This is a genomic window from Rossellomorea sp. NRS-1567 (genome assembly GCF_050467885.1).
Taxonomy (GTDB): domain Bacteria; phylum Bacillota; class Bacilli; order Bacillales; family Bacillaceae_B; genus Rossellomorea; species Rossellomorea aquimaris_C.
On the sequence record NZ_JBITPL010000007.1, the window covers coordinates 1 to 57,263 of the forward strand.

Consider the following 57,263-nt stretch of genomic DNA (forward strand, 5'->3'; position numbering starts at 1 on the left):
CAATATATAGGACTTGACTATAAATGATTCAATCTCCCTTAAAATTTCATTTATTCAAGTAAAATTATGGGGCAGTCAGGGCCAACTTAATCATGCCGGAGATGATTTGAAATCCAGGGTGGCCAAGTAGCAATCAAGCCCTTCACCGCCAAACAAAAAAGTCCCTGAGCAGACTACTCAGGAACTTTTTTTCAGGTACTCAAATGACCAATGTAAAAGTAGGAATATTCGCTTTGAATTGCCCGCTGGATAATGACCAAACAATCCTCCTTGGCTACTACTGAAGATGTTTCGGGGGAGGTGTAACGGAAGAGGGCTGTTGGATCTCTTTAAAAATATCTTCCCCGCCGACTTCCTGACTGACTGGCCTTCTCGTGGAAGGTTGTACCTCAAGCATATTGATCAGCCTCTGTACTTGCGCCTGGAGTTGTTCAAAATCTTTCATTGTCACCGGCTTCGCCTGGGGCATCAATTCCACCCCGACTTGTCCATTCGGCTCAAGCGTCGCCCATTTCACATCCGAAAGTTTACTGACTCCCTGCTGCCTCAGTTTCATTTCAAGCTGATCCACCGTCATTCGTAACTTCTTAAAGTTCTCTTCAATCAATTGGCCATTCTCCATGAGAAGCTTGGATTTTCCCGTGATCATTTGTTCTACACGATCGGATTTCACCTGTAAATATTCCATGACCATCAGCGTCAAGACCAGAACAAGTCCGACACCGATTGTGGTCCAGATATTCTTTCCGGCTACCGGTTGAATTAATAATGATCCGATTCCGATCATAATGACCGTCTGCGTCAATGTCATCTGGGAAATCGACTTCCTCCCGGCCACTCTTAACAATAGAGTTCCCGCCACAACAATGAGAACCGCTTTCCAAATCCAATCCAACTCCATTACACATTCCATCCTTTCGACCTGTTCATCGCTAAAAAACCTCTTCTCAGGCAGAAGAGGGAAAATGGTTTATTCAGATTAGCTTCCCCTTTAGGGATAGTATTATTCCAGGGACCGCGGGGACAGGTACCATGGTCTATTAGGAATCATACTTCAAACAAATTTCCAAAAATCTTGTTAACAAGTTAGAAGGTCAATTACAGATATGTTAAAATAAACCAATTGGTGCATTTTAACAAGGAATTGGAGCTGTAAAAATGAAGAAATGGAACAAATTTATTGTCGTAGCCTTATTGACGATGTTATTCGCCTTAATGTCTGCTTGTAGCGATTCTCCTAAAGAGGATGCTTCTAATCAGTCTGAATCTGATACGATTCCAGCAAGTACGGATGATTCATCTACAGAAAGCACAGTGGAATCCGATAACAACGAGGAGAATCAATCGGATGAATCCTCAATGGACGATGGCAGCGCTCAGGTAGACAGTAGTCAGGAAGATCATACTCCCATATCAAAAGTAGCGGGAAGAACAGAATATCTGAACAAACTGGACAACATCCAAAAGGAACTTGATGCCATGCCCGATAAGAAGGATTCAGATAAAGGCGTGACAAACGCTATGAAAAACTATTATGGGGTGTCTTACGAAAGGTATGACGATGCATTAAATGAGATTTATTCCCTTCTGAAAAAAGAATTATCTCCAGAGGTCATGAAGGAGTTAAAAGCGGAACAATTGAAATGGATCGAACAGAAAGAAGCGAAAGCCGAGAAAGAAAGACTGAAGTATGAAGGCGGGACGTTTGAAAATGTGGCGTGGTACATCTCTTTGTATGAGTCGACGAAGGATCGGTGTTATGAGTTGGTGAATGAGTATATGACGGATTAGATGATGATGATGAGGAGAAAGGAGAGGAAGTGATCTGGACTTCCTCTCCTTTCTCCTTTGAACCACAGGGACTGATACCTTGGTCCATTCCCTGGCTAGATGAAGCAAAAAGAAAGTATGTCTAATTCTCAATAACCATTTCCCCTTCCCCCTCAGGAACTTCAAAACCCTTCAGATAGGAAGTTAACAGTTCTTCCGTAATCGGGAACGCATTGGCATCAAAGCGCTTGTTCCTTATTTTAAGGCGTTCACGCAAATCATCAGGAGAAACGTTTATATAAATCAGTTTCCATTTGCCACCGGACTTTTCGATGAGCTGTTTATATTGCTCCCTTCTTGTACGGTCCCAAAAACTGAAGTCAATGACCACCTGTTGTTTATCGTGAATGAGCTTCAATAAGTCATTGCGCAATTTACTTTCTGCCTCTTTCTTGTATTCCCCCATCTTTTCCATAGGGAAATCAATCCCATAACGACCATGAGTGGCCCATATTTCTTCATCAATGGAAAGACGCACAAACCCGTTTTTTTCTAATTGTTGTGAGAATGTCGTTTTCCCGGAACCGGCCACACCACACATCATGACGACTAGTGGTGTGGAAACACTCCGTTCACGGTAAATCGTTTCGAAATTAAAGTGGTTGAACATGTGGACACTCTCCCCCATTTATATAGGTTGGCGTTTCTTTGTAGTTACCCCAAACTTGCCAGCAAAACCATTATCCCATTCGTCAAACCGTGGATTAAAACCGATGGCCAGATCGAATGGGTACGTTCATACGCTAGAGCAAAAAGGATCCCGCTAAAGAAATTTACCGGCATAACGTTGTATGTCGGGATGTGGATAATGGTAAAGATGAGCGAGCTAAGTAGAAGAGCTCCAGTCAATCCTATGCGTGTACGCAACCAGCGATATAAGAAACCCCGATAGAAAATCTCTTCGTATACCGGTGAGATGATCGCCGCAGAGATAAAGGCGATCAGTATCGTAAAGAACGTTGCATTTTGCTGCATCGCCTTTGTTTTGCTGTTCTCCCACGAATTGCCTATGAAACTCGTTAAAACTACAATGATAACGGCACCAACTAGTAAGATGACAGAATAGATGATTATGATTTTCCAATCTTTCACATTGAAAGCCTTGACCCCTACTTCACTCCAGGAAAGCTTTTTTGGACGGAGTGCAACAACATAAACACCTGAAAGGAGAATAATGGCTATGGTTAACCCCATTAACGTTCCGGCATACAGTTCATTGTCAAGCCAGTCAGAATATAGGGGCTTAACCACGAATTTAATACATCCGATCACCAAACCAACTTCAAGTAGCATCAATAATACGAATTCTTTCCAACCCCACGGGTCCTGTTTTTTCAAGTTCATTTGACTCTTTTCCATTCATCTTCCCTCTTCCTATATATGGTATAATCCAACTATAGGAGATGACGTTACGTCACCTGCAAGCATTTTTTTCGGGAGGGAATGGAATGAAAAGATGGACCACCGGGGAGGTAGCCAAAGAGCGGAATATATCCATTCGCACACTTCGCTATTACGATCAGATTGAACTCCTTACACCAAGCTTTAAGGATTCGGGCGGAAAACGTTATTATTCAGAAGAGGACTTATTTACATTAGAGAAAATCATCATCCTAAAATCTCTTTCACTCCCCTTGGAGGATATTCGCAATATATTAGATAAACTATCTTTCAAACAAGTTCTAGTCTCACACTACAATTACCTGCAAGAACAACTCTCGACACTTCAAACAAGCATCTCCAATACGACTTCATTAATTCATATGATGGATCTGGAAGAATCTTTACCCTGGGAACGCGTCTCCGAACTGGTCCGCCGTTCACAACACAGCTCAAAGAAGTGGATGGATTATTTCCAAGAAGATGAACAGGTCCTCTTACAAAAGTCCGTTCCAAACCTTAGTAACAACGACGAAACAACCCAGCAGTATATTTCATTAATCCGGCGAATGGAATCGTGCATCAAACACAATGTGAAGCCTGAATCAGAAGAAGGCTTTCAAATCGGGACCAGGTTACTGGAACTATCCAATGAGATGTTCCAAGGAGATAAAGAGTTGATGGATAAATTCTGGAAGGTACGAAAACAGCCTGTAGAGGAAACCGGCCTATACCTGATTTCGGATGATGTACTGGAGTTTGCGGAGCGTTGTATGGCCTATGTAATGAGTTAATTCGTGGAGGGCGTCCCCGATAAAGCAAAACCTCATAGATTGTGTAAGTAATTCTTTGATTACGCTGTTCGATAAATAATTCAAGAAAAAAGGAGAATCGAGATTGGACTTATTACTTTGGACGAGTGTTAGTTTCTTCATAATCGGATTTGCAGTACTCGCTTTTATTAAAAGAAAGCTAGAAGGAAAGAATAATCCAACTATCCAATCAATCATTTGGTTGGTCGCTGGAACAACAGCTTGGGGAGTAACCAGTATCATTCTTATAGTGTGGTCGTTTAATAGGATTTGGTAAGTTTCTTTTTTAAAAAATTATCTACAAGGTGGGAATACAGTGAAATATATAATCAGCATGTATGTTGTGATGGCACTAATGGTATTTGTAAATTTGATAAGTGAGTATCTTTTAAACGGGGAATATTCAGCTATTGCAAGTTGGATGGTCACAGCTTTATTTTTCTTTGGCACATTGTTTTTTATTAATGCTAGATTCGTATTTTCTAATACTAAGAAAGAGAGGTAAACCCCGAATAAAAACCTTCCCTGGAATTCTATGTCACCAATTTTTCATATGACTTCCCTTAGCTTAGTACCAATTATTTCAAATTAAAGAATCATACTCAAGAAAAATTTTCATAAAAAAGAGCTTACCCTGTGGATAAGCTTCTTTACAAAAGGAGTCATGGGACCTGTCCCAAGCCTCTTTATGGATGACGATAATCATACTTTCCATCAGGAACGCTAATTTTTTGACCATTTATTTTAACGGTGTCTTCATCTATCCAGTTAATCATTCCGGTTGTCTCTTCATATTGCCAATAGATATTTTTAGAATTGTTATTTTTATTATTGGAATATAAAACACCAAGAACAGCATAATCCACAGTAGCTCCACCGTTATTCAAGTAAGTTTTTACTGTGTAAGCCCCGTTTGGTGATGTCTTTTCAGAGATTAGTTCCCCTGGTTCAATTCTTTCTATGTTGTAAAATGCCCAATGAAATATGTAACCAAAAACACAAAAAACAATAATGAATACAAAAGACAAAGATATCATTACAGGATGCCTCATAAACAATGATGAAAAACGCCTAAACAAAAAGAACCCTCCTTAAATAGCAATCTTACAGAAATTGTATCATAAATGTCTGGGATCCATGGCCGCTTTAAGAACCATCCCCCCTCGCGTACTCCGTAATCATCATCCCATTTCCTTCCCTTTTAATCATAATCGCTGGGACAAGCAACCTGTCCCCACTGTCCCAATAAGCATTAACATTTGGATTAAGAATTCCTATCAATTTCTTAACAAAGGTTTCATCTACAGGAAAATGTGTTAAAGTCCTCCATATTCTTCTATATAAAAAGGATGTGTGAGGCAATGAAAAAGTTATCGCTGCTACTTGCAGCTGGAGTTCTTATTCTGGGGGCGTGCTCTGATCCTTCGAGCACAGAGGAGAGTAAGGAGAAAGCACCGTCTTCCGATCAAAACGAATCCAAAACGGTAAACGAAGAACCAGAAGAGGACGATCAGCCCTTCAAACCGTTGGAACCGTCTGAAGGTGCTGTGCCTCTGGATAAAAGCTTATCAAAAAAGGAGCAGCAGAAAACCCCTGAAATGCAGGCCGCGCTGGGCGGAAATCCCGAGCGTTCGGTCCCTGCGGGTGAAACGCTGGCAAAAGGCGTGAAAGACTCATCCAATGGACCATTAAAAGATCATCGATTGGTCGCCTATTACGGGACGCCCGATTCTGAAAATATGGGGATTCTGGGCGAGTTGGAACCCGAGGAGTACATGAAGAAGCTGAAGGAACAGACCCAGGCTTATTCCGACGCTGATCCCGACCGTCCGGCGGTCCCGACGATCGAGTTGATTACGACGATGGCCCAGAGCGAGCCTGGGCCTGATGGAGATTATGTGCGGATGACGTCGGAAGAAAATATTGAAGAGTATGTGGAGCTTGCTGAGAAGCATGACGCACTGGTGCTTCTCGATATTCAGCTCGGGACGGACACGGTCATGGAGCAAGTGAAAATGGTCGAGAAGTGGCTTATGCACCCGCATGTTCACCTGGCGATCGATACGGAATTCCACGTAGCTGAGGGGGAGAAACCCGGAGAGGATCTCGGACAAGTGGATGGTAAGGAAATCCAGAAGGCTGTCGAGTATGTCTCGGAGCTTACGGAAAAGAACAATCTCCCTGATAAATTGGTCCTCGTCCACCAATTCACCAGTGACGTACTGACGAATAAAGAGGCGATCCAACCGACAGACAACGTCGAAGTCGCCATAAACTTTGACGGCTGGGGAGCATCTGCGGACAAGCAGGCTTTGTACGGGAAATACATACGTAATGAACCGAAACAATACGGGGCATTTAAGATTTTTTATGATAAAGATGTGCCGGTCATGGAGCCGGAGGATGTGTTGAAGATGGAGCCGAGCCCTGCGATTATCAATTATCAATAATTAAAAAACACAGGGACGGCTTTCTTGCTTTGGAAGCATGAGAGCCGTCGCTCCTAAACAAAAATAACCCCATCATCATAACACCGTAGATTAATTTGAAAACAAATCAGAGCTACATTATGAATGGGGTCTCACTAGCTAGGATTACCAAAAGAAAAAAGACTTAAACGTATCTTATGTACAAATCCAATTTAATCACCGCCCCATGCACTTGCAAACTCTCAATCTAAAATTCCAACCCATCCCCCTCACACGTTCCATAATCAACAACCTATTTCCTCCTCTTTCATTAGTTCACTGCGCGGCCAAGGTACCCGTCCCCTTGGCACCACAGGGAAAAGCAATCATTACTATCTATGTTATTTATAAATCGTAACAATTACTATTTACAAATCGTAATAATTACGATATATTATTTCAAGAAATCATAAGGAGGATACATATGAGAAAAAAATGGATGGCTTTATTTAGTATATTAATGGTCCTCTCCCTTGCTGCATGCGGAGAAGAAAAGGAGAAAAGTAGTAAGGAACAGGCCTCGTCTACAACTAATCCGGTGAAAATTTTCACTACAGTATATCCCCTGCAGTTTTTTGCAGAACGGATTGCAGGTGAAGAAGCTGAAGTTGAATCACTTTTACCTCCCGGATCGGACTCACATACATATGAGCCCACTTCTAAAGACGTAATGGCCATTGCTGAAGCAGATTCATTTATTATGAATGGTGCGGGGCTTGAGGCGTATGCTGAAAAAATCGCTGAGGCTGTAGAGGCTGAAGATGTGACAGTTGTTGAAGCATCTGAAGGGATTGAGCTTAATGAAGGAGCCCATGACCACGATCACAAAGAGGATCATGACCACGGAGATGATGATCCTCACGTATGGCTGGATCCAATCCGCTCCATTGAATTAGCAGAGAACATTAAGAATGTATTAGTAGAATTGAAACCTGAAGAAGAGGCACTATTTAATGAAAACTTTGAAACACTCAAGGCTGACCTTGAAGCTCTTGATCAGGAGTTTGCCACTGAACTGGAAGCAACATCAGGCAATCACTTTATCGTCTCTCATGCCGCCTATGGCTATTGGGAAGAAGCTTATGGTGTACATCAGATTGCTGTTTCCGGCTTGAGCCCGACACAGGAACCGTCTCAGAAAGAACTCCAGACAATTGTAGAGACCGCTAAAGAATACGGATTAAAGCATGTCTTTTTTGAACAGAACATTACGACGAAAACAGCTGGAGTCGTAAGGGATGAAATAGGTGCAGAAACACTCAGACTTCATAACCTGTCTGTACTGACAACTGAAGATATTGAAAATGATGAAGACTATTTTTCACTGATGAGACGTAACCTGACACAGTTGCATACAGCATTGAAACAAGCACCTGCTATAGAACCTGAAGATCACGACCATGACCACAGCCATGAATTAGATGAAAAAGCACAGAAGATTTATGATGGTTACTTTGAAGATGATCAAGTGAAAGATCGTGAGTTATCTGACTGGGAAGGTGACTGGCAGTCCGTTTACCCTTATTTACTGGATGATACCCTCGATGAAGTATTTGCCCACAAAGCAGAAGACGGAGATAAGACTGCTGAAGAGTATAAAGAGTACTATACAATCGGATACAAAACAGGCGTCGAGCGTATCATGATCGATGGGGATACGTTCACCTTCTATGAAGATGGAAAAAAATCGTCTGGACACTATACCTATGACGGGTACGAAATTCTAACCTATGAGAAGGGAAACCGTGGAGTGCGCTACATCTTCAAGCTTGCTGACGAGGAGGAAGGAAAGATGCCAAACTACATCCAGTTTAGTGATCACAGCATTGCCCCAACCGATTCACATCACTATCACTTGTATTGGGGAGATGACCGGGAAGCGTTGCTGGAGGAAGTCGTAAACTGGCCAACCTATTACCCTTCTGACTTAAGCGGCGAGGATATCGCTGATGAAATGATGATGCATTGATTCTCCCTTCCTGAGACAAGTACAATTCAATATCCGGTCCCCTTCTTTGGGGCACCGGATATTTTTATAGAGAGAAAGACAGTGCCTGACCCCCGGTACGCTAAACCTTTACCGTGCTAGGGGTCAGACACTACTAAAAAGGGGTATTAAACCAAAGAGTGGCACCAAAAAGATGAAAGAAAAAGAAGAATTGTCAAAATAAGTGCTGTTTTTTGGGCCATTAATTTCGTTAGCTTCATCTTGCATCCTTACCTTTCTTTTAGTTTTATGCGTGCTTTTAAGGAAACACAGTTACAATCACACCATCGATATTGTTACCTGAAATCTCATATCGAAGATCTGCAGGCACATGGATGGTTGTACTTTTAGTAACAGGATAATAAGATATCTCATATTTTCCCCCATTTACACTAGCAGAAATAGTTCTTTCTTCTTTTAGGTATTCCAGATATTCTTCTAATACAAAATTCTTTGATTTCATAATTGCGCTATGAGGGAAACCAACATAGCGGATGTGCCACGGTTCATATTCAATTCCTGTTATGTCCGTTTTATTCTCTGGATAACGTAAAATGAACCCGTATTTCCAAGCGTTTTTTTCTATCCACTTTCCTTCTGGTGCATTGGCCATCTTCATTTGAGTAGATCCTACATCAAGGGATAAGCCCAGATTATGTTCACTGTAGCCTGCTGGCAAGGCATAGTCAGAACCCATATCTTGATAAAGCACACTTTGCTCATCAAAGTCCCGAAAGCCGCTCGTAATGGCGAAATGTTGAAGACCATCTTTTTTAGCAGCAGCAACCATCTCTGAGAATGTATGTGCAATATCCTCTGATAAATAAATGTCACTGCCTAACAACACGTACCCTCGTGCCAGTTCATTGTTTGCAGATAAATTGACAATATCCGATCGAATGCTTTCTTGGTGAACAGGATATTCACTGTTGACCAAAAGCAGATCTCCTTGATAGATTTGATCCTCTGTCATTTCGATTTCTTTGATATCGCCACCCTCTGCGATACCACTTTCAGATTGATCATCGTTTTGTATTTTTACTTCTGGTTCAGAAAATGGTTCCATATAGACGAAAGTTAACCCTAGGCAGGATAATAATAAAAAGCCCCACTTCTTCATTTATCCGTTTCCTCCTTACTCTTAGTTGCTTATAAGTGTAGGGAAAACTTTTTAAATAAAGAGTGGGGTAAATTTTAAATTTTTCTTAAATCATTCATTCGGATTTTCATCATCCTGCGGCAAGCGAACTTCAAAAACGGTACGTATGATACTGCTTTCGGCCGTAATGGTCCCATCATGCTGCTCCACGATATTCTTGGCAATGAAGAGGCCAATTCCGGTGCCGCCTCCTTGATGAGTTCGTGCTTTGTCACCGGTATAAAACATATCAAAGAGATGGGGCAGCTCATTCTGAGGAATGGAATCTCCATAATTCACAATTTGAATAACCACTTTCCCTGAATCAATAAAGCCATTAATATCCACAAACTGGCCATCGTTACCATAGCGATTCGAATTGGTAAGAAGATTTTCAAACACGCGTGCCAACAGCTCTCCATCACCCAAAACAGGTAGTTGCGGAGTCACATTCACTCTAGCGATCAAATCATTCTTCTCGAAGACAGGATACAACTCCTCCTTTAATTGATTAAGGAGATCACTTACATTTATATGATTTTTTTTAATTGGCAATATGCCATAGTTCATTCGCGTTATTTCGAATAACTCATCAATCAGTCCTTCTAAACGCTGAGATTTTGTAAAGGCAATCGTTAAAAAATGCCTGACTTGTTCTTTCGTCAAATTCTCATCCTTAAGGATCAAATCTATATAACCTAAAACGGAGGTGAGGGGTGTACGAAGATCATGATCTAAATTGACGACTAACTGCTCTTTACTACTTTCCGAAAAGTCCCCTCTTTCGATGGCTTGTTCCAATTTTTCACTGGCGAGATTTATGCTCTCGGCAAGATCACTAAACTCATCATTCGACACAATCTGAACCCGATGCTTGAAGTCACCCTGGGCAAGATAATGAATTCCTTTTGAAATCTCTTTAAAATAGGCAGAATAGGGTTTTGTGAGTAAAAAGAAGAAAAAAATCGAAAGCAGGATGAATACTAGTAAAAAGACGTTGAAGTCACCAATATTACGAATGATAATGCGAAAATAACCTAATGAATCTCCATAATTCACACTTGAATAATAATACAATTGGAGTCCTTTAAAGAGTAGATATGTAAGAGCAGCAGACAACAACATGCTTAGTCCCAGCAATAAGATCATTTTTGAACGGAAGCCTCGCAGTATGTTACCCATTGAATGTATACCCCACACCCCAAACGGTTTTGATAAATTTATTCTTCCGTTTATCCTCTTCAAGCTTTTTTCGTAAGGTACGAATATGGACCATTACGGTATTCCCACCTTCAAAGTATGCATCCCCCCACACCTGCTGAAAAATATGTTCCACACCAAATACTTTCCCCGGGTGACTGGCCAGTAAGTACAAAATATCAAACTCTTTAGGCGTTAGTTCGATGTTTTCACCATATAGAGTCACTTTACGCTGATCGTGAGAAATAACCAATCCACCACTTTCCACGGAGCCTTTCCGTTCTGTAGTCGTCTTAGGTTGATTAAGCTTCAAAAAACGTCGTAGCTGAGCATTTACACGAGCAACCAATTCTATCGGGGTGAATGGTTTCGTCATATAATCATCTGCCCCAATGACAAGGCCCTGAACTTTATCGAAATCAGATGTCTTGGCACTCAAAAAGATGATGGGCATATTATGATGATCCCGAATGCGTCGGGTGACTTCATATCCATCCATCTTCGGCATCATGATATCCAAGATCAACAAATCAATGACCTGATTCTCGACCACTCGAACAGCCTCTTCTCCATCTAATACTTTCTTCACGCGGTACCCTTCTTTTTCTAAATGGATAGCAATCAAATCAGCAATTTCCTCCTCATCATCAGCTACTAAAATTGATAAAGGTTTCATTCTTTCACTCCTACTAAAGTGATAGTCGCTAAATCTCCATTGCTGCGTTACTAGCTTCCCCCTAAAATTACTTGTTGTTTTTGGTAATCTTCTTGGCAGCTAATGGAATCATTTAGGGCTTTCATTTATTTTCTATTATTTTTTCATAAGCATACCCTTTGGAGAAAAGATATCCAAAGGGATTTCATCATCGATTATAAGTATTGTTTATTTACACATAAAAAAAACCTTCAAGTGTGATAGTTTAAATGAAATTTCTTAAAATAATCATGGGAGAATTCTTAAATTTTTCTTAAGATACTATTAAATGCGCATAAAATACATAAAAAAACGGCGCCCGCCCCCGGTACGTTAAAGCTTTACCGTGCTGGGGTAAGACACCCATATCCTGAGCATTTAATATTCAATCCAGTACCCTCCAATGTTCAGTCCCTTTATTTCATCTTCACCTGCCAGTTTAATAAATCCTTTTGCAAATAAGAAGTATGTATCATAGGAGTACCCTTCAACGGGTAAGACCTCCACCTTTGTTTCTAAGAGGTACTCGGATGTAGTGTTGGATGTCATTTTCACACGTTCAAAATACTGTATACATTGATACTGCTCCTTACTACTAATGTAATCTTGAAATGCTCGAGGGTGAGTCGGAACTCTGATGATATTAAAGACGACAACAACCAGCAAGAGGAGGACAATTTTCCTTGCAGTTTCATTTTCTGCATTCTTGGGCTTTAAACAAATGATTAATCCCACTACTGAAAAAACACCAATCCATGTAACCCAGCTTATGTCGAAAATGATGTGTGCAAATAGAGAGAGCATCGCCCCAAAATGTAAAAAGTTTGCCAATGAGGAGAGTGACTCTGGACGGAACCTGACCCTGTCCTCTTTCTCAGCCTTAATATATATTTGATAATAGTACAACATGACAACCATTAACATAAAAGCAAAATCAAATAACAAAACAACCACCTCAACAAAATGATCTATCGCATCAATCAGACATTCCCCTATGCATTCCCAGGCAAAAAAATCCGAAACGTCGTCCCCTCACCCCGCTCGCTTTCCACCTGTATTCCCCCCTTCATCCGCTTGACGATTTGATAACTTACCGTAAGTCCCAGTCCCGTCCCTTTTTCCTTCGTCGAATAATAGGGTCTGCCCAATACTTTGAGTTGTTCCGGTGGCATGCCGACTCCATTATCTTGAATGACGATCATGATCCGGCCGTCTTTATGTACAGTGGCTGCCGCGGTAATTTCTCCATTTTCTTTTACCGCCTCGATGGCATTCTTCAGAAGGTTGAGCAGGACTTGCTTCACCTCTATCTTCATTCCTTTGATCACCAGACCGTCTTCAATGTTTTTGTTGATTTTTATGTTGTTCATCACAGCATAAGTGGACATGACATCAACGGATTCATTCATGGTGTCTGTCAAACTGAACACTTCGTTTTCCTCCGTCTGCGGCTTGGCAAGGGAAAGGTATTGATTGATGACATCTTGTGCGTGATCTAATTCCTGTATGGATATATCGATAAAGCTCTTTTGTTCTTTTGTTAACGTTTCTCTCTGCAGGAGCTGCATGAATCCTCGTACGGTCGTCATGGGATTTCGGATTTCGTGTGCGACGGATGCTGCCAACTCGCTGACTACGTTAAACTTTTCAGCTTTGATGAGCTCTTTTTTGATCCTGACTTGTTCCAGTAGATTTTCTATTAGATAAATGGTCAGGATCAGCGTGATCCATATGATCAGGGTGGAACTAGCTACAAGTGGGAGCTGCTCTACTTCATTGTTCTGAAGCAAGAAAAGAGTTCTTGTAACCGGGATGAATAAATAAAAAGCCGAAATCAGAATCATTTTGTTCTTCCAGGTTATCCTTCTATACCATTTAGATAGAAGGACCAGCAACACTCCATATATCGCATAATTCACAACCAAAAAGATCCACACATGGTGGGTAAACAAGCCAATCACCAGCATGGCGAAGAACGTACTAAACCCCACTTTCTTCCCGCCATAGAGAAAGGCAAGGATGATGGGAATGACTTTGAAATCGTACACATATCCGCTTGAGTAAATAACGGGGAATATCATGGTAAACAGTAAAATAGCAAGATTCATGAGAAAGAACTTAAGGGTAAACCCTTTCGTGCCGCTGTCCGATTCACTCGTAACCATTTGAAAAAGAAGAATCGTAAATAGTATAAATACCACATGCAAAATTAAATGATGGACAGTCTCTACCATACAAGGTCTCCTTTAAGAAAAAAGCGTCTACTCTAATTCTTCGACATCCTTATGTGAAACCCTTTCCAACCATCACGAAAATTCGACAAAGAACAAGGGAGCCACAGGGACAGGTACCGTGGCTCTTATACAAGACGTGGCCAAGGTACCTGTCCCGGCGGCTCCTTAATTTTTCAACGTTGCAGCCCAGAATAAATGATAAATAGGGGCGATAAAACAAATACACAATAGAACGATGGCAATTGAAGAAGGCAAACCTGACTCCATTCCAACTGCATTTCTCAAAGCTGCTTCATTAGTAAATGCAAAGGTTATAGTGCCAAGGTATTGAATTACTAACATTACTTTTTTAACTTTTATATATTGTATTTCTTTGTTTTCCTCCGTTAAATTAACATAGTTCAACTTCTCCGGTTTTTTGACGAATAATCCAATAAGGAACCAGGTTAAAATACTGACAATAGGCATGATGAACAGGATGTATTTTGAACCCCACTGATCAGGTTCTCCTTTACTAAAATGGATGGCAATTGTATCTGGAATCTCTGACCAAAGATAAAATAAATGGAAAGCATGATATAGAAGAATAGTAGTTGAGATTAGTATAAGAGTTAATTTAAGAGGCTCGTTTCTCATTTGACCGTCCCCCCATTGTATTTTTTATAAAAACTTTCTCCCGTGCTTGGTAAGTACAATCAATCAAATATTTCCATCTATACAAATTATACGTTTTACTTGTCATTTGGTTTCAACAACGAAAAAAACGGGCTCTCTTCTAAAAGAAAGCCCATTTCCCTATTCTTAACTCAATTTAAATGGGGAATGTATTTCATCAGCATCCCGGTAGGATCGATAGGATACCAATTCCTTTCCGTTTAAGGATCCATCCAGTTGTAAAATACGTCCCTTGGTTGTTTCTAAGTAGAATCGATACTTGTTCACGTTTAATCTAAAAAAGGTATAGGTGTTGCCAAGCAGATGCTTTTTGATTTCATGTGTGTCAGGGTGTATCTGAATGAAGTCCGCCAGCTCCTGAACGGAAGCTGTGGGAATATCAGCGATAGAATAGTACGTCCCTTGCATATTGTGTTTGAATTTATTCATTGCGGCCATAGCCCTGTCTTTTAACTTTCTGCCATCTAACTCCATAGGTCCACTCCTCTTTCGTTACTATTAAGAAGAATCCCCAATATCTCATAGAATAAACCGATATTTTTTCACCTGACCTATACCTATTTTTTTAAAAAGGACCATTCCTCTACATGCTGTTTACAGCACGTAGAGGAATGGCCACGGGGTTTAAGACTTCGTTCTTTAAGAAAAAAATAGTTGAATTACTTCCAAATATCCATATACTTTTTTTTGTACTTTTTGTCGTCAACCGTATCAATCAGATCTAAAGCGGTTTGTTTGATAGACTCATCATTAAAATGGTCATATAAATTCCTCATGTTTTGAAGGATGTCATTCCGAATTAAAGTAAAGTTTTTTTCATCTGTTCCTTTTTTAAAACGTTCAACCATATAATCCATAACCATTTCTTTTTGAGGTGTACCAGCAATTCCGACCTTCCAGATTGATTGGAGAGAATGCCTGGCCGTCACAAACTTTTCATCTTTTGTTACCTCCCACAACCTAGGGAAATCTTTCATAATCCTCATCTCTGGATCGCTTATGGCTAGGTTAGCTAAATATTGTGCTGCACGGGAGCGTTGATGGTTATCTTTATGAGTTAAGTCCTCTAGTAGTTGATCCCATACTTCATATGCCCAAACAACTTTTTGGTCAGTTACTTTTAATATATATTGGTAGGCTTCATAACGCTCTTCTTTATCGCCTGACTTAGAATGTTCAAATGCCAACTTTACTTGACTGTCCATTTTTATCCCACCTAATTTTCAATGCTCCGATTTATTTTATACAACGTCATAAAAAATTACTGCTGTATCATCTGAATAAGGTTTCCACATGTATCGTCGAAGACAGCTATCGTGATATCTCCCATGACGGTTGGCTCCATCGTAAACGTTACACCTTTTTCCACTAATCGCTCGTACTCTTTGCGAATATCCGAAACCCCAAACATAGTTACGGGGATGCCATCTGCGAATAGTTTCTCTTGATACTCTTTCGCAGCGGGGTGCTCATTTGGTTCAAGTAAAAGCTCGGTCCCGTCTTGTTCATCAGGTGAAACAAGCGTAATCCACCGGTGTGCTCCTGTAGGAACGTCATGCTTTTTCACAAAGTCCAGCGTGTCCGTATAAAACGCTAATGCTTTTTCTTGATCTTGTACGAATATACTCGTGATAATAATTTTCATCCTAATTTGGCCTCCTTTAATCGTTGCGGTGGCAGTTTATCTTCTGCCGATTTGTGATAAATTAGTCTACCCATCCTTTCAATAAGTTTTCAAGTGGTTCTTTGTTAAACATAAGTACTCGATATTTTCCCTTCCGTTCTGACATGACGAGTCCTGCATCTTCCAATAGATTAAGATGTTTCGTGATCGCCTGTCGCGAAATGGAAAGGTTATGTTTCATAACGAGGCGAGCCGTAAGTTCATACAACGTCAGCTCGTTGCGGTCGGAAAGCTCATCCAGGATAAGCCGCCGAGTCGAGTCGCCAAGTGCTTTGAATATAGTGTCTTTGTCCCAAGTCATATATTGATTATATGCAACTCATTGGTTGCCCGTCAAGCATAAGCAACTATTTAGTTGCTCAACAGAAGGAACATTATGATTCAGCTATATTCCCATTTAAAGATTTAGAGAGTCATTAGGGATATAGAAAGAGGCTGGGACAAAACAAAAAACTACGATATAAAAACGAACAATAGAAGTTTAGGTTCTCAATACCGCTAATGATTTCCGTGCAAGACTACGCTTTCCGCGGGTAGCCCGTGAGCCTCCTCGGCAAGCCTGCGGGGTCTCACATAAGCTACTTTTCCCGCAGGAGTCTTCGTCTTGCACTCCAATCAACCGCTAGAAACAGCTAAAATCAAATGATTCAAATATAAATTATAAACCCGAACAAATCTGCCCACTAAAATGCAGATTTGTTCGGGTTTTCACTTGCACTAAAACACTTTTGTCCCAGCCTCTTTCCTCTTTTTAGCGTCTTATTTCATTCAAGAATAAATGTGGAGATCTAAATCATTTAAAGTCCGATACACTATTTAACTGATTTTCTCCGCCAACTCTAAAATAAGCCCTTCTGGACCACGAACGTAGCATAATTTATAACTTTCTTCATATTGCTCTATCTCACTAAAGATTTCCTTACCCTTCTTTTTCAAATTGGCCACAATCGTTTCAATATCTTCAACAGCAAAGCAAATATGTCGGATACCTAGCGTATTGGCAAAAGGTTGCTGAATACCATTTTCATCTGACGGTGTATGAAATTTGACCAGCTCTATCCATGTCTGACCATCTGACATTCCCAATCCTACACATGCCGTTTTAACATCTTTAAGCCCAACTATTCTGTCCAACTGCTCTCCATCCAATTCCCATTCCGCTTGCACTTCAAGTCCTAAATCAACAAAAAACGCCTTAGCCTCTGAAAGGTCATTTACGTTTATACTCACATGATCGATTCTATTGATCTTCATATCCCACGCCTCCTTTGTTCCTGTTATTTTCAATACCTGTGAACCACAGGGACAGGTCCCTCGGTTCCCTTACTAAAATGAGGCACCATGGTACCTGTCCCCATGGTGTCTATTATGCCTAAGGTTTTGATATCCCTTCCTTAATGAAGTACTTTATATTTCCTATTATTGAATCAATGAGTTCGCCTTCATCTAAGGGGTAATTTTCTAATGATCCTGTTTTCTTTATTTCGTATTTATCAATATCAATAAATAATTTCATTACAATGTTTTGCAGCTTTTGATCAATAACGTTTACTTCCGCCATTTTATTATGGATATCAATCCTCACATACTCATACTTTACTATAGGAGTTATGATTGCATTACTCGTCCAATCTTCTTCCATTAAAGGTCACTCCATTCTTTGCAAGAAAAGCTGTCATTGCCACTATTGATCGCCCTGACCATTTGACTTCCACTTTTTCAATTAGAATTATTACCTCTTCAACTAAAGCATTAGGGAAAAAATATTAACTCAACCTATTTAGCAATTGTTCCGTTGAAAGGATAGTGGCAAATTCATCATTCAATGTAGCTAAAGACACGTTATGTATCATTTCCGGATCATAATAATGGCCATCTTGATCTCCCATTCCAAATGCCGCTGTGGCATCGGATATCAGGTAAGTGTTAAAGCCTAAATTCCCGCTCATTCTCGTAGTTGTTGAGACGCAATGAGGAGTGGTTAATCCTGTTATTATCACCGTATTAATATGATTGGCCTTTAACAGTTCTTCTAAATTGGTGCCAATAAAACTACTATTCACTTTCTTGGTAATAACCACTTCTTCTTCAAGAGGACTTACCAATTCCTTTATGGTGAAACCTTTATTGCCGGGATGAAATACAGAATCCGGATTACCTGACTTGTGTTGAATATGAATGACTTGCCCTCCTTTCGCTCTCCAAACCTTTAGTATTTTACTAATATTCTCTTCTGCATTTACATTATTTCGTTCTCCCCATTTTGGGTCATCAAATGCTTTCTGAACATCCACTATAATCAATGCACTGTTTTGAATCACGATACTTCCTCCTCTATAAAATTCGGTTAGTCTTTTTAATTATATGAATTCAACAAAAAGAGAGTTAAACCTTCAATATACGCATACTACCGTTCCCTCTTTTCAACAAATAGCAAAATTAACGTCGCCAAAGGACCCAATACAAGTGAAAGCAGGAACCAGTTTAATCCCTTCCTGTTCTTCCCTTGTGCAAGTCCGGCATTTATCAAAGCCAGTGTTCCCCAACCTACAAAATATTGATTATCCATCATCTGTCCTCCATATATTCATTAACTATTCTGCTCTTTATCTCAATACTAATTATTTCTAATCCAATCATCTTACTCCAGACAAGTTATCACAACAAAAGAGCTTACCTTTTTCTCATTTTTTGAGAATTTTGTCCATATACTCCAAATTTCCACAAACACGCCAGTGAACTTAGCTCTTTATACCTCCGACCCTTAGGGGAATATTTCCATAACCGTCCCCCATAAAGCCTATTCTTGAAGTGGACGAAGAGGACAAGCACAATTCAATCAACTATTTTATATTCTATAAGGACAACTAATTGGAGGTGAAAATATGGATATAGATAAATGGAACCAATACAATAAAAAACTAAGGAACTCTAGGCTAAGGAAGCCGCAGGGCTTAGCAGGGTCAAAAGATAAAACAGACTTAGAAATTTGTTTTAAGGATGTATTACCACCGAAACAATGCTCTTTTTTCCCGATTCAATGTGATTGTCCTCCGGGTCCTCCAGGTCCTCCGGGTCCACAAGGCGAAACCGGGGCACAAGGCCCTCAAGGTATACAAGGCGAAACCGGAGCACAGGGTCCTCAGGGTATACAAGGTGAAACCGGAGCACAAGGTCCTCAGGGTATACAAGGTGAAACTGGAGCACAGGGTCCTCAAGGGCCTGCAGGAGTCTCTGAATTTGCAGATTTCTTTGCTTTGATGCCTACTGATAATGCTGCAACAGTTCCACCAGGTGGGGACGTAGATTTCCCGCAAGATGGACCCCAAAGTGGGGGGATTTTCCGTACTGGCGCCGATACGTTTAACTTGTCTGATATTGGCGTTTATCAGGTTTTGTTTCAGGTAAGTGTCGACGAAGCAGGTCAACTGGTTTTAACCCTTGATTCAGGAGGAGGAGCAATTGAACTCGCCTATACAGTGGTTGGTCGAGCAACTGGTACGTCTCAAATTGTAGGGATAGCCATTGTTGAAACTTCAGTCATAAATTCAATACTCACGGTTCGAAATCCTGCTGATAACGCCACGGCTTTAACCATTACTCCTGTCGCTGGTGGGACAGAACCTGTTTCAGCACACCTGGTTATCACTCGACTGCAATAGACAAAAGTATTTTTCGTTCCTTTAGACAAGATCTTAGATAACTTTCTATTTAATGTTTTCTCCCACTCAATATTAAAGACATAATAAATAGGGTTACCTTTAGGTTTTCTCTTTATGGTTAAGAAGAATTCCTTTGTCCATTAAATGGCACGATACAAAAATAAAGAGCCTCACACCCACCTAGAGGTTAAGGCTCTTTACATTAATGTTTTAGCAATTGAGAGTTTTTTATCTTTTATCCACTATTAAGCTGTTCCCCCGTAAATCCCATTCAACTTCACATTCCATATTTTATATCTATACGCTTCCTCTTCTTCCATATTTAATGTTGTTGAAGTTTCCGCGTTTATTTGTCATTCTTCTCTCTATTTCGATTCCACCAATGATCTTAACTCTGTATATTCAACTTATCCATCAACTCAATAACCTCGTCATCCTCATCCTTGCCAACAGAAACCTGTTCCGTATCCTCCACAATCCCCTTCGTATACTCTTCCATTGACCCCTCTATCTGCTCACTACTCGGCCAACGGGAAGGTACATCATACACATTAATCGTGCCGTCCCCATTACCGCTATAGGTAACGATCCCATCTGCCATGATTTTGCCGCTTAACACAATGACGTCTTCTGGATAATCCACGCTGTTGTCATCATAAGGATTCAGCTTCTCCCCGGCTGAAATATGTCGAACATTCAGTTCCCCCACGCCTTTATTCCCGATCACTTGTAACCAGACGCGGGCGTATTCGATTTCCTCTGAAGGGTATGTAGACAGAGGGTCTTCTGTGCTGCTCGATTGATTCTGGGACGTTGCGTCTTCCAAATCCACCGTATCGACCGGTTCTTGTGCTTCTTCTGATGTCTTTCCCTCGCTATCCTCCTTTTTGCTATCCTGTCCAGTCTCCTCCTGCTTCGTACTTCCCGTTTGCTTCGCTTCTCCACTGCAAGCCATTAAAAGGAATGCAGTGACTACGATCATAATCAATAGCAGTCTTTTTTTCATTTTCTCTCCCCCAATTCCGAGCTATCCAATACTCTTTGAATAAATGCAGCTTTCCCTTCCGAATACGCTTCCCGGTCGTCGGGAAATTGATGGGCCAGATGCTTTTTCAGCTCGGCGTATTCTTCTCTTAATGAAGGATTTACGTTCAAACGATCCCGGAATGACCGCTGTTGTTCCCACCTTGGTTCACCTGTCAGCATGAGGTGTAGATGTGCGACACGTCTTTCGTTTTGTACTTTTATGAAAAACCTTCTCCACGGCCGGTTGTCAAGCTCTGCCGGTACATAATGCCATTCATCCTCCGCAAGTCTACCGGCGATCTCGTCCAGATCATCAAAGGATGGAACCATCGCCATCACGTCAATGATTGGCTTCGCAGGAAGGTCGCGGATCGACGTACTTCCAACATGCTCTACTTCCTTTACACCAAAGAGACTCAAAGAGTGTAAAAGCTCCTTCACTTCAGCTCTTCCCGCCTCGATCCAATCCGGGTTTGGAGGTTCAATCTCGACTGCTTCCACAGCCCATTTTGGCCACTTACGATTTTCCATCCGTCAGAGTCACACCCTTCTCGAGTTCAATTTCATCCCTAATCGGAATCCCGTCATTCCCGATTATAGGGATCTCAGGCTTTACCTTTCTCGCCTTCTCCACGGCGAAGCGGTGAATACCCCTCTTTTGGTAAAATTTCAGGGCCAGTAAATTGTCATTGGTCGTAATCAGTATGATGCGTTTGCATCGGTTCTCGGCCGCCACCTTTTCTACTTCTTTCATCAGGGCGGTGCCGATCCCCTTCTTTTCTTCCAAATATCAAGCGAAATAATCTCGCATTCTTCGTCTTTGACCACATATGTAATCAGCCCTGTAATTACGTTTTCTTCATTCAGGAAGGCAAAGCCGTCTAACGCAGCACAGTCATAGATCCCACTGGAAATGACCATCTTCGGACTGCCCCAATGCCGATTGAAGAATTCAACCAGGTTCTCTTTCGGCATCTCTTTAAGTGATACGATGCTCATTCGTCCTCTCCCCCTTATCCAGGTACTCTACTGGAAGATACCATAGATTTAATTGTAAAAAAAGGAAAATAAAAGGAATCATATGGTAAAATAGAATAAAATTCTCGATCTCTTCTAAACTTCAAAAATACATGTATACAAGGAGCAATGGACATTTTGAAAAAGTTAAAAGTTTTACCTTTACTAATGGCAGCGGTCATATTTGCCGGGTGTTACGGGAAAGAACTGAATCTGATCGACGGAGATAAACAGATAACCCAACAAATCGATGACGCGATTTCTCAATATATCATCCAGAACTACTCTACCTCCTACTTCGGCACAGAAAAGCAGTTCGAAGTCCATAAAGTCTATGGAACGAGCGAAACGGATGGAGTCCTGAGTGTGTATATGTGGTCGTATTTAGAAAAAAGTGGAAAAATGGATCGAGAAACAGGATAAAGAATCCCAAGGGGGAAAACAAGCATGAAACTGACCATCAGAAGAAGGACCGAGGAAGATATCCAAGCCTTGAGGGTCTGACCCCAATACGAATCAGAACCAAAAAAAGAGGATTCCCTCCCTTCCAGGAATCCCCCTTTCCTTTTACTTCCCTCCACTCGCACCAACACCACCATCCAACACTTTCGCCTTTACCCAGCTCCCGCCAAACAATCCCGTATAAACAAGAACCGTTCCGAGCATGACGATGAAACCGATATAAACACTCATCATCGTTGGCATCAAGAAGGCACCGATAATGATCGTGGACCGTGCGACAAGGTCCGCTCCGCTGAAGGAGAGGTTAGAAAATGCGGAGTAGGAGCCCCGCTTATCGCTTGGGATCATATTAGCCTGCTCTGCGTTCCGGATCGGGGAGTAGATCAGTTCGCCCATCGTCGCAATCAGGTTAAAGACAATCAGGACGTACCACGTGTTGGCGGATGTGACCGTCACATAGCCGATACCATACAGAATGAGCCCGATCAAGAGGGCATTCTTCTTATTCAAACGGTCTGTATAGCGATTGATAATGAACGTGAGGCATACGACGAGAAGCATGTTCTCGATGTTCAGGATACTGAGCATCCTGACCCCGACAATTTCGAAACTCCCGATGTTCACGGCCTTGAATGTTTCCGCAAGGCGGATGCCGATATAGCTGTTCAGGGAAAATTCCGCTGCGAAAATGAAGGTGGACCCTGCCACCACTTTCACGAAGGCTGAATCCCTGAAGGCAATCCGGTAATTATTCACGAGATCAATGAACACATTCTCGTGCTTTTTCTGTAGCTGATCCTTGAAGTTGTCCTGAAGCCAAATCCCATAAGCAACGGGAATCGTCGTCGACGTGAAGGTCAACATCATAAATAGCTCTGTCTGATGGTTCAAGTACAGCAGGCCCCCGACTGCCGCACCGATCGCCATGGACAAATTGACGAGCCAGTAATCCAGGGCGTAGACGGCTTTCCGGTTCTCCGGCGTTGTCGAATCGATGATGATCGCATGCATTGCAGGCCGGCCCAGACTGCTCGTGACGATGAACCCGATATAGGCACCTGCAAACAGCAGGATCAGATTATCTTTCGGAAAAAGACTAACGGTCATGATGAAAAAGAACAAGGCGTTCAGCCAGGACGTCGTCAGCAGTACTTTCTTCCGGGGAAAGCGGTCAGATATATATCCCCCGACCAGATTGATGGAAAATCCGATCACCACAGTGACGATCAGGAAGATCCCTGCCCAGATCTTATTCAGTTCCTGAGCAAAGAACAGCGCCATAAACGGCATGACAGCGGATGAGACGGCACGGTTAAAGAATGACGTGATCATCCGTACTTTTATATTTTGAGGTAATTCCTTCCACTTCATGTTGTTCCCCCTCCTCTATTTACTGTATAGTAAACTAGACGAAAAATTTTAAAAATAGACACTTTTCAAATTGATGTCCCCTTTTAGGAGGAGAAGCAACATGGAGAAAAAATTACTCACCCTTTGGCGGTACTATCCATCAGGCAGCATCCGAGTGGAGGAAATCTCTGAAACCCTGCAATTGAGTCACAAGCAGACGACCCGCTATTTGAAAAAATGGAATGAAGAAGGCTGGATTGCTTTCACACCGGGACGCGGACGGGGAAATGTATCGACACTTCTATGGAAGAAAGATGTGGAGGAAGAGTTCGAAGAGGAAGTCGTAAAGCTTCTGGACGAGGAACCAATTGAGACTAGCAGCAAGTATCTCATGTACAACTGGTCAACCGACAGCAAGATGAGGCTGATGAATAAATTCCACAGTAAGCTCGGATTTGTGAAAGAGTCCAAAGATAAGCTGATCGTGCCGAAGAGATATCCCTTTTTCTCCATCCATCCATTGGAGGCGGCCGACGTCCTCAGCGCCCATCTAGTGGCAAACGTATTCAACCGCCTCGTCTCCATCACAGAAGAAGGGGACATTCTCCCGGAACTAGCGCACAGCTGGGACGCTTCATCTGCGAAACTGCGACTATATGTAAAAAAGGACATCCGATTCCACGACGGTTCCATCCTGACGGCAAAGGATGTTGTCCATTGTCTCGAACAGCTTCGGACATGCCCTCATTATCAAGATCTATGGGAACCAGTTGAAAGGATCGAGGCGAAGGCCCCCCTCATCATCGACATCCATCACCCCGGGGGCTGCAGCTACATCCTCCCCATGCTCAGCATGATGTGTGCGAGCATTTATAAAGAAAACAAGGTACGGACCTTGGGGACAGGATGCTTCTCCCTCGAGGAGAATACCGATGCGAAGACAACTCTCGCTGCCTTTAAAGAGCACTTTCAAGAGAGGCCGCTCCTCGATGCAGTAGAATTTGTCCAGGTGCCGAAAGACTTCAAAGGAATCTATCATTCTCACATTGAAGAGAGTCAGTCTTCTTCTGTTGAGGTCGAGAGTGACTCGGGGTTCGGGATTGTTGTCATGAATGCTGTCCCGGGACGAGATTCTCAGATTCAAAGAAAAGACGTCCGGGATTATCTGCACTGGGTGATTGCGAAGAACCGCCACACCCTTCGTGACCTCGATCCCCGCCTGACACCGAACGGCAAGAGCATCCTGATCGGACAGGATCAATCCATGACTATTCCGGAGGCAGAACGTCCCTTGTTTAAAGAGCCGATCGTGATCCGTTGTGCCAATCATACAGCGAAAACCACCGAGTGGCTTGTGGAGGTTTTTGAAAAAGAAGGCATTCCAGTCGACGTTAAGTGGTTTTCCTTTGCCGACACCCTGACGAGGCAGCCCGATACCTTCCACGTGTGCCTATTCGTTCACGGGGAAATCTTTGAATCCAACCAGAACTTCTCGTTTTATCACTTTTTGAAAAACGGCTATTCGCCTCTTTATCCCCTCTTTGAAAAAGACAATACGTGGAAAGCCCGTCTCGAGGAATATCGTCAAACGTCATTCGAAGACTGGACCGCCTTGAATATGAAACTGGAGAATAGGCTCATGAGAGAATCCATCATGATTCCACTCTATTACGAGAAACGATACATCCCTTTTTCGACTGACATTATGAATATTGAGATCAAGCATTTTGGGTATGTGGACTTTTCAAAGTTGTGGGTGCGGCCGGAGATGTGAGAGCCGGGGGGACAGGTTCCGTGGCTCTTGGCTGATGACGTCGCGTATACCATGATACAGAAAACGTAAAAGCAAAAAAAGGAATGCTGAGAATGAATAGCATTCCTTTTTTAGGAAGCATCAGAAACGTCTATGCTTCCCCTCCCGGGACAAGGGACCTGTCCCCACTGTCTCATTTTATGATATGATAATTAAATTGTTTGCCCATACTACTACTGATGTATTTCCATCCTAGAAAAGAGGTACTTATGCAAGAGACTGTATTAACCAAACAACATTGGTTTCTTATCTTCACACTTAGTTTACTAACGTTTGTTCTCGGGACAAGCGAATTTGTCATCGTTGGGATCTTAACGGAGATTTCTTCGAGCCTTCATATAACGAACGCAAAGGCAGGTACCCTTGTGTCGGCGTTTGCGATTACCTTTGCCATCGCCACCCCGATCGTGATGTCCGCAACAAGCCATTTTCCTAAGCGAAAATGGATGTTGTTTTTGATTGGGTCGTTTATCATTCTGAATGCCTTGTGTGTGATTTCCACAAGTTACATCATGCTCCTTGTCCTTCGAATGCTGACAGCCATCGTCACAGGCGTTTCGATTTCCCTTGCCATGACGATCGCGAGCGAAGCAATTCCAGTGACGAAACGGGGAGTGGCCATTTCCTTCGTTTTCGGTGGGTTTACTCTGGCAAACGTGATCGGAGTTCCCATCGGTACCGTCATCGCTGAGTGGTACGACTGGCATGCTACGTTCCTGTTGACGACGATCCTTGGCGGGGTTGCCTTTTTGGCATCTTTCATGAATTTGCCAAGTAAGCTCAGTCAATACCGCAGTTCCATGCGTGATCAGTTCTCTTTATTGACCCACCCGCGGATCTTGATGGCTTTCTTCATCCCGGCTCTGGGGTTCGGCGCAACCTATGCGGTATTTACGTATCTTGTCCCGATTCTCGACATGATGGGGGCACCGGGCAGCTCCATCAGCTTGATCCTGTTCGCCTACGGTTTCATCTCGATATTCAGCAACATACTGGCCGGAAAGATTGCCAGTCACAATGCCATCGGACGCCTGCGATTCGTTTTCCTTATCCAGGCCTTTGTCCTGATCGGATTGTACTTTACGACGGGCCATTTTATCATCGGCTTGATCAACATTGGCTTGATGTCCTTGATGGCAATCCTGCTAACGACCTCAACCCAGCTTTACTTGATTGACCTTGCCGGTGTGTATCAACCGAAAGCGACAGGACTCGCCGCTTCCTTGATGCCCGTTGCAAGTAATGTCGGTATCGCCATGGGATCGGCACTCGGTGGACTTGTCTACCATCAAGGGCCATTGATGAATGTGTCACTTGTCGGTGGAGTGGTTGCGCTTTGTGCGAGTCTGTTGACATTCTTGAGTCATCGATTGGACCGGAAGCATGAGACATTAGCGTAAATATAAAAACTTGGCCGGACCCTCTACGTGTTGAGGGTCCGGCCATAAACATTTCCTAAATGTCATGTGATGAATCAATAAAAACGTCCATGATCTTATCACAAATATCATGATGAATAGTCCCGTCAAAATTCAATAAAACCACCACTCCCAGATTGAGCTCAGGTACCATGGTCATCAGGGATCTTACACCTAACTGGCCCCCACCATGTTCGACGATTTTATATCCCCTATACGTATCTGTAAACCATGCAAGTCCATAGCTCCTGACATCACATCCAGGCGCCCTCCATTCTTCGCTTACAAGATGGACGGGCTTTTGCATTTCTTCTATTAATTCTGATTGTAAAACAGTCGATTCTTTATTTAAATGAAATGTTAAATAGTTGCCTAAATCATTGGCGGTTGAATACAAATACCCGATTGGCGCCGAGATTGGATTGATGGGAAAAGGCGTTTCTATTTTATCCTCGCCTACATAATATCTGGCACTGTTCTGATCTTCCTCAACCTCATATGAGTCACTCGTAGTCCGCTTCATATCAAGGGGTGTGAGGATGTCATCGTGAAGGGATGCTTCCCATTTGCTGCCTGTCACCTTTTCAAACAGATCAACAAGAATCACATACGCATCTGTGCAATAATTCCATCCCTCTCCTGGTGGGTATTCCAATTCTACTTTTTCAAACCATTTCGTGATATCTTCGCGATTCTTTATACTAGCAATCTCTTCTTCTGTCAGCTGATAATGATCCAATGCTTCCTGAAATTCTGTCGGTGTATCTGAGAATATTTCCCTCACATTCGGTGCAATCATATTGGCGATTCCCACTTCTGAAGGAAAACCTGCCGTGTGAGACAACACATGCCTGATCGTGATTGCGTCACTCTGTTCTTTATTATTCGTTCGGAAGTATGGCAAATAGGTAACAACCGCATCGTCCAATTCAATTAAATCCTTCTCTACAAGCTGCATAATGGAAAGGGCCATAAAGTTCTTGGATATACTTTGAATGCTCATCCTAGTATCGCCGTCAATCGGGCGTTCTGCGGTTTCGATCCGGGCGTTCCCGAAACCTTTAGAATAGATTGTCTCTGAGTCTTTCACAATGGTAACGCTTACTCCTACTCCCTGGTGATCATGAAGCAGGTTATTTATGTAGTCTGTTATTTGGTTGTATTGTTGATTAATTTGTTTCATACTGACCTCCATATGTTCGGTTCCGGGTTCTAAATCGTACGATCGCTTCGCACACTTTTTGAGTACTCTCTCTAATTCTGTTAACCTCCCAATCATTTATATGCATTCTCTTTATGTTACCAAAAAAAACGGTGCCTGACCCCCAATTCGGGGCTTGGGATCAGGCACCAATATATGATTATTAAAATATAGTTAAGGTTGACTCCAAAAGAATGTTGAAACTAGTGGAACAACTACGGAAATGAGAAGAATGAAAGAATTACCTATGATTCCGAATGTTTTAAAACCGCCTTTGGCTTTAAGACCCAATATCAGTCCGATCATCGGAAGCACTATGACGATCATGATCATTACTTTTCCAGAGAATAAGTCCCCTGTTATAAACATCGATATAAAATAAACCGAAAATGCTGCTAAAAAGAAAAGAACTGACAGTAACCCGTACTTTTTCATTCTATATCCCCCATTCCCCTTTTTATTTTCCATTATATTACTTTTGTATTATTTATTCAAAATTATTTCATGCGGAGGGCGGCTCCTTTAAGAATAGGGCCAACTAAAAACCGAACCGTGATGATCAACTGATCCTGAAGGAATAGGAAGAAGGATTCAACTTTTGGAAAGAGTGAGGATTTACAAAATATTAACTTGTTAGAAGGTTATTCCATCCTCTATCATTTTAAGTAGAGGCGAACTAACGCTAGTGTCAATCTTCTATGAAAATCACTTTAACATGAAACCGATCCAATCCCTTTTCTCAATGTTATTCTACATTCGCTGCGGACTTACTATTAATATCCCATTCTCTCAGAATGAGATGTTGATATAAAAAAATTACATACAGGAGGCATTCCCATGCTAAAGAAATCGATGTTGTTTGTTGTTGCACTACTTCTCTCGTTCGCTTTATTCCTGCCGTCAGCACTAGCATTCCCACCTGGCACACCGTCCAAGTCCACGGCCCAATCACAACTGAACTCACTGACTGTGAAATCCGAAAGCTCCATGTCCGGCTACTCCCGGGACAAGTTTCCCCACTGGATCGGGCAAGGTAGCGGCTGCGACACCCGCCAGCTGGTGCTAAAGCGTGACGCCGACTATTACAGTGGCAGTTGCCCTGTCACGTCCGGCAAATGGTACAGCTACTACGATGGCGTTACGTTCTACGATCCGTCCGACCTTGATATCGACCACGTCGTCCCCCTTGCTGAAGCGTGGCGCTCCGGTGCCAGCAGCTGGACGACAGAGAAGCGCGAGGACTTCGCCAATGATCTGAGCGGCCCGCAACTGATTGCGGTCAGCGCCAGCTCCAACCGCTCCAAAGGTGACCAGGATCCATCTACATGGCAGCCACCGCGTTCCGGCGCAGACTGTGGGTACTCTAAGTGGTGGATCAGCACCAAGTACAAATGGGGCTTAAGCCTGCAATCCTCAGAAAAGACCGCACTTCAGGGCATGCTGAACAGCTGCGTTTACTGATTTGAATACCAGCAATGCCCGTACGATTGGCTCGTACGGGTATTGTTCATACCAAACACTAGAACGGAGGAATACATATGGATAAGAAATCAACGATCTTTACCGCAACCCACGGTGTCATGACCTCTGAGGTCGGCGTGATCAGCGGCGAGCTTGAACTTGTCACCACCTGCGATGATGAAGGGATCCTGACACTTGCCATCACTTATGTTGGTGCTGAGGAGTGGTATTCGCTTCCGGGTGAGGAGTATCGTCTGCATGATGTGCGTGATCATGAGGTTGTGCATGGGATGCTTGCCGCTGTACTGGAACGTCCTTAACGATAAATAGATCAACGTGCCTGGGACAGGCAGATAAAAATGCCAGACAAAGTAATCAGTTTGTCTGGCAACTTCATTCGTTTAACAATGTATATCAGACTCATCAATAGCCTGACGAAAGGGGTTCATCACTTTTGCAAAATCATATCGATATGAGGGATGCCATCATCCAAATAGGTTTCCGTTATCGCCCTGAATCCAAATGACCCATAGAACTCCCTCAAATATTCCTGAGCTTGAATCTTCACCGTTCTTTCCCCTAATTCATCAAGAATGAAATCCAATCCTCTTTTTACTAATTCACTTGCCAGTCCTTTACCACGATAGTCATCCTTCACAAGAACTCTGCCAATAGACGGCTCTTTATACGAAACACCTGCCGGTAAAAGTCTTGCATAGGCAACCATCTCCCCGTTTTCTTCTTTATAAAGATGATACGAGTGCAAATCCTTCCCATCCACTTCCAGGTAGGGACATTCCTGTTCCACTACAAAGACCTTGGTCCTCACTTGTAAAATCCCGTACAACTCGTGAGTGGATAGTTCATTAAAGCTCTTTAATTTCCAGTTCATGATATCGGACACCTCTTGTGTACTGTTTTTTGGTGTGGGTTATGGAAGCGCGGTAAAAACGAAGCAGCAGAAACGTCACCCATGCTTACGATTCTAGTCCACCATTAGAAAAAGGTCGAGGATTGTACATCGCCGACCTGCCAAAGTTACCTTCATATGGAATATACCTTTGCCTACAAACTTTTTGTATCCCCAAAGGCTTAAAACTGCATGAGAGGCACCTCCCAATGCTAATTCCGTACCCAGCTTTTATAACGGCACAATGGACGCAATCCAACACTGTAAAAATTCGCCCGTTTGCTTGACGAATACTTAACTAACGCCACATTAGTTTATTATACAAATCTGTACATAAGAATATCATCAATATATTCACCATGATTTAACTTGTATTCTTTAATTAAACGACCTTCTTCCAAAAAACCCATCTGCTTGTACAGGGAAATTGCTCTTTGATTTGTTGAAAAGACCCCTAAACTTACCTTTTCGATTAATGGGTTTTCTTCTGCCCAGTCTAATAATGCCTTTAAAAGCGCTTTCCCTATTCCCCTGTCTCTGTAATTTTTACTTATCGCCATTGAAACAGAGCCAGTGTGTGATAATCTCTTTCTATTTTGTGAACGAAATTCTATCGATCCGACAACTACACCATTCACTTCCGCTATAATAAGAGTTTCTTTTATGTTATCCAATATACTTTGAATTCGTTCTTTCTTCTCCTGTAATGGCTTTTTTTCTACCTCTTCTGATTCTACAATGAAATATTCACCTTCAGAAATAACAGAGCTCTCAATATCCAAAAGTACCTCCGCATCCTCTACTTTTACATTTCGAATTATGTATTCTACATGATCTTTAGACACTGGCATTTAAATCCTCCTAAGTGATGATCTCTAAGAAATAAATACGACATCCGATTATAATATCCTTCTTCAACGATCTGACTCTATTGTGGATTACATATAAGTATTTTTTATTCCAGATAACTGCCTTTTTAGTGAAATAAATAATGATTCTTGAACAGTTGAATTAATGATCAGATAGATTGTTATTTATCGTAAATACACAGAAACATATGAAGGGAACATGATAAAATAAATAAGAGATAATTAACCATAGAAGTGATTTCTACGCACGACATTTCAAGTTATGGTAGTTAGGAATCAACAAAAAAATCCGTGATAATCTTAAAGATTCAGGTAAAAAAGTTCGTACCCTAAGGAGGAAAAAATTATGTCGCAAAATTATTTAGAGGATTCAAGAACGTCGGGAATGAAACTTCTGCTAACGTCCGCGGGCGTCAATAACCCGACGATCCACAACGCGCTGGTTGACATGCTCGACAAGCCGATCGCCGACTCCACCGCTCTGTGCATCCCCACCGCCATGTACGGGCACCCTTGGGTCGGTCCCGGCGACAAAGCCTGGCAGTTCATCAGCGGGAATTCCGAGAATCCCATGGTCGACCTGGGCTGGAAGTCTGTCGGCGTTCTAGAGCTCACAGCGCTGCCAAGCATCGACGAAGACCGTTGGGTGCCCCTTGTTCGGCAGACGGACGTCCTTCTTGTGTCTGGAGGCGACGCCCTCTACCTGTACCAGTGGATGCAGCAATCGGGGCTTGCAGACCTTTTACCATCACTGGATGCAGTCTATGTGGGAATGAGCGCTGGAAGCATGGTGATGGCCCCGAATATCGGCGAAGAATTCGTAGGCTGGCGTCCTCTCACAGGGGAAGATAAAACGCTGGGTCTGGTGGATTTTGCATTGTTTCCTCACCTGGGTCACGAGATGTTACCGGACAATACCCTGGCCAATGCAGAAAAGTGGGCTGCAGGCGTCTCAGTGCCAGGGTACGCGATTGACGATCAGACGGCCATCAAAGTGACCGATGGGGCCGTTGAAGTTGTTTCCGAGGGGCAATGGAAGCTATTCACCCCTTAATACCGAGACGGTCAGCCCACATTTAGGCAAGGTACGGTAATGGATTATTGAAAAAAGCCTGATTTCTTCACTTGAATTGAGGAATTAGGCTTTTTCATATTGAGTTTCCATAAACGTTGTAAATTCGCATTCTCCTGACGTTATCCATTTTCATTCTACAAACATCCACGTTAATTGAATACAAAAAATTAACCAACGTAATGGAGAATCAACTGATATAATGCTACGCAAAGTCCTAAAATACTGGCTTTCATTTTGGATGGATGGTTTCCTTTACTAAAAAACAAGTAAAAGAAAACTACTATAAATCCTAAAGGAACCCCTAGCTCAAAGGTACCTTTATTTGTACCAAGAGTAAGGATTCGACCAATGTGTGTGCTAATTAAAGAAACGGTATAACGAGTGTTTCTAATTGTTTAATTCACCTTACTAAAAAGAAAATAATAATGATTGCAATAATTGTTATGTGGAAGGGCGGTAGAACAATAGAAAAGTCACTAAACTTGAATTCCATTCTGAATAGCCCTCCTTATTTATATGAATCATATCTTACCCACTACATACCTTCTAATTGTATTGCTTTTTAAGCATACCTGGCTTTCCCTTAATTATCATCATTAGAATATATTGCATAATAAAAAGGAACATGACTAAAAATACAATAGAATTAAGTTAACTTGATCAAATGACATTCCAGGAAAAAGAGAGGATTTAAATTGCTAACGGAAATAAAGGATATGGAACATTTTAAAGAATTATCAGGTAGGTCTTATGACTTTAAAACGACAACTATTTCTCTCTCCAATCAAGACATTACTATTTCCTATTTCAATACTTTAATTGATGAAAAAGTTCTTCAGCAACAAGTCATTCACGCAATACAAAACCGCGCTTTGGATTCTGAACTAAAAAACATAGAGGACTTGTTAACCTGGATTCCGGTTGACGATATAGAGATAACTGATAAGTTCCAGGATGTACAATCAAAAGTACTTAAAGGATATGCAGCCATCCATTTCAATAATAACCAGATAGACAAGTATGCTTTAGTTAACATGTCTACCAAAAAAGGGATGCGCGAAAATAATGATACGGAAAATGAATTTAGTGTTGTTGGTCCAAAGGTAGGGTTCGTAGAAGACATTAGTACTAACATACGTTTGCTGAGGGCTCAAATAAACATTCCGAATTTGGTTGTAAAGGACTTTACTATTGGCACAGTGTCCAAAACCAAAGTCGCAATTATTTATATAGAAGGAGTAACAAATAAGCAATACATTGAGACTGTTGAACAACGGCTATGCGATATGGATTTTGATGTTGTGTTTGATTCATCTCAGCTGGAGCAAATTATTTCAGACAACTCTAAGTCTCCATTCCCAATATTCCTCTCAACGGAACGGAGAGATCGTGTAGTATATGCACTGATCAGTGGACAGGTAGCCATAACATGTGAGGGTTCCCCCTATTTTGTTACTGGGCCTTCAAGCATTTTTGATTCTTTCATCTCCCCGGAGGACTATTATTTACCCTGGGTTTTAGGATCCTTTTTTCGAATAATTCGTATTCTCGGAGTGCTTTTCTCTTTATTTGCATCATCAATGTATTTAGTTTTAACTACTTATCATTACGAAGTCATTCCAATGGATTTGCTTGGTCCCCTTATCTTTTCAAGGCAGGACGTTCCTTTTCCGCCTGTAATTGAAGTTCTATTTTTAGAGGTAACAATCGAGTTCCTTCGAGAAGCAGGTGCAAGATTACCTACTAAAATCAGCCAAACATTGGGTATTGTAGGGGGCGTTATACTTGGTCAAGCAGCGGTTGAAGCAGGATTAACAAGTAATATCCTAATTATTATTACTGCTCTATCTGCGTTAGCTTCATTTACGACTCCCTTATTTAAGATGTCTAACACCATTCGTTATCTACGCTTTCCAATTATTATCCTTTCCTCACTATGGGGAGGAATTGGGATGTTTATTGGCATAACCTTCATTCTCATCCATCTAACTCAATTAAAATCATTGGGTGCTCCCTACACCGTTCCTTTATTTCCACTAAGAGTGAATGATTTTGGGGATAGTTTTATACGTTCTTCTTATAAAAATCTGAATAAAAGACCCGGGTATTTAAGACCAACTTCTATATTAAGATACGTTATTCGTACAGATAAATTAAAAAAAGACTTTACTAATGAATAGAAGGAGTAAGCCAACTATGGCTAAGACTACATTGATTACCCTGATGATCGTTTTGAGCACATGTTTACCTGGTTGTATTCCCAAGCAAAAAGTGATTGATGATATTGAACTGCCCCAAATCCTTAGTATTGATAGTGATGGGAAAAGCTATAAGGGGGCGATTCTTATTCCTCGCTATAAGGCCATGGGGGATACGGAATTCAAGCTGATCGATACTGTTTCCAGTTCTAATTATGATCTCATTCCAAGAATCAACCGAAGGACAAAACATCAAATTGAAAAAGGTCAATTGGGTATGGTGTTATTAGGGAATGACTATTCAGAAAAGGGAATTGGAGATCAATTACAAAGTTTGACTCGGGATCCAAAAATCCCTTCAATGCTTCAACTCGGAGTAGCAGAGGGTAACGCAGCAGAATTATTGGATATAATACAAAAATCAGGAGAGCCTTTTTTTTTAACCTATATGGTCGAACAAAATATTAATAACGGTAATCTACCCATGATGAATCTACATGAAGCATTATTCAATTATTATGGAGAAGGACGTGATATGTTCCTTCCATTTTTCAAGAAGGAACAAGGAGAAGTAAAGATTGATGGGTTAGCTTTATTTAGAAAGGATAAGAAGATAATTAATATTAACAATGAAGAAGCTTTCTTACTAAATTTGCTTCTTAATCACGCTAAAGTTGGGAGGTATATGGTTCCAGGTACAAAAGAAGCCTTAAATGAAGACCCTGAGAAGCAAATTTTAATTCATATTAACAAATCAAAGGTGTCTAAGCACGTAAAGATAGAAGAATCCGCCCCCTCGATTTCCATCCGTTTAGAGATGAACGTCAAAGTGGAGGAAATCCCCGATTTAGCCGTATTGAAGTCAAAGGCTAAGGTAACAAAACTCGAAAAAAAAATGGGAAACCATTTTGAGAAAGAAATTCAAACATTACTATCTTTTTTCCAGGAAAACAATGTGGATCCTGTCGGTTTCGGAGACTTAGTTAGACATAAATCTAAGGATTTGAACTCTAAAGAACTAAGTGAAATGTATCCAGAAATCAATACACATGTACGTGTGGACGTCACGATAAATCAATCAGGAACTACAGAATAAATCAGTTGATATGAAAAGGGAGATCGATTATTTATGCAGAATCCGATTGATGAAAAATATCAAATATCACCCTTCTTCATTGTATTTTTGATATATGTCAGCATGGTCGGTGTAGGTATATTGAACTTCCAGCACAGCCTTGTCAAAAGAATGGGAAATGACTCATGGATGACTGTCCTTCTGTTGGGAATAAGTATTCACTTGATTATCTGGATGATCTACAAGATTCTACTCCTAAAACAAGAAGGGATTGATATTACCCATATTAATACTTTATGTTTTGGAAAAATATTTGGGAGTACAATAAATGTAGCAATTATTCTTTATTTTTACATAGGGGCTTTTATTGAATTTCGTGCCTATAATGACGTTGTTCAAGTTTGGGTCTTTCCAGAAATGAATACGTTTCCCATGGGGATCGTACTATTACTTCTTATATATTATACGGTATCTGGAGGGTTTCGAAGCGTAACCGGGCTTAGCTTCTGGGGAATGTTGATTTCATATTTAATAGTCATTCCGTTCATACTTTTGCTACTCCCCCATCTCCATCCTCAGAACCTCATGTCATTCAATGACCATTCAATGCCTGAAGTCCTTTCCTCGTTTAAGAGCACACTTTATATATTCATGGGGTTCGAAGCGATCCTTGTCTATTACCCCTTTATCAAAACACCAGAAAAATCGCAAAAATGGGCGCATGTCACTGTGCTATTTGTAACCTCTTTCTATTTGTTAACAACGCTCATAACGTTGATGTTTTTCAATGTAGACTATATTCGTCATCTTCTATGGCCGACGCTCACTATGCTTAAGATCATTCAAGTACCTATTTTGCAAAGATTAGAATATTTAGCCATATCGGTTTGGTTGATCAAAATTTTGGCAAATATTTCTCTCGGCCTTTGGGTAGCGAGCCGAGGAATGCTGAACACCTTCAATGCTAAGAGGCGTTCGAGTCTCCTGATTTTTCTCATTGGAATGCTGATTGCAGGTCTATTCGTAAAGGATTACAAGAGTATTCGCCTGTTAACCGATTATCATTCAACTATGGGAATGTATTTTCTTTATATCTATATTCCTATCATGTTTTTCATTACACGGCTAAAGAAATTTTAGCTCCCAACTAATGATTCGCTGTTTCTGATTTGTTCTTACCTGCGAACGCATACACCATGTCTCCAAGATATCTTGAAAGATGTACATATTCCAGCTTTATAATTTAGATTAACATCGGTCTCAGGCACCTCGACTGTGAGGAGATTATCCGAGCAAGAAGATTACATGTTAATTCGTATTGATGGATTGACTCGACAAACTATGCTTTTGCTGAGTCAATCATCAATACTTGAACAGCTCTTACTACATTACTGCTTCAATAAATGGTTAATACCATTTGAAGCATTTAAGAAAGTATAAATGACAAGTTATCTGTTTGACCTTGTTCAATATTGTTAACGAATAGTAGATATATTAAAAAATTTTGGTTACGAATACGTAGTTTTACCACAGAAGTATTAATTCTGTATGGATAGGTGCACCCCCTTTAATTATCTTTACCAGCTGTATTTCCCATTGCAATTGAAATTCTGTTCCAACTATTGATCTGATTTATAATCATTACTAGGTCAACATATTGTTTCTCATCAAAATGTTCCCGGACACGCATGTACAGGTTATTAGGTACTCTTTGGGTTGGAATTAGAGTGATGTGTTCGGTAAGTTCCAGGGCTACTTTTTCTTCCGGCGAATAAAATTCGCATTCTTCCCATGCGTTCAGGCAATAAATTCGCTGTTCAGTTTCTCCCATTTTCCTAGCATCGGATGTATGCATGTTAATGCAGAATGCACACCCATTAATTTGAGAAGCACGAATCTTTATAAGTTCTCGAAGTTTGCGGTCAATCTTTGTTTTTTTTGTATATTTCTCCATATCCATCATAATTTTCATAGCATCAGCAGCAACTTCATAATAGGCAACTCTTTGAGTCATAAGGCATCTCTCCTTGGAAATTTTTTACTGTTATTCTCCCCAATGTACGGAAGTAATAAAGTATGAATGTTAATTTATTGAGACACATAATTGGATTTATCATTTATCGATCCTTCAGATATAGATGTTTCCAAAAACCACTTAATCTAGACAATTTTGCTCTATGACTAGCAACATTTCTTTCTGGCAGAAATGATTTGTTTTTACATTCATCTGTTTACTATTGTGGGTTTTTGATTTTTCATAGGTTTTGTTGAACCACCTAAATGTGAGTAGTGACGAGAAAAGACTTCAGAATATTTCAAAACATAGATGGCGATAAGTGTAACGAAAATGTTAAGAATAATGAGAGAAAAATGCAAATCAAGAAATAGAGAGAGCAATCCGACACCAACTACAGGGAAAATAAAGCCTGAGTAAGCAAACAAATAAAAGATCGAAATTACTCTTGGACGCTCTACCGGATTAGGTAACTGCCCTGCAAATGTTAAAGCTATTTGAAAGGTCCACCCACCACCCATAGCCTGCAGGATAATACCTACCCAAAGCAATGGTAAGTTTGAGACAATACCAGAAGCAACAATGATCCAAGCCCCGGTTAACAGAAGCAGGATTCCAATTCGTATACGTTTGACTGGATGACTTAACCAGGGAATAAACTGAGCCAAAACTGCCCCAATGAGGAGAACAAAGATAATCATCCCTGAAACTGCGAGATTGGATGTTTGAATGACACTTTTAACGAAAGTAGGAATTAAAGAAAAGACAATTCCTTGTATAGTAAAAACTGTAAAAATTGGCAATCCTGCCATTGAAACAAATGGAGAACGAATTTTCTTGGGTAACCCTAAAGAAACCTTTGTATTACTTTTCCTCTGTTCACCGGTAACAGCATCTTTAGGAAGAGTTTCCAACAGGATGAGTGAAATGATGAGAAGAGCAAGTAAGATTCCATATGGAAACCGAAGTGGTTGCAAATTACTGTATTCAATAATTCCCCCTGCAATTGCAGGACCAAATCCAAATCCTGAAAGTATAGCTACTCCTGATAGTTTTATCGCTTTTTGGGTCCTGTCCGGAGAAGTCTGTAGGATTAAATAAGCAGCAGCTGATCCTGTAAACGCCCCATAAGCAATGCCTTCCATTATTCTCGCTAAATAAAGCATCCAGTCATTAGCGCTTACGAGAAAAATAAGTGTAGACAAAATGGAAAGCCATATGCTGATACGCACAATCCTCTTCAATCCCCATCTAGTCGAATTTACACCGATTATAAGTAAACTCGGTAATAAGAAGGTTGCATAAATGGCAAATAGTATTGTGATTTCCAAACTATTCATCTCATACGTCTCACTGTACAAAGGAAATAATGGAGTGACAAAAGTTGCCCCTACCGACATTAAAAATGATACTAATAGCATACGTTTCACTATAGAAACACCTCCTTTTTTTCATTCTTTTACTCAGATTTCATTTCCTGGGATGTCTCAGTTAATTTAGTGATAATCACCCCATTCCTTAATACTCTTTATTAAGGTCCTTAACTGCACTAAGTTCAGACTAAAAGAGACTGAACGGTCTCTTTTTTTCAAAAAAAATATTAAAATGGATGTTTATCGGAAAAGAGTGGACCTTATTTGTTTAATAACCGATTCTAAATAAGACTTATCTTGAAACAAACGGCTCAAGGCTAGAGAACCTTCTAAAGAAGAGAGAATGAATATAGCTACTTGTTGATTATCTAAGTCATTGTCAATTTCTTTCTGTTTTTGTCCATATTCAATAATTTTCTGAATTAAATTTAATAATCCCGAGAAGCCATCTTTTATGGAATCCTCAAAATCCACTTTCGAATCATCTGCTTCTATGGCAGCATTCATTAGTGGACATCCTCCAACTACTATATTATTTTCGTACAATGAACAAAAGATGGAGATAAACGCGTCAAGCTGTTTGTAGGCAGTGTCTTTTGATGCGACTGCTTCATAGTATTTTTCTTTTAATACGTTTTTCGAATGCGAAAAAGATTCCTTTGCCAATGTATCTTTGTTTTCAAAATGGTTATAAATCCCACCTTTTTTAAGGCCGGTCGCATCCATAATATCTGAAATGGAGGTCATTTTATAACCAGTTTTGTTAAACAATACAGATGACTTTTCTATGATGTGTGTTCTAGTTTTTTTTCCTTTATTCAAAATTTCACCTCCAAAAAAAGAACAATCGGTCTTTTTTATAATATTATTTAGACATACTTGTGTCAAGTATCAGCAGTGTGCAACAAAGGTGAATAGAGTTTCACAGAACTTTCGACTTTTATTTTGGTCGGTTCCGGCCCGCCATTAGCTTTATAGTCAGCTCTTGACCTTCCCACTCAACCTCTCAATATGAAATATGAAAGGAAAGATCCCCTTTATCCATTTAGGTGAAGGGGATCTTTGTATAAATTCCAGAAAACTGATTACTTCAATCAATATCAAGTGATACAGATAAGAACACAGTACTTATTTCATTTTGCTTATAGGAACTTTGAGTATCCATAACAACCCTATAGTGATCACTACTGCCAATAAATAGGTCGCTAATGGTCTTTTATAATGAAGTCTTAATATGGGCAAGGAATACAGATAAAAAAATATGGACCACTTTATATTCCAACCATTATGGAAGGTTATGAGGCCCACTTTGTTGTTGATAAACTCAATGAGAGATAAAAATGATGCCCAAAAAATAATCCAGGCACCTTGCTTGACCTTACCAGATGGATATCGTCCTAGATAGATAAGTACAATGCAAGGATAAAATATAAACATCACAATCATATTGTTCAAAGTATGATTGGGTATAAGAGATGTAGGCTCGTATTGCCACAACGTGTGATTATATGTTAGAAAATTATATAATAAATCAAGTAAGATGAAAAACAAGATGGTAGATTGGTACTTCTTCCAATGCCGCCAATCCCCCCATCGCCATGCAGCAAATATCCACAGGATCACTCGTATAATCATGAACATATAATCCCCTCCTAATTAAAAAAATCACCTCTTTATTGTCTCCATATTTCCGATCTATAATACATTTAACGGGATAAGCCCAAAATCAATTTCTACTCTCTTTGTCCAATTAACGAATTTCAAAAGAATAACTCTTATCATATTAGAATATGAACAGCTCCAACAATATACATATATAAACCTATGAGTGATAGAATGGACCCCAACATAAATGTCCACGGATTGTCTTCTTTTTCTTTATCAAAAGTCCCAAGTGTAAGTATTGCAATGGTCAAAGTTGCGATAGGTAGAATGACATATTGTGGTCCAAATGTGAATGAAACCCCACCAAAGATTAACACCAAAAGCCCATATGGATTTGTTTTCTTGATATTATCAATATATTTTTTCTCAGAGGGAGAAAAATCTTCATCGTCATAATAATAAAACATTTGCTTGAACCTATTTAAGAGTGTAACTAGCCTTTTATATTCGCCCATGTGTGCCGGTTTCATCTCCCTCCTTTGTTCAGTAATCCTGCGGGTTTATGTAATAAAGATGAAGAATCAGCTTGCAAATCTTAATCCATAGCCCCTTTAGCTCACACTTCCCCCTTATACTTAACAAAAAATGGTGTTAGCAATGAACCACCCAAGAGAATGGATATCAATATAACAAAAGTTAAAATGAAATTATCGAAAGGGGATAGGAAATTCATAAAAATCATCGCAGGGACAATTGTGCAAAGAACAAAAGATAACCTCCCCAAAATGGTTATTCTATGTTCCGTTCCACAGTTATTACACTCAATTGGTTTATATGTCCATACAAACGATTTATAGATTTCACTCCAGCAAAATGGAGTATTACAATGATCGCATTTTTGCAAAATAAAACACCTCGATAATAGAGTTTCTTGTATAACTTCCTGTAATAACCCCCCACTTATATTGGTTCCCAATTAGGGTCTTTTATGTCAGACTTATTTTGGGTTCTTTATTTACTAAGCCCTTTATTATTAATTGATAATTGATCGCGATGATCTTTTTTAATTGCCAAATATAAAGCTGCGAACCAACCAAACAAACTCCATCCTAAAAAGAAATTAATAATATAAATTAGAATTTTGTTATGCTTATTTTTTTTACTAGCTATGTAGCTTGGGATAAAATAAATGAAACCTATTAGAATTAAAGGTAAAATGACCATGATAACTTCCATAAAAGTTTCTCTCCCTTCATTTTTTGTACTACTGATATCGGTATTTACGTCAACGAATGTAATCATTTTGTTTTATCATTCGTTATTCTGCTTATTCATTCTCCTGCCGTTAATGGAAAGCACCAAGTTTCTAAAGATATTTTAACATAAATTACCTATTTGTTTTTTACAATTTCGAACACATCTCGATATTCTGGGTTGCTAATTCGATCGTTTCTCCCTGTGATACGAACTACATATTTTCATTCACTATCTTCTTTTCAAAATCACCCTCAAATACCTTTTCACCCAAGAAAAAAAGGCTCCGATCTCCTGATCAGAACCTTACTCCATTCACAGAACTCGATGCGTCCCATTCATTTATAAGCCTTCTTAAACCCATCATAGCTATTGATCACCGCAGTGACCAATAATCCAACCGATACGGTCAGGTACAGCCACTGGAAATTGAAAGAGGCGTCGAACAGTTCCTGTATCCTATCTATGAAATCGGCATTGAGCACCTCCATGTTCCTGAAAACAAACATAAAGGCTAGAACAGGAATGAACTGATATACTGCATTCACTATCGCAAGCTTCCTGGTCCAGACCCCCGCTTTCCATTTTCTAAGCAGCAGGAGAAGTTCCAAGCCGATCAGGAACACGACCAAAGGCCAATACTTAATGAGCACATCCCCATCAAAGAAAGGAGTGAACGTTCTTTCGTTGTCACTCTTTTCATACAATCCGACGATACTTGACGCTTTAAAATAACAGGTTGACCAGATGACCGTCCAAATCAAACCTCCGAAAATCTCCAGCTTGGAAATCCGTTTTTCTTTCGGGATATACGGGATGTCTTTCAAGTCATCAGGCGTCCACTCTTTTCCTTTCATGGTGATCGGAAGCTGACTGTCCGTGGAAACGGTCCGCTCGATGATGGCGAATGTGAGCGTCAGCCAAAAGAAGACCTGCATCCCTGTTCCGATGACTTCGACCACCCCATTTCCTGCGATGGACAGGAATATCTCAATGGGACTTGATTCCCCTGAGTAGCTCAATACAGATGATACGGCTAACACGATGAACGTGACAGCAGCTGAAATGGGGAGAATGATCTTCAAGAGCGTCATATAAAGATCATAATATCTTGGCCCGATCAGGTGCATCGGCCTGTCTTGATAATTCGAGGCCAGCACGGCAGGATTCCCGAGTGACGTCAGTACCTCTCTCACATCATCTTCTGTATAATCCTCCGGCAGCATGTCTTCAATCGTTGATTTCAATTCAAGGGCAATATCCTCCCGACTCTTCTCCGGCAGCCTTCTCATCACTTCTTGAATATAGAGTTCAACAAGCTTCATCCTTCCTCATCCCCTTTTAATAAAATGGCCAATTCCCCAGACATCTTTTCCCATTCGGTCTGTAACTGGCCCAAGATCTCAGTGCCGTATTCGCTCAGCACATAATATCTCCTCGGCCTGCTTTCCGACCGGTCCCAGCTACTTGTGACCAGCTCTTGCTTCTCCAAACGGCGCAGCAGCGGATAGAGTGTACTCTGCTCCATCGAAATTCCGCTTTTCTCCAGTAATTGGACAAGTGAATATCCATACTGCGGTGTCCGCAATTGACTTAATACCGCCAGGGTCAATGTCCCCCTCCGCAGTTCCGTCGTCAGAGATGTCAGCAGTGACTTATCCATATGTTCACCTCTTTGATTGAATTATACTGTGTATCGTACACTATATGGTTTATACTATGTATCATACACTATAGAGGTGAGTAATAGAACAATTTTTTTAAAAAAGGAAAAGAAGGATCAAAGAACGTTGGGGTGTTCTTTGATCCTTCTTATTCCGAACGAAAAATAGGCCTGACCCTCGGTACCAAAGCTTTATGGTGCTGAGGGTCAGGCCAGCCAAAGCGTATAGGAAATCAAAATAAAAAGCCCCTAGAAACCTAGGGACTTGTTAATAAATAAGAAACTGTTGCATTTCTTCTTCAGTTAAATCTTTTGGTCTAACGCCGTGCTCTTTGCAGTATTTGTCCAATGCTCTTATTTTCACTTTTGGGGATTCGGCGGGTGCTGGGGATGCAAATACCCCATCAGGAAAAGCATTATCAAACTTTACGATATCTTTATGCATAATATCACTCCTGGTTATAGTATGCCCTCCTGGAGTTTTTTTAATATATCTTGATTTTAATTTGGTTCCTGCCACCATAATACACCTCCCGGAAAATATTTTTTTACAAGCCTTGTAGCTGCAATGTTATCAAACATAAAATGCTGCCCATATGTCAGACGAGCTCCCATACTCTCGTAAAATGGATATTTGCTGCTTTTAGATGTAAGACCAACATACCCGTCAAAACCTTTTTCTATGCTGTACCAACAAGCAAACGCTATGAGGACTCTTCCAACATTTGTATGTGACCGCTCTTTGTTAAGTACACCCTTTATGAACTTCTTATTTTGTGGTGAAGATTCAATAATATCTACATCTACACAAAGGAAGTCTTCATCCGGGTTTTCTTTCAAGGCAATAAGACCTTCTACAAACTCAGGATTATAGTTAGTAACTAAACCAAACACCTTAAAACCATGTGATATCGGGTGAAGCCAATTAAATTCCCAGCCATAATCAGTAAGGTAACTATTACCCTTTACTTCTTCTTTTCCCACTTCTCGAAAATAATAATCAACTGGACTGTTTGTAGTTGCATTTAATAACATAGCTCAAATCACTTTCGTTTGATTGTCATTCTATTATACCATAAATCTTATAAACTCCGAATATTAGTTTGAAAATTCAGAAATAGAGATTCCGGGGAATCACGGGGACAGGTACCGTGGCTCTCATACAAAACGGGACCAAGGTACATGTCCCCGTGGCTCACTACAAATACTTCTTCAATCCTTCCTTCACCTCATCACTCGCAAAACAAGCCTCCACACTATTCATATAAATCTCCCTATAATCCTCATCACTCATTGCAAATTCGTTCCAGACTAAATCACATTCCTTCGTCATCGTTGTATCGGATACCGTTCTGTTGTCTGTATTGATGGTGATCTTTATTCCGTCCTTTTGAAAATCGTATAGTGGGTGATCTCGAAATTGGTTTACGGCTTTCGTTTGAACATTACTCGTTGGGCAGATTTCAAGCACGATCTGTTTTTCTTTTACAACCTGATACGCTTCCGGACAGTCTGTAATATATACACCGTGTCCGATTCTTTCTGCTCCTAACCATTCAACAGCCTCGAGCACATTTTTCCCAATCCCAGTTTCACCGGCGTGGATCGTGACTCTGTAGCCATATTCTCTCGCCAGAGCGATGGGTTCAATGAATTTCCCGCAGAACCCTTCTTCTTCGGAAGCACATAAATCAATCGCGACGACTCCTTTTCCAAGGAAGTTCTTCCCCTGTTCGACGACCTCAAATGCACGTTCCGCCGACATCGTTCTCATACAAGACAAAATGATATTCCCTTTAATATCAAATTGTTCTTCTGCTTCTTTCATTCCCTCAATTACACTTCCAATGATTTCTTCTACAGATAACCCCTTCTGTGTATGAAGTAATGGAGCGAACCGAACCTCCATATATTTCACATTTTCCTTGGCTGCATCTTCATAAAGCTCATAGGTGATCCTCTTTAAATATTCCTTCGACTGCATAACGGCATTAGGGATCGAGAATTTCTCTAAGTATTCATCCAGTGATTCGCAGTCTAATGGAGCAATGAGCTCCTCTTTCATCTCTTCTATATCAAAGGAAGGGATATGGATGCCCTCTCTCTTTGCAATATCAATTATAGTCTCGGGTCGAACACTCCCATCCAAATGGCAGTGCAGTTCAATTTTAGGCATTGTAGAATAATTCATTGTTGTACCTCCTCAATTTTTCAACAAAAAAAATCCTGATTACGAAGAAAATACAAATAAATGTATCTTCTTCGTAATCAGGATTTATTGGTTCCTGGTAGAGACCTCCAAACCATATTATTGGAGTTATACGAATGTGAGAAACGTATTAGGTTTTTTATTAAGATAATAAAATTTTCAATCATTGTCAAGGGGAAGCGCGGGGACGATTCTCGTGCTTCCTCTTAGATCAAAACGAAGCAGCAGAACCGTCGCCATTCTACTACTTTTTTATAAAACCACTCTTAAATATATCATACCATCCCTCTAATTCTTCACCCTTTAAAACACCCAATTTACGTAAAATATCTCTTGAAAACTCCACTGCTCCACTTCCATTCGCGGTGATCAGACAGCCATCACTAACGGATTGGTCCTCTATATAGTTCTCATCGCCCCGATAATGAGGTGCCTCCTCTTTTAAATAAGGTAGTGAATTACCTGTATGTTTAAGATGGTCAAGATACCCGTGAATTCCTAGAAAAGTCGTCGCATCACAAATCGCCGCTACCGGAATGTCATGCTCAAAGCAATAATCCACAAGCTTCTTCGCCTGCTGATTCTTTTCCTCTCTCCACCCAGTACCACCAGGAATAATGAGCATCTCAAATTCCAGAGGAGCTTCTTGTAAACTAAAGTCGGGAAGGACCGTCAATCCACCCATTGACACCTTAGGATCCTTGTCGATCGCAATGGTCTGAACTTGATAACCCGTTTTTGATTTATTGATCTCTGCCGTCACGTAACTTGCTTCCCAATCAGCGAAACCATCCGTAACCAATACCAACACTTTTTTCATGTGTACGTCCTCCTTATTTGTTCATTACTTATGTACCTAACTTCGTTCTCAACCAGGCCCTTCACTTGCTATTTCCCTCTAAAAAAACTCCCTCGGATTTCCTTATGACTCAATCACCAACGTTTCCCACCCATCATACTCCCCGTCATATGTTTCAGAGATTTCGACAAGCAGGTCCGTTACTTCATTAATGGAGGGAAGATCGACTAAATCCACCCGGGATATCGTCAGCACATATTTCCCTTCTTCATTGGGATGACCCGTTTCACTTTCGATGGAAAAGCCTTCTTTCTTGATGGCTTTTGTAAAACGTTTCATACTCTTTGGATGGTCAAAATACACCCAGTGGTCAACCTTGCGCGGGACCTGTAATGTGTCCCCCGACTCTTCCAGGCGTTCCACTACATGACGATTCCCCATATGCTGTTGTTGATACTGATTAGGATATAAGATATCATAATAGAATTCCCAAGGTTCATCCTCTTCAATACGAAAGACTTCCACCTCATAGCCAGCCGGTTGACTGAAGCGTTCAGCTGCATCGACTAAAGCATCCTGCTCTTTTTGATTTGAATAAAAAATCAGATCCCTGATCCCGTCAGTTGTCACCCGCCCCACATGAACAAAGTGGTGAGTGTCCAAAGAATCAATAAGCGAATCCTCTATATCTCCTAATCGATCGGCTTCAGCTCCTATAGGAAATCCATCTTCATTCGGCCTTTTCACTTTAAATCTGATACAGTAAGGATGATGGTATTCTTCAGTGTTCACTTCCTCTGTGATATCCATATCCAGAACAATTGAAGCCATCCGATCCTCAATATAACCAAAATAAACATCCCAATTCTCTGACATTCAACAAACCTCCATCCTAAGGATCTTATTGAATTTACAACTGACTGTATAACCTCCTATATTTTAACACGTAGTTTCGTTCTTCCGTTAAAATAGTTTTAATAATCTAAAAAAAGAACCTGACCCCCGTGCCGGCAGGAGGTCTGGTCCCACTATCTATCTATTGAATGCCAAACACAACCACAAACCGGCATCCCTCATCATATCCCCTATCCAATTCAATGGATCCACCATGTTGTTCAATTATTTTCTTCGCAATCGCAAGTCCCAGGCCCGTTCCCCCGGTCTCACCATTCCGGGATTCGTCCATCCGCACAAACGGTTCGAATATTTTGTCATGGTAGGCGGCCGGTATCCCTATTCCCCTATCCTCAATGATCATCACGGCCTGATTCTGTTGCTGCTTGAGTGAAATCGACAGATATCCATCACTGTACGACATCCCATTATGGAGAATATTCGTAATCGCCCGCTCAAGCTTTGAGGGATCGAATTTCACCAGCAGGGTATCCTTGGTAATATCCAGGTGATACTCCATTCCTTTTTCCTCGAACTCTTCTACAAAAGAAGTCAACAAGGTCCGGAGCCATTCGGCCATATCATATTTCTTAAGCGAAACCGAATCGCAGTCTATATCCATATGCGACAGGTCGAACAGGTCATGTATGAGCCGGTTTGCTCTCTTGCTGTTGGACACGATGATGTCCGTGTATTTCTTCTGATCCGCTCGACTCAGATTCGTCAAGCTGGTCAACGTTTCAGCGTAACCCTGTATATTGGTCAGGGGGGTTTTCAAATCGTGGGAAATATCCAAGATCAGCTGTTTCCTCAAGTTCTCGGACCTTTCCTTCAATGCGATTTCTGTGCCAATCGTCTCTGCCATTTGGTTAATGTTGTTCTTCAACTGGTTCAATTCCTGATTCGCCTCGAACTCGATATTCTCTCCATAATTTCCTGATGAAATCGAATCGATCCCCTTCAGAAGCTTCTGGATCGGCTGAATGAGCTGGACAGATGTTCTCTTCACGTACCAGTACAGAATGACGATCAAGCACACCATGAAAAAGATGATGGTGAAGAAGAACACATCATCCAATTGGAAATAGTCATCTGCGGGAAAATAGAGTAATAGATACTCTTCACTATTCTCAGGTATATATAAATCCGTATCATACGTATCGGTTTCCTTTAGGAATTCATTCAATCCATAGTTAAACCCGACCTTGTGTGAACTATTGAATTGGTCGATCACCTTATAATCGGGACTGACGATTTCAAGATAGGCATGATCCGGCAGCTCATTCTTCTTGAATGCCGCTTTCATACCCAATTCCTTCGCATCTTCATACGTCCCTTTCAGGAAGTCCTGATCCAAGTCCTCATACACGGTCTCGACATACACAAAGTTAGCCACCAGCGTGAACGTCCCTACTCCGAGTAGAATGATAAACAATAAAGAATAATTGATAAAAAACTGCTTGGTAATGGAAATGGGCTTTTTAAGAAGGATCGGATTAGTTTTCATGATTCTCCATCCGATAGCCGAGCCCTTTCACCGTCGTGATATACGCCGGGGATTTAGGATCGGATTCAATTTGCTCTCTGATCCGACTGATATGGACCATGATCGTATTGCTGTCCCCGATGTAGTCCGTGTTCCATACAAGCTCATACAACTGGGCCTTCGTATACAACCGGTTCACATTCTTCATGAAAATCGAAAGCAGCTTCGTTTCCTTCGGGGTTAGTAAGAGGCGCTCCCCATCCTTCGTCACCGTCTGATTGATCGGATCATACTCCAGGGATCCGTTGCGAATGACAGGTTCTTCCTCCACCACACTGTAATCCGTATACCTTCGAATCTGGGCATTTACTCTCGATACGAGCTCAACCATACTGAAGGGCTTCACGACATAGTCATCTGCCCCCAGCCCAAATCCCAACACTTTGTCTGCATCATCGGCCCTCGCTGTCAGCAGCATGATCGGGACCTTACAGCTTTTCCGAACTTCCTTGATCACCTGAAACCCGTCCACTTTCGGCATCATCAAATCCAGGATGAGAAGGCTCGGTCGCTTCTCCCTGCATTTACGGATCACTTCATCTCCATCATAAGTCTGCTCCACCCGATACCCTTCATTCCGCAAATGAAGGGTGATCAAGTGATTTATTTCCACATCATCTTCTGCTATATAAATCAACTCTGCCATACTCTTACTCCCAGTCTTGTAAAATCAAATTTTCATCCTATTTTACCATGAAATTGGCAGTGGTTTTTGAGATTTATGGTTAATTTAAGGTTGCTTTAAGGTTGGGGTTAAGGAAGTCGTGTACAATGAATTAGTTAATGGTCCTTGAGATATATGACTGGCCATTGTTAAAAAAAGTAGTAATTGGTGGGTAATAAACATGACAAATAAACTAAATGATTTCATCATAAAAGGACATTTTGAAGAGGCAAAAGAAATGACGAATGAACTTTCCTATTCAGAACTTGATGGAGAACTGATGGAAATGGCCTTCAAGGATTCAAGTATAACGAATTATGCATTCATTATGAGTTTACTAGTCGAAGAGGAAAACGTTGAGTTACATGAGATGGCGTTTAGATTGATGGCGATTCCACTAAGTTACCTGGACGGTGCTTATTATGCTGCCCTTTATCATGCAAGGCGATGTGTGGAATTAACAGACCGACAAGATATCAGGTACTTATCCAATCTGTTATTCTTGCATCAAATCCCCGATAAAGTAGTCAGTGAAGAAGAAGCATATGATACGGCGAAAAGGATGCTGTCATTAGATCCTGATCATGTAGTTGCAAAAGAGTTTTTGAATATGTGAAAGAGGGACGGACCTCTCTAAGTGAGAGGTCCGTCCCTAAGAAAGGGATGAGTTCCATGAAACCACTTCATGAGGTATTCCATAACTGGCAGGAGAAACTCGATCAGGATGAATGGTATTTCGGCCATTTCTTTGAGGAAATCACTACTAGCATGACTTCAGAGGAAGCTTTTCAGTACATACCTGTCGTCATCCAAGAAGTAATGAAATTGCGAAATGGGTTTTTAATAGGGGAGATGGTCGATTTTCTACATGCCGTCTATGAAGTGGCCAATACAACGGAAATACATCCAATCTTAATTCAGGAAAAAGAAAACATAGAAGGAGTCATTCGAAAGTTTGGGGATGAGTACTCTCAGCAGGCGTTTCGTGAGTTTAAGAAATCGTTGCGATGGAATTGAAAGAGGGACGTACCTCGCTAAACGGAAAACAATGCCTGCCCCCGATTCGCTAATTGGGAGGAAGATTTAGTAGTGACGAATGCTAAGATATAATCCTAGACATTGAGAGGAAATCAATATGTTTTTTAAAAACGATGAAAGAATTTATAAGAAAAGTGTTAATACCGCATTTCAGAGTACATTTATATTTTGGGGAGTTACCCTTTTTATTAATGCACTCTTTGAAATGGTAAATAATAGACCGTTAATAAGTAGTTCATTTATTATTTTAACTGTAGGGTTAATAATATTCTATTCTACTGAACAAATAGCTAACTACTTTAATAAAAGAAAAGTGTAAAGGGTAGAGCGGGAACCGTCCCCAATATACCCTAGAGGGACGGACCTTGCTAAGGTAGAAGGTCCGTCCCTAATTCTTTTATTTCCGGTATGTTCTTAGTTTATATATGTGCAAATATCCATTTCTGCCTCTAAGTCGTTCACAATAAAGGATAATGTAGACGGAGAGAAGTACATGCCAGGCACCTCGTTATCATAAATCTTAATGACAATGGTCAATTTACTTTCAAGCTCATTGGCTCTTTTAATCTCCATTATTTTGTCTGTTTTTTCATTGAGTATGTCTTCCAGTTTACTCAAAGCATCATTGATATCCATTGATGGAGAATAACCTGTTTCAATCTCCCAGCATCCCTCCAGTCTTGTCATTATTCTATTTTCTTTAATGAGATCACCTTTTTTATAACTTAGAGAAGGTACCAATTCAAGGTGTTTAGTAATATCATCCGGATTTAGGTCATCACCATATAGGCAATATTCCACATTGATCTCCGTTTTCATTTATTTTAGCCCCTTTCTAATTTACTTAATAAATTCTTCTGTTGGGATCGGCGTTCCTTTTCCACCTTTTTTGTATATCCAGACTCTTTTAGTATCTTTATCTATATATAAATCATACTGTGATATTTTCGCTTTTTTTCCCAAATAATCCTGCTTTAACTCATGTGCATCAATACCATTTTTCTTTAGAAATGAATCATCGATTTTCTTAACGCTCTTTGGTAAATTTTTTAGTGCAGCCTTTACTGCTGTTTTACCGAACTGTTTCTGAGCTGCGGATAATCCCACCCTCGCAATAATTGCAAGAATATATGGCCAAATGGAAGCTGAAGCCTTTATTGTATCCATTTCATATATTTCACCAGTTTCCTTATTTATGAAAACTGCATTAAAATCATTCTCTTCAATAGTATATAAGTGAACATCATAGGAGCTTTCCTCAACCACATTACCTTCTTGAACTCGTCCCTCCACGGAAATGGTCCCATCAAGACTATCGATATTTATATAGGCGACCGCATTCAAGTTCTGAGAATCATACTCACTCTTAACAACCATATTATTAGAATCCACTTGGTCTACAGAAACGGACATATTTTCTGCGGCTTCTTTACCAAACTGTTCTACTAATATATCATCTTCAATTTTAACCTCATCTTGTGCGCGGCTTACGACAGGCGATATGGTAAATAACATTGTGACAACCAATAAATAGGATAAAACCTTTTTCATATATCTCCACTCCTCTTCATAAACTCTACCTTAATATAATTACTCCATTTCCAAACTCTTCATCGTGCCCTCTTTCCCCAAGATCTTGAACAAAAGGTTTAAGAAAGTTATGTATATTTTTGTATGTTATATCTTCGTCAGAATGACTCATTAACACTGAAATGACACCTGTTAACATAGGCGCAGCAAATGAAGTTCCTTTCCATAATCCGATTTGACCTTGGTTATTAATGGATAAAATATCTTCACCTGGTGCAGCATAATCAATTTTCCCTTTTGCAGAAACACTGGACCTCTTACTATCTTTGTTTATTGAAGCTACAGAAATAACACCTTGATATTTAGCGGGATACTCAACATTTAAACCTAGAGTGTTACCAGAAGCAGCAACAATAATGATTCCTTCACCTAGTGCTTTATGAATCACACCCTCTAATTCCGGGTGATATTGATTACATCTACTTTTTCTTTAATACACCACTCTAGTCCGTCTACAACATTGCTAACATCTCCAAGCCCGTTTTCATTTAGAACTTGTACATCATATAGTATCGAGTGTTGATTGATCCCTTTAATCTCATTATTGATTCTTTCCCCACCTATAATCGCTGCTACTGAAGTACCATGATTGAATGAATCTTTCGTAACTTCATCATTCTCAATGACATCAAATGACTTGATTACCCTGTCTTTAAGTTCGGGTAATGAAGAATTAATTCCACTATCAAGCACAGCAATTTTTATGGGTTTTCCACCTTCTCTTTGATTGTCACTATTAATGAATTCATATCCCCAGCTACCAGTTATTTCGTTGCTTGAGTCTTTCCCTTCAATCTGAGCATCACAAGCTGATAATACCAATGCAATAACACAGTAAAATAGGATACCGATTGTCCTCACCCACTTAACATCCTCCTTTAATCAATAGTTGAACCGAACTTTTTTATTATAATTGCAGTACGTTAAACTAACCTTAATCCATCCTTAAACGAACCTTAAATATGTTCATTTATCATTAAACAGCTCGCAGGAACTCCTTCTCTCTTGATGTCCTTACAATATTTCGTGGATATGATGCTATTAATTTCAAACGCCAAATAGCTCAGAACATGGAACAGCTGTCCTGAGCTTATGTTTAGTTGTTTCTGAAAAAGAGTCTGATCCCTGCGCGGAAATGATTTAGGTTGTTGAGGATCAGACCCTAATAAACTTATTGTTGTATCCTGACTTTATTTCATCTTCTGAAGGGCTTCTTCCAGCCGGTCCCACGTTTCGGTGATGCCTTCTATCACACCCATGTCAGTAACGGTCTTGAGAGACTCTGCCGAATCATATTCAGCACGGTTGATCAGCTTCGTCCTGCCACCCAAATCGATGAATTCCAATGTATTAGTAGTCGATGGCATGTCTTTATTCGTATTGCCTTCCGGATCTGAGAAGGAATCGACGTAGATGATCTTCTCCGGCTCGATGATCTCCTTATAAACCCCTTTTCCCCAAGATTCCATACCGAAGTATTCTCCTTGATTTTGATCAGCACACTTCATGCAGAAGTGCCACACACCTCCCGGTCGGAAATCCACGTTACATACGGGAAGCTCCCAGCCTCTTGGTCCCCACCACTGTTTGAGATGTTCAGAGTCTTTAAACATAGTAAACACTAGCTCACGCGGCGCATCAAAATCTCGTTCAAGCACAAGTACCCGATCATTCTCCACCTTTGAAGTCAACGTATTGTTGGACATTTCATTTCCTCCCGAACATTAGAGTATTTTGATTCGAATCACATCATAAAACGGTATTTCGCTTTCACGGCAAAAAACTTGGACACTGCAATCAAAATATACCCTATGATGAAAAATACCCAAAGATCACCCATTGCAATAGAGAATTTATGACACATGTCTAATCAATAGCCGACATGATATCTGGAAAAAAACCTAAAAGCATGAATGGGATCAACAGCCTGTAAAAAACCAGTATCCGCTTGTACTATTCTTCAAAGATTCCTTATTTCCTTCTTTCGTTTTTAGATTGTTGATGAGTTTCTGACTTTCAACAGCAGTGAGGAAGCACCAGAACCGTCCCCATGCTCCGTCCAAAATTCTTCCTCCTCCATTTTGTCACAGAATCATTCCCTCATCCGTTATATCAGTAAATAACCGAAAAGGATGATGAAGATGGTAAAATATGAAGTGGCTATTGTAGGTGGAGGAATCGCTGGATTAACGGCTGCCATCTATGCAGCAAAAGCAGGAAAACGAACCCTTGTATTGGAACAGCAAAAGCGATTTGGGGGCAGAGCCATCACAAATAAAAAGCAGGGGGTATATTTTAACTTGGGCAGTCATGCAATGTATAAAGGGGAAGCGTATGAAGCCTTCCGCGAACTTGGGTTACGACTTGAGGGAAGCTCTCCCTCTATTCATGCTCACGGGATGTGGAAAGAACAAATCGTTCCTTTACCAACGAACACCTCCTCCTTCTTTCAAACGCCGCTCCTAAGTTGGGCAGGAAAGGTCGAATTGGCAAAATGGTTCATTAAATTAGGAAAAATGGACACAAATGCTTGGGACCAAATCAGTATCCGGGATTGGATTGAAGCTCAATTGCATGATCCCATGTTGCGCAACGTGTTCTATTCACTGCTTCGAACATCCACTTATGTTCTTGCACCTGAATTACACGCCGCTGGTCCTGCCTTAAAGCAACTGCAGCGTTCACTTCAAGGGGTTCTGTATCTCGATAAAGGATGGGGGACACTTGTAGAAGAACTGCGTGAACTTGCTGTCCAACTGGGAGTGGAACTGGTCAGTGATCGTAAGGTGGGGACAATCGATCATCAAGATCAGAAAGTACACTCGATTTTATGTCAAGATGGTACTAGAATAGAAGCATTGAATGTCATACTAACAACTCCACCCTCCATTTCTCACAAGCTAGTTCCACATGCCGATCAAACCGCCCTTCACACGTGGAACAATCAATCGATTCCTGTTACGGTTGCCTGTCTGGATGTTGGTTTGCGCCAGCTGCCTAAGCCTAGGCACCAATTCATCTATGGATTAGATCAGACCATTTTCCTTACCAACCAATCACGGGAGGGTAAACCAAGGCCAGCTATCTTGAGTGATGATGGGACACAACTGATATCGCTCTTTAAATATCAAGGGCCGCAACCAGATGCAGCAAAGAATGAGGCTGAGTTGGAGCAAATGTTAGATGTGGTTCAACCCGGCTGGCGGAATGAATTAGTAATAAGACAGTTCTTACCGAAAATGACGGTAGTCCACGATTTTCCTCATATGAAAAGAACGGAAAACCCTGGCCCTGCTGTCCCTGAAATTGAGGGGCTATATGTTGCGGGGGACTGGGCTTCACATGGCGAGCTTCTCGTTGATGCATCCGTAGCTAGCGCTAAGCGAGCCATTTCACATCTACTAAACACTAGAGAGGAAATCAAATGATGAGTATGGAAGGACTTTATCAAGCTTATCAACCTTTGCTTTTTTCATTAGCCTACCGTATGTTAGGCAGCGTGATGGATTCAGAGGATATTGTCCAAGAAGCGTTTATAACCTTTGATCAGCTTCCCAACCGCGAACAAATTGAAAATAAAAAAGCGTATCTATGTAAGATCGTCACCAATCGCTGTCTGGATTTAATACGATCATCCGCCAAGAAACGTGAGGTATACGTTGGACCATGGCTTCCGGAACCTTTGCTTGAAGGAAAGCATTCACCTAACGATCCTTCCCATGCCTTTCTTCAACAAGAATCCATCTCTACAGCCTATTTACTATTATTACAACAGCTAAATGTGATAGAACGAGCCGTCTTTTTGCTTCGAGAAGTTTTTCAATACTCTTATGATGATATCGCTGAGATTCTTGGAAAAAGCAATGCGAACTGCCGGCAAATATTCCACCGTGCGAAAAAAAGCATGGAGTACGACCTTAAGAAACAACCTTCGATTTCCATAGCTGAATCTACAGTCAAAGAGTTTGTACAGTCCATCTTAAATGGAAACGTCAATCAATTATTGAACCTTGTCAGCGAAGATGTTGCTATGTACTCGGATGGCGGCGGCAAAGTAAAAGCTGCACAAGTACCTATTTACGGTGCGAACAGAGTCGTTCAATTGCTTCAAAACCTATTGAAAATGTATGCTGGCAAGTTCACTATCCACTATACATCTGTCAACAGTCTACCAGGACTGAAAGTAACAATTGATGGCCACTTACAATATGTGTACTCCTTTAGCTTCAGTGGCAATCAAATTCAGACGATCTATACGGTTGCTAATCCGGATAAACTGCGACATTTGCAATAGAAGAATCCCTCCGATTATTAGATTGCATCTTTCATTCTATTAATCAAACATAAAAAAACAGCTGGCCTTGCCCGTATAAGCCAGCTGTTTTATACAATTTATTGATCATTCAGTTTGGAAGCACCAGAACCGTCCCCATGCTTCCTTTCTTTCATTCTGTCTCTTCTTCAAATAATCGTACAATCTCAATAATGACCTCGGTCGCTTTCACCATGTTATCCACTGAAGCAAACTCATATCGGCTATGGTAGTTCTCTCCGCCAGTGAAGAGATTGGGTGTCGGTAGACCCATATATGAAAGATGTGACCCATCCGTTCCACCCCGGATTGGTTTAATATCTGGTGTAATCTCCAGGTTCTCCATTGCCTGCTTTGCCAATTCGACGATTTCTATGACAGGTTCTATTTTCTCTCGCATATTATAATACTGGTCTTTGATTTCAAGCTGGACGTTTTCCTGGCCGTAGGTTGCCTGCAGGTCTTTTACAATGTTGGTGAGCGTCGTCTTTCTCCCGTTGAAGCTTTCCTGGTCGAAGTCACGGATCAGATAGCTCATGGTTGCTTGTTCAACCTCTCCCTGAAGAGAAGTAAGATGATAGAACCCATCATATCCATCAGTGGATTCGGGCGCATCTTTGAGAGGTAATCGCTGATTCAATTCCATGGCGATTTTAGAAGCGT

The 57,263-nt window shown here is 40.9% G+C and carries 65 protein-coding genes, 2 pseudogenes and 1 riboswitch (1 of these 68 running past the window's edge); of the genes and pseudogenes, 18 read left to right on the plus strand and 49 right to left on the minus strand.

Features of this window, described 5'->3' with window-relative positions; genetic code table 11:
- Positions 1-277: 277 nt before the first annotated feature.
- The gene (locus tag ACIFOD_RS04555; protein ID WP_430313605.1) at positions 278-901 is read right to left on the minus strand and encodes a DUF421 domain-containing protein; all 624 of its coding nucleotides are present in this window, start codon (positions 899-901) and stop codon (positions 278-280) included.
- A gap of 257 nt (positions 902-1,158) precedes the next feature.
- Here ACIFOD_RS04555 and ACIFOD_RS04560 point away from each other — a divergent pair, with 257 nt between their 5' ends.
- Positions 1,159-1,791, plus strand: coding sequence for a lysozyme inhibitor LprI family protein (locus ACIFOD_RS04560; protein ID WP_430313606.1), 633 nt, complete (start codon positions 1,159-1,161; stop codon positions 1,789-1,791).
- 121 nt (positions 1,792-1,912) lie between these two features.
- Here the strand turns inward: ACIFOD_RS04560 and ACIFOD_RS04565 are convergent, their stop codons facing one another.
- Together ACIFOD_RS04565 and ACIFOD_RS04570 are read right to left on the minus strand one after the other, a co-directional pair.
- Complete coding sequence (locus tag ACIFOD_RS04565; RefSeq protein ID WP_430313607.1) at positions 1,913-2,440, minus strand: AAA family ATPase; 528 nt, start codon at positions 2,438-2,440, stop codon at positions 1,913-1,915.
- A gap of 44 nt (positions 2,441-2,484) precedes the next feature.
- Entirely contained in the window at positions 2,485-3,189 is a 705-nt protein-coding gene (locus tag ACIFOD_RS04570; protein WP_430313608.1) for a CPBP family intramembrane glutamic endopeptidase, read from the minus strand.
- 89 nt (positions 3,190-3,278) lie between these two features.
- Here ACIFOD_RS04570 and ACIFOD_RS04575 point away from each other — a divergent pair, with 89 nt between their 5' ends.
- Positions 3,279-4,004, plus strand: coding sequence for a MerR family transcriptional regulator (locus ACIFOD_RS04575; RefSeq protein WP_430313609.1), 726 nt, complete (start codon positions 3,279-3,281; stop codon positions 4,002-4,004).
- A gap of 704 nt (positions 4,005-4,708) precedes the next feature.
- Here the strand turns inward: ACIFOD_RS04575 and ACIFOD_RS04580 are convergent.
- Positions 4,709-5,101 carry a DUF5412 family protein gene (locus ACIFOD_RS04580; RefSeq protein ID WP_430313610.1) on the minus strand — a complete coding sequence of 131 codons (393 nt, stop codon included), beginning with the start codon at positions 5,099-5,101 and terminating at the stop codon, positions 4,709-4,711.
- Positions 5,102-5,383: 282 nt separating this feature from the next.
- Between ACIFOD_RS04580 and ACIFOD_RS04585 the strand changes: the two genes are divergently transcribed.
- Entirely contained in the window at positions 5,384-6,472 is a 1,089-nt protein-coding gene (locus ACIFOD_RS04585) for a hypothetical protein (RefSeq protein ID WP_430313611.1), read from the plus strand.
- 442 nt (positions 6,473-6,914) lie between these two features.
- Positions 6,915-8,459, plus strand: a complete 1,545-nt coding sequence (locus ACIFOD_RS04590) for a metal ABC transporter solute-binding protein, Zn/Mn family (RefSeq protein ID WP_430313612.1) — start codon at positions 6,915-6,917, stop codon at positions 8,457-8,459.
- 252 nt (positions 8,460-8,711) lie between these two features.
- Here ACIFOD_RS04590 and vanY read toward each other — a convergent pair.
- From vanY to ACIFOD_RS04660, 14 genes and pseudogenes are all read right to left on the minus strand, one after another.
- A pseudogene (vanY, locus tag ACIFOD_RS04595) lies at positions 8,712-9,597 on the minus strand (VanY-A/VanY-F/VanY-M family D-Ala-D-Ala carboxypeptidase); the annotation flags it as partial.
- A 90-nt stretch (positions 9,598-9,687) separates the two neighbouring features.
- The gene (locus ACIFOD_RS04600; protein ID WP_430313613.1) at positions 9,688-10,797 is read right to left on the minus strand and encodes a HAMP domain-containing sensor histidine kinase; all 1,110 of its coding nucleotides are present in this window, start codon (positions 10,795-10,797) and stop codon (positions 9,688-9,690) included.
- Positions 10,790-11,491, minus strand: a complete 702-nt coding sequence (locus tag ACIFOD_RS04605; protein WP_430313614.1) for a response regulator transcription factor — start codon at positions 11,489-11,491, stop codon at positions 10,790-10,792. Before ACIFOD_RS04605 ends, ACIFOD_RS04600 begins: the two co-directional genes overlap by 8 nt.
- 396 nt (positions 11,492-11,887) lie before the next feature.
- Complete coding sequence (locus ACIFOD_RS04610; protein ID WP_430313615.1) at positions 11,888-12,340, minus strand: hypothetical protein; 453 nt, start codon at positions 12,338-12,340, stop codon at positions 11,888-11,890.
- 161 nt (positions 12,341-12,501) lie between these two features.
- Complete coding sequence (locus ACIFOD_RS04615) at positions 12,502-13,743, minus strand: ATP-binding protein (RefSeq protein ID WP_430313616.1); 1,242 nt, start codon at positions 13,741-13,743, stop codon at positions 12,502-12,504.
- 165 nt (positions 13,744-13,908) lie between these two features.
- Complete coding sequence (locus tag ACIFOD_RS04620; RefSeq protein ID WP_430313617.1) at positions 13,909-14,379, minus strand: DUF1648 domain-containing protein; 471 nt, start codon at positions 14,377-14,379, stop codon at positions 13,909-13,911.
- A 165-nt stretch (positions 14,380-14,544) separates the two neighbouring features.
- A complete protein-coding gene (locus tag ACIFOD_RS04625; protein ID WP_430313618.1) occupies positions 14,545-14,892 on the minus strand; it encodes a hypothetical protein in 348 nt (115 codons plus the stop codon).
- A gap of 185 nt (positions 14,893-15,077) precedes the next feature.
- Positions 15,078-15,623, minus strand: a complete 546-nt coding sequence (locus ACIFOD_RS04630; RefSeq protein ID WP_430313619.1) for a hypothetical protein — start codon at positions 15,621-15,623, stop codon at positions 15,078-15,080.
- Between the two features lie 56 nt (positions 15,624-15,679).
- A complete protein-coding gene (locus ACIFOD_RS04635; protein WP_430313620.1) occupies positions 15,680-16,063 on the minus strand; it encodes a VOC family protein in 384 nt (127 codons plus the stop codon).
- Positions 16,064-16,124: 61 nt separating this feature from the next.
- Positions 16,125-16,403 carry an ArsR/SmtB family transcription factor gene (locus tag ACIFOD_RS04640; RefSeq protein ID WP_430313621.1) on the minus strand — a complete coding sequence of 93 codons (279 nt, stop codon included), beginning with the start codon at positions 16,401-16,403 and terminating at the stop codon, positions 16,125-16,127.
- A gap of 515 nt (positions 16,404-16,918) precedes the next feature.
- A complete protein-coding gene (locus ACIFOD_RS04645; protein ID WP_430313622.1) occupies positions 16,919-17,356 on the minus strand; it encodes a VOC family protein in 438 nt (145 codons plus the stop codon).
- Positions 17,357-17,474: 118 nt separating this feature from the next.
- A complete protein-coding gene (locus ACIFOD_RS04650; RefSeq protein ID WP_430313623.1) occupies positions 17,475-17,744 on the minus strand; it encodes a hypothetical protein in 270 nt (89 codons plus the stop codon).
- Between the two features lie 124 nt (positions 17,745-17,868).
- On the minus strand, positions 17,869-18,423 hold the full coding sequence (locus ACIFOD_RS04655; RefSeq protein ID WP_430313624.1) for a cysteine hydrolase family protein: 555 nt from the start codon (positions 18,421-18,423) through the stop codon (positions 17,869-17,871).
- Positions 18,424-18,509: 86 nt separating this feature from the next.
- Complete coding sequence (locus ACIFOD_RS04660; RefSeq protein WP_187443216.1) at positions 18,510-18,671, minus strand: hypothetical protein; 162 nt, start codon at positions 18,669-18,671, stop codon at positions 18,510-18,512.
- Between the two features lie 316 nt (positions 18,672-18,987).
- On the opposite strand from ACIFOD_RS04660, the gene ACIFOD_RS04665 reads away from it, so the two are divergent.
- A complete protein-coding gene (locus ACIFOD_RS04665; protein ID WP_430313625.1) occupies positions 18,988-19,764 on the plus strand; it encodes a collagen-like protein in 777 nt (258 codons plus the stop codon).
- A 388-nt stretch (positions 19,765-20,152) separates the two neighbouring features.
- Here the strand turns inward: ACIFOD_RS04665 and ACIFOD_RS04670 are convergent, their stop codons facing one another.
- The 3 genes and pseudogenes from ACIFOD_RS04670 to ACIFOD_RS04680 form a co-directional block, all read right to left on the minus strand.
- Positions 20,153-20,770, minus strand: a complete 618-nt coding sequence (locus ACIFOD_RS04670; RefSeq protein WP_430313626.1) for a hypothetical protein — start codon at positions 20,768-20,770, stop codon at positions 20,153-20,155.
- Complete coding sequence (locus tag ACIFOD_RS04675; RefSeq protein ID WP_430313627.1) at positions 20,767-21,321, minus strand: GrpB family protein; 555 nt, start codon at positions 21,319-21,321, stop codon at positions 20,767-20,769. The genes ACIFOD_RS04670 and ACIFOD_RS04675 overlap by 4 nt, the downstream gene beginning before the upstream one ends.
- Positions 21,308-21,789 (minus strand): annotated as a pseudogene (locus ACIFOD_RS04680) (GNAT family N-acetyltransferase). Before ACIFOD_RS04680 ends, ACIFOD_RS04675 begins: the two are co-directional and overlap by 14 nt.
- Positions 21,790-21,945: 156 nt before the next feature.
- On the opposite strand from ACIFOD_RS04680, the gene ACIFOD_RS04685 reads away from it, so the two are divergent.
- Positions 21,946-22,230, plus strand: coding sequence for a hypothetical protein (locus tag ACIFOD_RS04685; protein WP_430313628.1), 285 nt, complete (start codon positions 21,946-21,948; stop codon positions 22,228-22,230).
- Positions 22,231-22,374: 144 nt separating this feature from the next.
- Here the strand turns inward: ACIFOD_RS04685 and ACIFOD_RS04690 are convergent, their stop codons facing one another.
- Positions 22,375-23,640 (minus strand): MDR family MFS transporter, encoded by a 1,266-nt coding sequence (locus ACIFOD_RS04690; RefSeq protein WP_430313629.1) that lies wholly within the window; start codon positions 23,638-23,640, stop codon positions 22,375-22,377.
- A 100-nt stretch (positions 23,641-23,740) separates the two neighbouring features.
- Between ACIFOD_RS04690 and ACIFOD_RS04695 the strand changes: the two genes are divergently transcribed.
- Positions 23,741-25,393, plus strand: a complete 1,653-nt coding sequence (locus tag ACIFOD_RS04695) for an ABC transporter substrate-binding protein (protein ID WP_430313630.1) — start codon at positions 23,741-23,743, stop codon at positions 25,391-25,393.
- A gap of 248 nt (positions 25,394-25,641) precedes the next feature.
- Positions 25,642-26,832 carry an MFS transporter gene (locus ACIFOD_RS04700; RefSeq protein ID WP_282137320.1) on the plus strand — a complete coding sequence of 397 codons (1,191 nt, stop codon included), beginning with the start codon at positions 25,642-25,644 and terminating at the stop codon, positions 26,830-26,832.
- A 55-nt stretch (positions 26,833-26,887) separates the two neighbouring features.
- Here ACIFOD_RS04700 and ACIFOD_RS04705 read toward each other — a convergent pair whose 3' ends face one another.
- Both ACIFOD_RS04705 and ACIFOD_RS04710 read right to left on the minus strand, forming a co-directional pair.
- Positions 26,888-28,033: a serine hydrolase domain-containing protein gene (locus ACIFOD_RS04705; protein ID WP_430313631.1), complete on the minus strand. Its 1,146-nt coding sequence runs from the start codon at positions 28,031-28,033 to the stop codon at positions 26,888-26,890.
- Between the two features lie 192 nt (positions 28,034-28,225).
- Positions 28,226-28,486: a hypothetical protein gene (locus ACIFOD_RS04710; RefSeq protein WP_430313632.1), complete on the minus strand. Its 261-nt coding sequence runs from the start codon at positions 28,484-28,486 to the stop codon at positions 28,226-28,228.
- A 402-nt stretch (positions 28,487-28,888) separates the two neighbouring features.
- Between ACIFOD_RS04710 and ACIFOD_RS04715 the strand changes: the two genes are divergently transcribed.
- Positions 28,889-29,512, plus strand: coding sequence for an HNH endonuclease family protein (locus ACIFOD_RS04715; protein WP_430313633.1), 624 nt, complete (start codon positions 28,889-28,891; stop codon positions 29,510-29,512).
- Positions 29,513-29,589: 77 nt separating this feature from the next.
- Complete coding sequence (locus ACIFOD_RS04720) at positions 29,590-29,832, plus strand: hypothetical protein (RefSeq protein ID WP_430313634.1); 243 nt, start codon at positions 29,590-29,592, stop codon at positions 29,830-29,832.
- 128 nt (positions 29,833-29,960) lie between these two features.
- Here ACIFOD_RS04720 and ACIFOD_RS04725 read toward each other — a convergent pair whose 3' ends face one another.
- Complete coding sequence (locus ACIFOD_RS04725) at positions 29,961-30,404, minus strand: GNAT family N-acetyltransferase (protein WP_430313635.1); 444 nt, start codon at positions 30,402-30,404, stop codon at positions 29,961-29,963.
- Between the two features lie 335 nt (positions 30,405-30,739).
- Positions 30,740-31,273 (minus strand): N-acetyltransferase family protein, encoded by a 534-nt coding sequence (locus ACIFOD_RS04730; RefSeq protein ID WP_430313636.1) that lies wholly within the window; start codon positions 31,271-31,273, stop codon positions 30,740-30,742.
- 403 nt (positions 31,274-31,676) lie between these two features.
- On the opposite strand from ACIFOD_RS04730, the gene ACIFOD_RS04735 reads away from it, so the two are divergent.
- From ACIFOD_RS04735 to ACIFOD_RS04750, 4 genes are all read left to right on the plus strand, one after another.
- Positions 31,677-32,345 carry a Type 1 glutamine amidotransferase-like domain-containing protein gene (locus ACIFOD_RS04735; protein ID WP_430313815.1) on the plus strand — a complete coding sequence of 223 codons (669 nt, stop codon included), beginning with the start codon at positions 31,677-31,679 and terminating at the stop codon, positions 32,343-32,345.
- Positions 32,346-33,082: 737 nt separating this feature from the next.
- Entirely contained in the window at positions 33,083-34,546 is a 1,464-nt protein-coding gene (locus ACIFOD_RS04740) for a spore germination protein (protein ID WP_430313637.1), read from the plus strand.
- 16 nt (positions 34,547-34,562) lie between these two features.
- Entirely contained in the window at positions 34,563-35,660 is a 1,098-nt protein-coding gene (locus tag ACIFOD_RS04745; protein WP_430313638.1) for a Ger(x)C family spore germination protein, read from the plus strand.
- A gap of 33 nt (positions 35,661-35,693) precedes the next feature.
- Positions 35,694-36,779 carry a GerAB/ArcD/ProY family transporter gene (locus ACIFOD_RS04750; RefSeq protein WP_430313639.1) on the plus strand — a complete coding sequence of 362 codons (1,086 nt, stop codon included), beginning with the start codon at positions 35,694-35,696 and terminating at the stop codon, positions 36,777-36,779.
- Positions 36,780-37,206: 427 nt separating this feature from the next.
- Here ACIFOD_RS04750 and ACIFOD_RS04755 read toward each other — a convergent pair whose 3' ends face one another.
- From ACIFOD_RS04755 to ACIFOD_RS04830, 16 genes are all read right to left on the minus strand, one after another.
- Positions 37,207-37,653 carry a carboxymuconolactone decarboxylase family protein gene (locus tag ACIFOD_RS04755; RefSeq protein ID WP_430313640.1) on the minus strand — a complete coding sequence of 149 codons (447 nt, stop codon included), beginning with the start codon at positions 37,651-37,653 and terminating at the stop codon, positions 37,207-37,209.
- 209 nt (positions 37,654-37,862) lie between these two features.
- The gene (locus tag ACIFOD_RS04760) at positions 37,863-39,074 is read right to left on the minus strand and encodes an MFS transporter (RefSeq protein WP_430313817.1); all 1,212 of its coding nucleotides are present in this window, start codon (positions 39,072-39,074) and stop codon (positions 37,863-37,865) included.
- Between the two features lie 192 nt (positions 39,075-39,266).
- Complete coding sequence (locus ACIFOD_RS04765) at positions 39,267-39,848, minus strand: TetR/AcrR family transcriptional regulator (protein WP_430313641.1); 582 nt, start codon at positions 39,846-39,848, stop codon at positions 39,267-39,269.
- 306 nt (positions 39,849-40,154) lie between these two features.
- Positions 40,155-40,667, minus strand: coding sequence for a CBO0543 family protein (locus ACIFOD_RS04770; protein WP_430313642.1), 513 nt, complete (start codon positions 40,665-40,667; stop codon positions 40,155-40,157).
- Between the two features lie 137 nt (positions 40,668-40,804).
- Positions 40,805-41,146 carry a cell division protein FtsK gene (locus ACIFOD_RS04775; RefSeq protein WP_430313643.1) on the minus strand — a complete coding sequence of 114 codons (342 nt, stop codon included), beginning with the start codon at positions 41,144-41,146 and terminating at the stop codon, positions 40,805-40,807.
- Positions 41,147-41,247: 101 nt separating this feature from the next.
- On the minus strand, positions 41,248-41,607 hold the full coding sequence (locus tag ACIFOD_RS04780) for a TIGR04104 family putative zinc finger protein (protein WP_430313644.1): 360 nt from the start codon (positions 41,605-41,607) through the stop codon (positions 41,248-41,250).
- A 35-nt stretch (positions 41,608-41,642) separates the two neighbouring features.
- Complete coding sequence (locus ACIFOD_RS04785) at positions 41,643-41,933, minus strand: superinfection immunity protein (RefSeq protein ID WP_430313645.1); 291 nt, start codon at positions 41,931-41,933, stop codon at positions 41,643-41,645.
- 290 nt (positions 41,934-42,223) lie between these two features.
- Complete coding sequence (locus ACIFOD_RS04790; RefSeq protein WP_430313646.1) at positions 42,224-43,210, minus strand: HAAS signaling domain-containing protein; 987 nt, start codon at positions 43,208-43,210, stop codon at positions 42,224-42,226.
- On the minus strand, positions 43,207-43,548 hold the full coding sequence (locus tag ACIFOD_RS04795) for a PadR family transcriptional regulator (RefSeq protein ID WP_427598305.1): 342 nt from the start codon (positions 43,546-43,548) through the stop codon (positions 43,207-43,209). Before ACIFOD_RS04795 ends, ACIFOD_RS04790 begins: the two co-directional genes overlap by 4 nt.
- 268 nt (positions 43,549-43,816) lie before the next feature.
- The gene (locus ACIFOD_RS04800; protein WP_430313647.1) at positions 43,817-44,071 is read right to left on the minus strand and encodes a hypothetical protein; all 255 of its coding nucleotides are present in this window, start codon (positions 44,069-44,071) and stop codon (positions 43,817-43,819) included.
- Complete coding sequence (locus ACIFOD_RS04805) at positions 44,050-44,583, minus strand: hypothetical protein (RefSeq protein ID WP_430313648.1); 534 nt, start codon at positions 44,581-44,583, stop codon at positions 44,050-44,052. The genes ACIFOD_RS04800 and ACIFOD_RS04805 overlap by 22 nt, the downstream gene beginning before the upstream one ends.
- A 163-nt stretch (positions 44,584-44,746) precedes the next feature.
- Complete coding sequence (gene add / locus ACIFOD_RS04810) at positions 44,747-45,739, minus strand: adenosine deaminase (protein WP_430313649.1); 993 nt, start codon at positions 45,737-45,739, stop codon at positions 44,747-44,749.
- Between the two features lie 54 nt (positions 45,740-45,793).
- Positions 45,794-45,893, minus strand: a riboswitch (purine riboswitch).
- A gap of 108 nt (positions 45,894-46,001) precedes the next feature.
- Positions 46,002-46,577 (minus strand): type 1 glutamine amidotransferase family protein, encoded by a 576-nt coding sequence (locus ACIFOD_RS04815; protein ID WP_430313650.1) that lies wholly within the window; start codon positions 46,575-46,577, stop codon positions 46,002-46,004.
- A 102-nt stretch (positions 46,578-46,679) separates the two neighbouring features.
- Positions 46,680-47,432, minus strand: coding sequence for a DUF695 domain-containing protein (locus ACIFOD_RS04820; RefSeq protein ID WP_430313651.1), 753 nt, complete (start codon positions 47,430-47,432; stop codon positions 46,680-46,682).
- Positions 47,433-47,592: 160 nt separating this feature from the next.
- Entirely contained in the window at positions 47,593-48,957 is a 1,365-nt protein-coding gene (locus tag ACIFOD_RS04825) for a HAMP domain-containing sensor histidine kinase (RefSeq protein ID WP_430313652.1), read from the minus strand.
- Positions 48,947-49,642 (minus strand): response regulator transcription factor, encoded by a 696-nt coding sequence (locus ACIFOD_RS04830; RefSeq protein WP_430313653.1) that lies wholly within the window; start codon positions 49,640-49,642, stop codon positions 48,947-48,949. The genes ACIFOD_RS04825 and ACIFOD_RS04830 overlap by 11 nt, the downstream gene beginning before the upstream one ends.
- Positions 49,643-49,841: 199 nt before the next feature.
- On the opposite strand from ACIFOD_RS04830, the gene ACIFOD_RS04835 reads away from it, so the two are divergent.
- Complete coding sequence (locus ACIFOD_RS04835) at positions 49,842-50,276, plus strand: hypothetical protein (protein WP_430313654.1); 435 nt, start codon at positions 49,842-49,844, stop codon at positions 50,274-50,276.
- A 47-nt stretch (positions 50,277-50,323) separates the two neighbouring features.
- Positions 50,324-50,677, plus strand: a complete 354-nt coding sequence (locus tag ACIFOD_RS04840; RefSeq protein ID WP_430313655.1) for an ABC transporter — start codon at positions 50,324-50,326, stop codon at positions 50,675-50,677.
- A 435-nt stretch (positions 50,678-51,112) separates the two neighbouring features.
- Here ACIFOD_RS04840 and ACIFOD_RS04845 read toward each other — a convergent pair whose 3' ends face one another.
- The 6 genes from ACIFOD_RS04845 to ACIFOD_RS04870 all read right to left on the minus strand — a co-directional run bounded on the left by ACIFOD_RS04845 (position 51,113) and on the right by ACIFOD_RS04870 (position 54,351).
- Positions 51,113-51,517: a DUF4279 domain-containing protein gene (locus ACIFOD_RS04845; RefSeq protein WP_430313656.1), complete on the minus strand. Its 405-nt coding sequence runs from the start codon at positions 51,515-51,517 to the stop codon at positions 51,113-51,115.
- A gap of 21 nt (positions 51,518-51,538) precedes the next feature.
- Positions 51,539-52,249, minus strand: coding sequence for an SAR2788 family putative toxin (locus ACIFOD_RS04850; protein ID WP_430313657.1), 711 nt, complete (start codon positions 52,247-52,249; stop codon positions 51,539-51,541).
- A gap of 25 nt (positions 52,250-52,274) precedes the next feature.
- The gene (locus ACIFOD_RS04855) at positions 52,275-52,676 is read right to left on the minus strand and encodes a S8 family peptidase (RefSeq protein WP_430313658.1); all 402 of its coding nucleotides are present in this window, start codon (positions 52,674-52,676) and stop codon (positions 52,275-52,277) included.
- A gap of 5 nt (positions 52,677-52,681) precedes the next feature.
- Positions 52,682-53,149, minus strand: coding sequence for a S8 family peptidase (locus ACIFOD_RS04860; protein WP_430313659.1), 468 nt, complete (start codon positions 53,147-53,149; stop codon positions 52,682-52,684).
- Positions 53,150-53,478: 329 nt separating this feature from the next.
- Complete coding sequence (locus ACIFOD_RS04865; protein WP_430313660.1) at positions 53,479-53,994, minus strand: SRPBCC domain-containing protein; 516 nt, start codon at positions 53,992-53,994, stop codon at positions 53,479-53,481.
- 213 nt (positions 53,995-54,207) lie between these two features.
- Positions 54,208-54,351, minus strand: a complete 144-nt coding sequence (locus tag ACIFOD_RS04870; protein WP_430313661.1) for a hypothetical protein — start codon at positions 54,349-54,351, stop codon at positions 54,208-54,210.
- A 78-nt stretch (positions 54,352-54,429) separates the two neighbouring features.
- Here ACIFOD_RS04870 and ACIFOD_RS04875 point away from each other — a divergent pair, with 78 nt between their 5' ends.
- Positions 54,430-55,716 (plus strand): phytoene desaturase family protein, encoded by a 1,287-nt coding sequence (locus ACIFOD_RS04875; RefSeq protein WP_430313662.1) that lies wholly within the window; start codon positions 54,430-54,432, stop codon positions 55,714-55,716.
- Entirely contained in the window at positions 55,716-56,582 is an 867-nt protein-coding gene (locus ACIFOD_RS04880; RefSeq protein WP_430313818.1) for an RNA polymerase sigma-70 factor, read from the plus strand. The genes ACIFOD_RS04875 and ACIFOD_RS04880 overlap by 1 nt, the downstream gene beginning before the upstream one ends.
- Positions 56,583-56,733: 151 nt before the next feature.
- On the opposite strand, the gene pepT is transcribed toward ACIFOD_RS04880, so the two are convergent.
- Positions 56,734-57,263, minus strand: partial view of a peptidase T gene (pepT, locus tag ACIFOD_RS04885; RefSeq protein WP_430313663.1) — the end only. It continues 706 nt past the right edge of the window; the window shows 530 of its 1,236 coding nt (coding positions 707-1,236); its start codon lies off the right edge, out of view; the stop codon is at positions 56,734-56,736.

Coding starts and splice junctions, on each gene's coding strand:
- ACIFOD_RS04555 (WP_430313605.1), bottom strand. CDS start 901: ATGGAGTTGGATTGGATTTGGAAAGCGGTTCTCATTGTTGTGGCGGGA.
- ACIFOD_RS04560 (WP_430313606.1), top strand. CDS start 1,159: ATGAAGAAATGGAACAAATTTATTGTCGTAGCCTTATTGACGATGTTA.
- ACIFOD_RS04565 (WP_430313607.1), bottom strand. CDS start 2,440: ATGTTCAACCACTTTAATTTCGAAACGATTTACCGTGAACGGAGTGTT.
- ACIFOD_RS04570 (WP_430313608.1), bottom strand. CDS start 3,189: ATGGAAAAGAGTCAAATGAACTTGAAAAAACAGGACCCGTGGGGTTGG.
- ACIFOD_RS04575 (WP_430313609.1), top strand. CDS start 3,279: ATGAAAAGATGGACCACCGGGGAGGTAGCCAAAGAGCGGAATATATCC.
- ACIFOD_RS04585 (WP_430313611.1), top strand. CDS start 5,384: ATGAAAAAGTTATCGCTGCTACTTGCAGCTGGAGTTCTTATTCTGGGG.
- ACIFOD_RS04590 (WP_430313612.1), top strand. CDS start 6,915: ATGAGAAAAAAATGGATGGCTTTATTTAGTATATTAATGGTCCTCTCC.
- ACIFOD_RS04600 (WP_430313613.1), bottom strand. CDS start 10,797: ATGGGTAACATACTGCGAGGCTTCCGTTCAAAAATGATCTTATTGCTG.
- ACIFOD_RS04605 (WP_430313614.1), bottom strand. CDS start 11,491: ATGAAACCTTTATCAATTTTAGTAGCTGATGATGAGGAGGAAATTGCT.
- ACIFOD_RS04615 (WP_430313616.1), bottom strand. CDS start 13,743: ATGGTAGAGACTGTCCATCATTTAATTTTGCATGTGGTATTTATACTA.
- ACIFOD_RS04620 (WP_430313617.1), bottom strand. CDS start 14,379: ATGAGAAACGAGCCTCTTAAATTAACTCTTATACTAATCTCAACTACT.
- ACIFOD_RS04625 (WP_430313618.1), bottom strand. CDS start 14,892: ATGGAGTTAGATGGCAGAAAGTTAAAAGACAGGGCTATGGCCGCAATG.
- ACIFOD_RS04630 (WP_430313619.1), bottom strand. CDS start 15,623: ATGGACAGTCAAGTAAAGTTGGCATTTGAACATTCTAAGTCAGGCGAT.
- ACIFOD_RS04635 (WP_430313620.1), bottom strand. CDS start 16,063: ATGAAAATTATTATCACGAGTATATTCGTACAAGATCAAGAAAAAGCA.
- ACIFOD_RS04640 (WP_430313621.1), bottom strand. CDS start 16,403: ATGACTTGGGACAAAGACACTATATTCAAAGCACTTGGCGACTCGACT.
- ACIFOD_RS04645 (WP_430313622.1), bottom strand. CDS start 17,356: ATGAAGATCAATAGAATCGATCATGTGAGTATAAACGTAAATGACCTT.
- ACIFOD_RS04650 (WP_430313623.1), bottom strand. CDS start 17,744: ATGGAAGAAGATTGGACGAGTAATGCAATCATAACTCCTATAGTAAAG.
- ACIFOD_RS04660 (WP_187443216.1), bottom strand. CDS start 18,671: ATGGATAATCAATATTTTGTAGGTTGGGGAACACTGGCTTTGATAAAT.
- ACIFOD_RS04665 (WP_430313625.1), top strand. CDS start 18,988: ATGGATATAGATAAATGGAACCAATACAATAAAAAACTAAGGAACTCT.
- ACIFOD_RS04670 (WP_430313626.1), bottom strand. CDS start 20,770: ATGAAAAAAAGACTGCTATTGATTATGATCGTAGTCACTGCATTCCTT.
- ACIFOD_RS04675 (WP_430313627.1), bottom strand. CDS start 21,321: ATGGAAAATCGTAAGTGGCCAAAATGGGCTGTGGAAGCAGTCGAGATT.
- ACIFOD_RS04690 (WP_430313629.1), bottom strand. CDS start 23,640: ATGAAGTGGAAGGAATTACCTCAAAATATAAAAGTACGGATGATCACG.
- ACIFOD_RS04695 (WP_430313630.1), top strand. CDS start 23,741: ATGGAGAAAAAATTACTCACCCTTTGGCGGTACTATCCATCAGGCAGC.
- ACIFOD_RS04700 (WP_282137320.1), top strand. CDS start 25,642: ATGCAAGAGACTGTATTAACCAAACAACATTGGTTTCTTATCTTCACA.
- ACIFOD_RS04705 (WP_430313631.1), bottom strand. CDS start 28,033: ATGAAACAAATTAATCAACAATACAACCAAATAACAGACTACATAAAT.
- ACIFOD_RS04710 (WP_430313632.1), bottom strand. CDS start 28,486: ATGAAAAAGTACGGGTTACTGTCAGTTCTTTTCTTTTTAGCAGCATTT.
- ACIFOD_RS04715 (WP_430313633.1), top strand. CDS start 28,889: ATGCTAAAGAAATCGATGTTGTTTGTTGTTGCACTACTTCTCTCGTTC.
- ACIFOD_RS04720 (WP_430313634.1), top strand. CDS start 29,590: ATGGATAAGAAATCAACGATCTTTACCGCAACCCACGGTGTCATGACC.
- ACIFOD_RS04725 (WP_430313635.1), bottom strand. CDS start 30,404: ATGAACTGGAAATTAAAGAGCTTTAATGAACTATCCACTCACGAGTTG.
- ACIFOD_RS04730 (WP_430313636.1), bottom strand. CDS start 31,273: ATGCCAGTGTCTAAAGATCATGTAGAATACATAATTCGAAATGTAAAA.
- ACIFOD_RS04735 (WP_430313815.1), top strand. CDS start 31,677: ATGAAACTTCTGCTAACGTCCGCGGGCGTCAATAACCCGACGATCCAC.
- ACIFOD_RS04740 (WP_430313637.1), top strand. CDS start 33,083: ATGGAACATTTTAAAGAATTATCAGGTAGGTCTTATGACTTTAAAACG.
- ACIFOD_RS04745 (WP_430313638.1), top strand. CDS start 34,563: ATGGCTAAGACTACATTGATTACCCTGATGATCGTTTTGAGCACATGT.
- ACIFOD_RS04750 (WP_430313639.1), top strand. CDS start 35,694: ATGCAGAATCCGATTGATGAAAAATATCAAATATCACCCTTCTTCATT.
- ACIFOD_RS04755 (WP_430313640.1), bottom strand. CDS start 37,653: ATGACTCAAAGAGTTGCCTATTATGAAGTTGCTGCTGATGCTATGAAA.
- ACIFOD_RS04760 (WP_430313817.1), bottom strand. CDS start 39,074: ATGCTATTAGTATCATTTTTAATGTCGGTAGGGGCAACTTTTGTCACT.
- ACIFOD_RS04770 (WP_430313642.1), bottom strand. CDS start 40,667: ATGTTCATGATTATACGAGTGATCCTGTGGATATTTGCTGCATGGCGA.
- ACIFOD_RS04775 (WP_430313643.1), bottom strand. CDS start 41,146: ATGGGCGAATATAAAAGGCTAGTTACACTCTTAAATAGGTTCAAGCAA.
- ACIFOD_RS04785 (WP_430313645.1), bottom strand. CDS start 41,933: ATGATTACATTCGTTGACGTAAATACCGATATCAGTAGTACAAAAAAT.
- ACIFOD_RS04790 (WP_430313646.1), bottom strand. CDS start 43,210: ATGAAGCTTGTTGAACTCTATATTCAAGAAGTGATGAGAAGGCTGCCG.
- ACIFOD_RS04795 (WP_427598305.1), bottom strand. CDS start 43,548: ATGGATAAGTCACTGCTGACATCTCTGACGACGGAACTGCGGAGGGGG.
- ACIFOD_RS04800 (WP_430313647.1), bottom strand. CDS start 44,071: ATGGTGGCAGGAACCAAATTAAAATCAAGATATATTAAAAAAACTCCA.
- ACIFOD_RS04805 (WP_430313648.1), bottom strand. CDS start 44,583: ATGTTATTAAATGCAACTACAAACAGTCCAGTTGATTATTATTTTCGA.
- add (WP_430313649.1), bottom strand. CDS start 45,739: ATGAATTATTCTACAATGCCTAAAATTGAACTGCACTGCCATTTGGAT.
- ACIFOD_RS04815 (WP_430313650.1), bottom strand. CDS start 46,577: ATGAAAAAAGTGTTGGTATTGGTTACGGATGGTTTCGCTGATTGGGAA.
- ACIFOD_RS04820 (WP_430313651.1), bottom strand. CDS start 47,432: ATGTCAGAGAATTGGGATGTTTATTTTGGTTATATTGAGGATCGGATG.
- ACIFOD_RS04825 (WP_430313652.1), bottom strand. CDS start 48,957: ATGAAAACTAATCCGATCCTTCTTAAAAAGCCCATTTCCATTACCAAG.
- ACIFOD_RS04830 (WP_430313653.1), bottom strand. CDS start 49,642: ATGGCAGAGTTGATTTATATAGCAGAAGATGATGTGGAAATAAATCAC.
- ACIFOD_RS04835 (WP_430313654.1), top strand. CDS start 49,842: ATGACAAATAAACTAAATGATTTCATCATAAAAGGACATTTTGAAGAG.
- ACIFOD_RS04840 (WP_430313655.1), top strand. CDS start 50,324: ATGAGTTCCATGAAACCACTTCATGAGGTATTCCATAACTGGCAGGAG.
- ACIFOD_RS04845 (WP_430313656.1), bottom strand. CDS start 51,517: ATGAAAACGGAGATCAATGTGGAATATTGCCTATATGGTGATGACCTA.
- ACIFOD_RS04850 (WP_430313657.1), bottom strand. CDS start 52,249: ATGAAAAAGGTTTTATCCTATTTATTGGTTGTCACAATGTTATTTACC.
- ACIFOD_RS04865 (WP_430313660.1), bottom strand. CDS start 53,994: ATGTCCAACAATACGTTGACTTCAAAGGTGGAGAATGATCGGGTACTT.
- ACIFOD_RS04875 (WP_430313662.1), top strand. CDS start 54,430: ATGGTAAAATATGAAGTGGCTATTGTAGGTGGAGGAATCGCTGGATTA.
- ACIFOD_RS04880 (WP_430313818.1), top strand. CDS start 55,716: ATGAGTATGGAAGGACTTTATCAAGCTTATCAACCTTTGCTTTTTTCA.